At 74.9% G+C, this 56668-nt stretch carries 55 protein-coding genes and 1 tRNA gene (1 of these 56 cut by a window edge); 21 read left to right on the top strand and 35 right to left on the bottom strand.

The window, feature by feature from the left end; translation table 11 throughout:
- Window positions 1–837, bottom strand: the 5' portion of a protein-coding gene (locus DQ237_RS16955; RefSeq protein WP_240619699.1) for a SpoIIE family protein phosphatase. 1716 nt of this gene lie to the left of the window's left edge; only the first 837 of its 2553 coding nucleotides appear in the window; its start codon is at window positions 835–837; its stop codon lies beyond the left edge, outside the window.
- A gap of 796 nt (window positions 838–1633) precedes the next feature.
- The gene (locus tag DQ237_RS16950; protein ID WP_113801318.1) at window positions 1634–2551 is read right to left on the bottom strand and encodes a hypothetical protein; all 918 of its coding nucleotides are present in this window, start codon (window positions 2549–2551) and stop codon (window positions 1634–1636) included.
- A 326-nt stretch (window positions 2552–2877) separates the two neighbouring features.
- Between DQ237_RS16950 and DQ237_RS16945 the strand changes: the two genes are divergently transcribed.
- Window positions 2878–4236: an APC family permease gene (locus DQ237_RS16945; protein ID WP_113801317.1), complete on the top strand. Its 1359-nt coding sequence runs from the start codon at window positions 2878–2880 to the stop codon at window positions 4234–4236.
- Between the two features lie 13 nt (window positions 4237–4249).
- On the opposite strand, the gene DQ237_RS16940 is transcribed toward DQ237_RS16945, so the two are convergent.
- On the bottom strand, window positions 4250–4939 hold the full coding sequence (locus DQ237_RS16940) for a GAF and ANTAR domain-containing protein (protein ID WP_113801316.1): 690 nt from the start codon (window positions 4937–4939) through the stop codon (window positions 4250–4252).
- A 126-nt stretch (window positions 4940–5065) separates the two neighbouring features.
- On the opposite strand from DQ237_RS16940, the gene DQ237_RS16935 reads away from it, so the two are divergent.
- Window positions 5066–5566: an ATP-binding protein gene (locus DQ237_RS16935; RefSeq protein ID WP_113801315.1), complete on the top strand. Its 501-nt coding sequence runs from the start codon at window positions 5066–5068 to the stop codon at window positions 5564–5566.
- A gap of 9 nt (window positions 5567–5575) precedes the next feature.
- Here the strand turns inward: DQ237_RS16935 and DQ237_RS16930 are convergent, their stop codons facing one another.
- From DQ237_RS16930 to DQ237_RS16895, 8 genes are all read right to left on the bottom strand, one after another.
- On the bottom strand, window positions 5576–7156 hold the full coding sequence (locus DQ237_RS16930; protein ID WP_113801314.1) for a GTPase: 1581 nt from the start codon (window positions 7154–7156) through the stop codon (window positions 5576–5578).
- A complete protein-coding gene (locus tag DQ237_RS16925; protein ID WP_113801313.1) occupies window positions 7153–8853 on the bottom strand; it encodes a GTPase domain-containing protein in 1701 nt (566 codons plus the stop codon). The genes DQ237_RS16930 and DQ237_RS16925 overlap by 4 nt, the downstream gene beginning before the upstream one ends.
- A 37-nt stretch (window positions 8854–8890) precedes the next feature.
- A complete protein-coding gene (locus DQ237_RS16920; protein ID WP_113801312.1) occupies window positions 8891–9529 on the bottom strand; it encodes a flagellar brake protein in 639 nt (212 codons plus the stop codon).
- Window positions 9530–9680: 151 nt separating this feature from the next.
- Window positions 9681–10967 (bottom strand): diguanylate cyclase, encoded by a 1287-nt coding sequence (locus DQ237_RS16915; RefSeq protein WP_113801311.1) that lies wholly within the window; start codon window positions 10965–10967, stop codon window positions 9681–9683.
- A gap of 83 nt (window positions 10968–11050) precedes the next feature.
- Window positions 11051–11755: an NYN domain-containing protein gene (locus DQ237_RS16910; RefSeq protein ID WP_240619698.1), complete on the bottom strand. Its 705-nt coding sequence runs from the start codon at window positions 11753–11755 to the stop codon at window positions 11051–11053.
- 113 nt (window positions 11756–11868) lie between these two features.
- On the bottom strand, window positions 11869–13926 hold the full coding sequence (locus DQ237_RS16905) for a bifunctional diguanylate cyclase/phosphodiesterase (protein ID WP_113801359.1): 2058 nt from the start codon (window positions 13924–13926) through the stop codon (window positions 11869–11871).
- A 171-nt stretch (window positions 13927–14097) separates the two neighbouring features.
- A complete protein-coding gene (locus DQ237_RS16900) occupies window positions 14098–15717 on the bottom strand; it encodes an acyl-CoA dehydrogenase family protein (protein ID WP_113801358.1) in 1620 nt (539 codons plus the stop codon).
- Between the two features lie 38 nt (window positions 15718–15755).
- The gene (locus DQ237_RS16895; RefSeq protein WP_113801310.1) at window positions 15756–17039 is read right to left on the bottom strand and encodes a competence/damage-inducible protein A; all 1284 of its coding nucleotides are present in this window, start codon (window positions 17037–17039) and stop codon (window positions 15756–15758) included.
- Between the two features lie 152 nt (window positions 17040–17191).
- Here DQ237_RS16895 and DQ237_RS16890 point away from each other — a divergent pair, with 152 nt between their 5' ends.
- Window positions 17192–17854, top strand: a complete 663-nt coding sequence (locus DQ237_RS16890) for a hypothetical protein (protein ID WP_113801309.1) — start codon at window positions 17192–17194, stop codon at window positions 17852–17854.
- A 12-nt stretch (window positions 17855–17866) separates the two neighbouring features.
- Here the strand turns inward: DQ237_RS16890 and DQ237_RS16885 are convergent, their stop codons facing one another.
- The 5 genes from DQ237_RS16885 to efeU form a co-directional block, all read right to left on the bottom strand.
- Window positions 17867–19291: a protein kinase gene (locus DQ237_RS16885; protein WP_240619697.1), complete on the bottom strand. Its 1425-nt coding sequence runs from the start codon at window positions 19289–19291 to the stop codon at window positions 17867–17869.
- The gene (locus DQ237_RS16880; RefSeq protein WP_240619696.1) at window positions 19288–20856 is read right to left on the bottom strand and encodes a protein kinase; all 1569 of its coding nucleotides are present in this window, start codon (window positions 20854–20856) and stop codon (window positions 19288–19290) included. The genes DQ237_RS16885 and DQ237_RS16880 overlap by 4 nt, the downstream gene beginning before the upstream one ends.
- Before the next feature lie 202 nt (window positions 20857–21058).
- On the bottom strand, window positions 21059–22357 hold the full coding sequence (gene efeB, locus DQ237_RS16875) for an iron uptake transporter deferrochelatase/peroxidase subunit (protein ID WP_113801307.1): 1299 nt from the start codon (window positions 22355–22357) through the stop codon (window positions 21059–21061).
- Between the two features lie 7 nt (window positions 22358–22364).
- Window positions 22365–23504 carry an iron uptake system protein EfeO gene (gene efeO / locus DQ237_RS16870; protein ID WP_113801306.1) on the bottom strand — a complete coding sequence of 380 codons (1140 nt, stop codon included), beginning with the start codon at window positions 23502–23504 and terminating at the stop codon, window positions 22365–22367.
- Window positions 23491–24369 (bottom strand): iron uptake transporter permease EfeU, encoded by an 879-nt coding sequence (gene efeU, locus DQ237_RS16865; protein WP_113801305.1) that lies wholly within the window; start codon window positions 24367–24369, stop codon window positions 23491–23493. The genes efeO and efeU overlap by 14 nt, the downstream gene beginning before the upstream one ends.
- A gap of 203 nt (window positions 24370–24572) precedes the next feature.
- On the opposite strand from efeU, the gene DQ237_RS16860 reads away from it, so the two are divergent.
- Window positions 24573–25346 (top strand): enoyl-CoA hydratase-related protein, encoded by a 774-nt coding sequence (locus DQ237_RS16860; protein WP_113801304.1) that lies wholly within the window; start codon window positions 24573–24575, stop codon window positions 25344–25346.
- A 98-nt stretch (window positions 25347–25444) separates the two neighbouring features.
- Here the strand turns inward: DQ237_RS16860 and DQ237_RS16855 are convergent, their stop codons facing one another.
- Entirely contained in the window at window positions 25445–25666 is a 222-nt protein-coding gene (locus DQ237_RS16855) for a hypothetical protein (RefSeq protein ID WP_113801303.1), read from the bottom strand.
- Window positions 25667–25783: 117 nt separating this feature from the next.
- Between DQ237_RS16855 and DQ237_RS16850 the strand changes: the two genes are divergently transcribed.
- Entirely contained in the window at window positions 25784–26422 is a 639-nt protein-coding gene (locus DQ237_RS16850; protein ID WP_113801302.1) for an MBL fold metallo-hydrolase, read from the top strand.
- Window positions 26423–26448: 26 nt separating this feature from the next.
- On the opposite strand, the gene DQ237_RS16845 is transcribed toward DQ237_RS16850, so the two are convergent.
- The 3 genes from DQ237_RS16845 to DQ237_RS16835 all read right to left on the bottom strand — a co-directional run bounded on the left by DQ237_RS16845 (window position 26449) and on the right by DQ237_RS16835 (window position 28062).
- Window positions 26449–26721 carry a GlsB/YeaQ/YmgE family stress response membrane protein gene (locus DQ237_RS16845; RefSeq protein WP_205730261.1) on the bottom strand — a complete coding sequence of 91 codons (273 nt, stop codon included), beginning with the start codon at window positions 26719–26721 and terminating at the stop codon, window positions 26449–26451.
- 130 nt (window positions 26722–26851) lie between these two features.
- The gene (locus DQ237_RS16840; protein WP_113801301.1) at window positions 26852–27325 is read right to left on the bottom strand and encodes an SRPBCC family protein; all 474 of its coding nucleotides are present in this window, start codon (window positions 27323–27325) and stop codon (window positions 26852–26854) included.
- A complete protein-coding gene (locus DQ237_RS16835) occupies window positions 27322–28062 on the bottom strand; it encodes a GntR family transcriptional regulator (protein WP_240619695.1) in 741 nt (246 codons plus the stop codon). The genes DQ237_RS16840 and DQ237_RS16835 overlap by 4 nt, the downstream gene beginning before the upstream one ends.
- 151 nt (window positions 28063–28213) lie before the next feature.
- Between DQ237_RS16835 and DQ237_RS16830 the strand changes: the two genes are divergently transcribed.
- The 3 genes from DQ237_RS16830 (at window position 28214) to DQ237_RS16820 (ending at window position 30590) form a co-directional block, all read left to right on the top strand.
- Complete coding sequence (locus DQ237_RS16830; RefSeq protein WP_113801355.1) at window positions 28214–29242, top strand: ATP-dependent 6-phosphofructokinase; 1029 nt, start codon at window positions 28214–28216, stop codon at window positions 29240–29242.
- A gap of 75 nt (window positions 29243–29317) precedes the next feature.
- Window positions 29318–29905: a TetR/AcrR family transcriptional regulator gene (locus DQ237_RS16825; RefSeq protein WP_166509659.1), complete on the top strand. Its 588-nt coding sequence runs from the start codon at window positions 29318–29320 to the stop codon at window positions 29903–29905.
- A 103-nt stretch (window positions 29906–30008) separates the two neighbouring features.
- Window positions 30009–30590 (top strand): TetR/AcrR family transcriptional regulator, encoded by a 582-nt coding sequence (locus tag DQ237_RS16820; protein ID WP_166509658.1) that lies wholly within the window; start codon window positions 30009–30011, stop codon window positions 30588–30590.
- A gap of 7 nt (window positions 30591–30597) precedes the next feature.
- On the opposite strand, the gene DQ237_RS16815 is transcribed toward DQ237_RS16820, so the two are convergent.
- Together DQ237_RS16815 and DQ237_RS16810 are read right to left on the bottom strand one after the other, a co-directional pair.
- Window positions 30598–31737: a metallophosphoesterase gene (locus DQ237_RS16815; RefSeq protein WP_240619694.1), complete on the bottom strand. Its 1140-nt coding sequence runs from the start codon at window positions 31735–31737 to the stop codon at window positions 30598–30600.
- Window positions 31738–31903: 166 nt separating this feature from the next.
- Window positions 31904–32512: a CYTH domain-containing protein gene (locus DQ237_RS16810; RefSeq protein ID WP_113801296.1), complete on the bottom strand. Its 609-nt coding sequence runs from the start codon at window positions 32510–32512 to the stop codon at window positions 31904–31906.
- Between the two features lie 107 nt (window positions 32513–32619).
- Here DQ237_RS16810 and DQ237_RS16805 point away from each other — a divergent pair, with 107 nt between their 5' ends.
- Together DQ237_RS16805 and DQ237_RS16800 are read left to right on the top strand one after the other, a co-directional pair.
- Window positions 32620–33582 (top strand): endonuclease/exonuclease/phosphatase family protein, encoded by a 963-nt coding sequence (locus tag DQ237_RS16805; protein ID WP_113801295.1) that lies wholly within the window; start codon window positions 32620–32622, stop codon window positions 33580–33582.
- Window positions 33583–33670: 88 nt separating this feature from the next.
- Window positions 33671–34465 (top strand): PRC-barrel domain-containing protein, encoded by a 795-nt coding sequence (locus DQ237_RS16800; RefSeq protein ID WP_113801294.1) that lies wholly within the window; start codon window positions 33671–33673, stop codon window positions 34463–34465.
- Window positions 34466–34472: 7 nt separating this feature from the next.
- Here DQ237_RS16800 and DQ237_RS16795 read toward each other — a convergent pair whose 3' ends face one another.
- The 9 genes from DQ237_RS16795 to DQ237_RS16755 all read right to left on the bottom strand — a co-directional run bounded on the left by DQ237_RS16795 (window position 34473) and on the right by DQ237_RS16755 (window position 41145).
- A complete protein-coding gene (locus tag DQ237_RS16795) occupies window positions 34473–35234 on the bottom strand; it encodes a nitrilase-related carbon-nitrogen hydrolase (protein WP_113801293.1) in 762 nt (253 codons plus the stop codon).
- On the bottom strand, window positions 35231–36412 hold the full coding sequence (locus DQ237_RS16790; RefSeq protein ID WP_113801292.1) for a pyridoxal phosphate-dependent aminotransferase: 1182 nt from the start codon (window positions 36410–36412) through the stop codon (window positions 35231–35233). Before DQ237_RS16790 ends, DQ237_RS16795 begins: the two co-directional genes overlap by 4 nt.
- A gap of 30 nt (window positions 36413–36442) precedes the next feature.
- On the bottom strand, window positions 36443–36658 hold the full coding sequence (locus tag DQ237_RS16785; RefSeq protein ID WP_205730260.1) for an RNA-binding S4 domain-containing protein: 216 nt from the start codon (window positions 36656–36658) through the stop codon (window positions 36443–36445).
- 5 nt (window positions 36659–36663) lie between these two features.
- The gene (locus DQ237_RS16780) at window positions 36664–37389 is read right to left on the bottom strand and encodes an MOSC domain-containing protein (RefSeq protein ID WP_113801291.1); all 726 of its coding nucleotides are present in this window, start codon (window positions 37387–37389) and stop codon (window positions 36664–36666) included.
- A 1-nt stretch (window position 37390) separates the two neighbouring features.
- A complete protein-coding gene (locus DQ237_RS16775; RefSeq protein WP_113801290.1) occupies window positions 37391–38305 on the bottom strand; it encodes an aldose 1-epimerase family protein in 915 nt (304 codons plus the stop codon).
- Window positions 38306–38349: 44 nt separating this feature from the next.
- The gene (locus DQ237_RS16770; protein ID WP_113801289.1) at window positions 38350–39429 is read right to left on the bottom strand and encodes a hypothetical protein; all 1080 of its coding nucleotides are present in this window, start codon (window positions 39427–39429) and stop codon (window positions 38350–38352) included.
- Window positions 39426–40016, bottom strand: a complete 591-nt coding sequence (locus DQ237_RS16765; protein WP_113801353.1) for an RNA polymerase sigma factor — start codon at window positions 40014–40016, stop codon at window positions 39426–39428. Before DQ237_RS16765 ends, DQ237_RS16770 begins: the two co-directional genes overlap by 4 nt.
- Window positions 40017–40194: 178 nt before the next feature.
- A complete protein-coding gene (locus tag DQ237_RS16760; protein ID WP_113801288.1) occupies window positions 40195–40551 on the bottom strand; it encodes a hypothetical protein in 357 nt (118 codons plus the stop codon).
- A gap of 93 nt (window positions 40552–40644) precedes the next feature.
- A complete protein-coding gene (locus DQ237_RS16755; RefSeq protein ID WP_240619693.1) occupies window positions 40645–41145 on the bottom strand; it encodes a GNAT family N-acetyltransferase in 501 nt (166 codons plus the stop codon).
- 58 nt (window positions 41146–41203) lie between these two features.
- Here DQ237_RS16755 and DQ237_RS16750 point away from each other — a divergent pair, with 58 nt between their 5' ends.
- Window positions 41204–42367 carry an acyl-CoA dehydrogenase family protein gene (locus tag DQ237_RS16750; RefSeq protein ID WP_113801286.1) on the top strand — a complete coding sequence of 388 codons (1164 nt, stop codon included), beginning with the start codon at window positions 41204–41206 and terminating at the stop codon, window positions 42365–42367.
- A gap of 83 nt (window positions 42368–42450) precedes the next feature.
- Entirely contained in the window at window positions 42451–42909 is a 459-nt protein-coding gene (locus tag DQ237_RS16745; protein WP_113801285.1) for a DUF1707 domain-containing protein, read from the top strand.
- A gap of 70 nt (window positions 42910–42979) precedes the next feature.
- Here DQ237_RS16745 and DQ237_RS16740 read toward each other — a convergent pair.
- A tRNA-Leu gene (locus DQ237_RS16740) sits at window positions 42980–43065 on the bottom strand.
- Window positions 43066–43240: 175 nt separating this feature from the next.
- On the opposite strand from DQ237_RS16740, the gene DQ237_RS16735 reads away from it, so the two are divergent.
- The 7 genes from DQ237_RS16735 (at window position 43241) to pknB (ending at window position 52436) form a co-directional block, all read left to right on the top strand.
- Window positions 43241–44071 (top strand): DUF3662 and FHA domain-containing protein, encoded by an 831-nt coding sequence (locus DQ237_RS16735; RefSeq protein ID WP_113801284.1) that lies wholly within the window; start codon window positions 43241–43243, stop codon window positions 44069–44071.
- 40 nt (window positions 44072–44111) lie between these two features.
- Window positions 44112–44570, top strand: coding sequence for an FHA domain-containing protein (locus DQ237_RS16730; RefSeq protein ID WP_113801283.1), 459 nt, complete (start codon window positions 44112–44114; stop codon window positions 44568–44570).
- Complete coding sequence (locus tag DQ237_RS16725) at window positions 44567–45997, top strand: PP2C family serine/threonine-protein phosphatase (RefSeq protein WP_113801282.1); 1431 nt, start codon at window positions 44567–44569, stop codon at window positions 45995–45997. Before DQ237_RS16730 ends, DQ237_RS16725 begins: the two co-directional genes overlap by 4 nt.
- The gene (locus DQ237_RS16720; protein WP_113801281.1) at window positions 45997–47406 is read left to right on the top strand and encodes an FtsW/RodA/SpoVE family cell cycle protein; all 1410 of its coding nucleotides are present in this window, start codon (window positions 45997–45999) and stop codon (window positions 47404–47406) included. The genes DQ237_RS16725 and DQ237_RS16720 overlap by 1 nt, the downstream gene beginning before the upstream one ends.
- Window positions 47403–48851: a penicillin-binding protein 2 gene (locus DQ237_RS16715; protein WP_113801280.1), complete on the top strand. Its 1449-nt coding sequence runs from the start codon at window positions 47403–47405 to the stop codon at window positions 48849–48851. Before DQ237_RS16720 ends, DQ237_RS16715 begins: the two co-directional genes overlap by 4 nt.
- Window positions 48851–50536 (top strand): protein kinase, encoded by a 1686-nt coding sequence (locus DQ237_RS20445; RefSeq protein ID WP_113801279.1) that lies wholly within the window; start codon window positions 48851–48853, stop codon window positions 50534–50536. The genes DQ237_RS16715 and DQ237_RS20445 overlap by 1 nt, the downstream gene beginning before the upstream one ends.
- A gap of 133 nt (window positions 50537–50669) precedes the next feature.
- Window positions 50670–52436 (top strand): Stk1 family PASTA domain-containing Ser/Thr kinase, encoded by a 1767-nt coding sequence (gene pknB, locus DQ237_RS16705; RefSeq protein ID WP_113801278.1) that lies wholly within the window; start codon window positions 50670–50672, stop codon window positions 52434–52436.
- A 62-nt stretch (window positions 52437–52498) separates the two neighbouring features.
- On the opposite strand, the gene DQ237_RS16700 is transcribed toward pknB, so the two are convergent.
- Window positions 52499–53158, bottom strand: coding sequence for an aminodeoxychorismate/anthranilate synthase component II (locus DQ237_RS16700; RefSeq protein WP_113801277.1), 660 nt, complete (start codon window positions 53156–53158; stop codon window positions 52499–52501).
- Window positions 53159–53198: 40 nt separating this feature from the next.
- Window positions 53199–53948, bottom strand: a complete 750-nt coding sequence (locus DQ237_RS16695; RefSeq protein ID WP_113801352.1) for a DUF881 domain-containing protein — start codon at window positions 53946–53948, stop codon at window positions 53199–53201.
- A gap of 136 nt (window positions 53949–54084) precedes the next feature.
- On the opposite strand from DQ237_RS16695, the gene crgA reads away from it, so the two are divergent.
- Window positions 54085–54357, top strand: a complete 273-nt coding sequence (gene crgA, locus DQ237_RS16690) for a cell division protein CrgA (protein ID WP_113801276.1) — start codon at window positions 54085–54087, stop codon at window positions 54355–54357.
- Window positions 54358–54876: 519 nt separating this feature from the next.
- Here crgA and DQ237_RS16685 read toward each other — a convergent pair.
- Window positions 54877–56034 (bottom strand): thiolase family protein, encoded by a 1158-nt coding sequence (locus DQ237_RS16685; protein WP_113801275.1) that lies wholly within the window; start codon window positions 56032–56034, stop codon window positions 54877–54879.
- 92 nt (window positions 56035–56126) lie between these two features.
- Between DQ237_RS16685 and DQ237_RS16680 the strand changes: the two genes are divergently transcribed.
- Entirely contained in the window at window positions 56127–56540 is a 414-nt protein-coding gene (locus tag DQ237_RS16680) for a PH domain-containing protein (RefSeq protein ID WP_113801274.1), read from the top strand.
- Window positions 56541–56668: the final 128 nt, after the last annotated feature.

Genomic DNA, 56668 nt, shown 5'->3' with positions numbered 1-56668 from the left:
GCCCCGGCCCTGCACCCAGCGGGTCTCCCCCGAGGGCAGCTGGATGCGGTACTCGACGTCCAGGGTGCCGCGCCCCTCGATCACCGCCTGCACCGCCTCGACGGTGCGCCGGCGGTCCTCGGGGTGCAGCCGCCCGACGAAGGAGTCGAAGGACTCGTCGAAGCCGTCGCGCTCGAAGCCGAACAGCTCGACGAGCCGGTCGTCCCACACCAGCCGGCCGTCGACGAGGTCCCAGTCGAACGTGCCGATCCCGGCTGCGTCGATGGCCAGCTCGAACCGCAGCCGGTCGCCCTCGTACTCGGCGGTCACCGCGGAGAGCTGCAGCTCCGTGGCCACCGAGTCGGCGAGCTGCCGGAGCACCGCGACGTCCCGGTCGCTCCACGGGCGGGCGGCGCGCCCGTAGACGCAGAGAGCGCCGACCGGCTGGCCGTCCGGGACGACCAAGGGGATGCCGAGGTAGGCGCCGATGTCCCCCGACCGCACCGGTTCCCGGTCGCGCACCCGGGCGTCCGTGGCGGCGTCCTCCACGACCAGCGGGGCACCACCGGCGACGGCGACCGCGCACAGCGAGTCGCCGAGCGGGAGCTGCGCACCGACCCCACCGGCCGGCAGGCCGGTGCCGACGACCGCGGTCTGCACCTCGCCCAGGAGGGATATCTGGGCGGTCTCGCACTCGAGCAGCCGGACCGCGAGGTCGGTCAGCCGCTGCAGGTTCCGCGCGCCGATGGCGGTGCCGGCGAGACGGCGGACCAGCTCGAGCCGCGCGGCGTCGAGGGTGCCCGGACCGCCCGTGCGACCCGCCGGGGACACGGCCCCGGAACGGTCGGCGGCGGTCACTCTGCACTCCCCCTTCGCCGGCGGCGCGACCGATGGTCGGGCGTCGCCGGCACGGCCCGGCACTGAGCGTTCCACACCGGGAGGCGGGGTGCGCGGACCCGGGGCGGCGCGGACCAGCGGGGGGAGAGGCGGAGGGGGCGGCGCTCCGCCGACGGCCGAGGCGGGCGCCCCGGGGGGGCCGGAGGTCGAGGTCCGGTCCGCACTCCGCGGGCGCCCGCCGCTCGGCGGGGGTGGTGGACGGACGGACCGCCCTCCGGCGCGACCCACGTCCGGGCGGTGACGCCGTTCCCCGGTCGCCGGAGCGGCGGAACCCGGACCGGTCCGCGTCCCCCGCGCGTTCCACCTCGCACTCCCGGGTCGCTGGCGGTCAGAGACCCGGGTCGCGAGGAATCGCGCCGCCGGGCACCGGCAGGACCCGTCGTCCCCCGGGCGGTTCCGGGCCGGCAGCCCTGCGTCGTCCGCGTTCCGGGCCTCCCTGGAGGGTCCGCGCGCTGCGCAGTGCAGTCGGCGGTGGGTCGAGGCCGGAACCGGGGAACGACGAGGTCTGCAGGCGTCCGGAGGGACACCGTCGGGGTGGACAGCGGTGTGGCCGACGTCGTCGGCCGGGAGGAGGAGCGTGCTCAGGGGTCGGGACGACGGTCTCCGGCCACCCGGGGAAGGGGGCGGCCGGTTCCGGCGTGCTCGACGGTCGAACGAGGGCGGCGTCCACGGCCGGCTGCCGTGGTCGCGCTCCTGCTGGGTGCCCGGCGCGCGCCGGGCGGGATGCGACGAGGGTGCCCGCACGGTGGGCGGCGCGCTATGAGGCGCCGCCCGCGGGCCACGTTCGTCGCGGGGGCAGGGGAGAGCCCCTGGTCGCACGTGCGAGCGGATCTCCCCGCGCCCGGGCGTCACCGTCACCCCCCGGGGAGCGCGGTGCGGGCACCCCCGGGACCCAGCTCGTCCGGCTGGGGACGCGGACCGGTGGAGTCGGCGGCGTGGACCGCGCCCCGTACCGACCCGGTGACGGCCAGTCCCGCCCCGGATGCCGGGCGACGCGTGCCCGGCTCCAGGTGGCGGGGTCCGTGGAACCCGGGTGGGAGGGGCGGTCGGTCGCGTCAGGTGCGGCCGTACCGGTGCGCGAACCCGGCGACGAGGCCGGTCCCGCGGGAAGGAGCGCCGCGGCGGGGGAAGGCGCCACGGGCTGGATCGAGGGGGTGCTGGGCAGCTCGCGCAGCACCACGGGGGGCTCGAGCTCGCGGACCGGGGCGGGGCCGCCCCAGGCCAGGTGCTCGCCGTGCTCGCCGGCGCCCCACAGGGTCGCCCGGCGGACCAGGTCGCGCACCGCCGCCCGGCGTCGCCCGGGAACGGCGGCGCGGTGCGTGCTCGCCGGCCACGCCAGGTACTCGCGCTGCTCACCGGCGCCCCACAGGGCGGCGCGGCGGACGATGCCGCGCAGGCCGCCCAGCGGCTGGCGGACCCGCTCGGGGACGACGACCACGCGCGGGGTCAGCGGGGCCGCGGCCCGCGCGGGGCGGGCCAGCGGTGCCGGCTGGACCGAGCGCAGCGGTGCCGGCCGGGCCGCGCGGTGGACGGCGGGGCGCGGACGGGGGCGGCCGGCGTCGGCCCGGTCGAGGACGTCGATCAGCCCCGCCAGGGAGCGGGCCGGCGCGCGGCCGGACAGGTCGGGCGACACGTGCGCCGGGGCCGGCCGGTGGGCCTGCTGGCTGCTGCTCATGTCGCCTCCTGGAGTTCGCGTCCGCAGCCGGGGAAGGTGCTGCGGACAAGGAGAAAGGTAGGGATCGGAGACGCCCGCGACCCGTTCCTCCGACCCTCCCGCCGGGGCGCGTGACCGAACCGTTGCGGCGGTGTCCCGGACCGGTCGGTCACCCCCCGCCCGGGCCGTGCCCTTGTCGACAAGCGCCTGCTCCGTGAGCGTGCGGAGCCCGTCCGGCCGGTTCGGTCACCCCGGTGGCCGGACGACGCGCGCGGCGTGTCGGACGCCTCGCCCGATCGGGTGCGTACCGAATTGCCGCCCCCCGGGGCCGCGGGAATGCTCGACGGGTGAAGAACCCGGAGACCACCGTCGAGGACCCTGCCAATGCAGCCGACCCCACCCGGCTGCGCCGGTCGGTCAGCGGTCGGCTGCTCTTCCTCTTCATCCTCGGCGACGTCCTGGGCGCCGGGATCTACGCGCTGATCGGCGTCATCGCCGGTGAGGTCGGTGGCGCGGTGTGGGTGCCGCTCCTGGTGGCGCTCGGGCTGGCGCTGCTCACCGCGGCCTCCTACGCGGAGCTGGTGACCAAGTACCCCCGCGCCGGTGGCTCCGCGGTCTTCGCCGAGCGCGCCTTCCGCAGCCCGCTGGTGTCCTTCCTCGTCGGCTTCTGCATGCTCGCCGCGGGCGTCACGAGCGCGGCCGGGCTCGCCCTGGCCTTCGCCGGCGACTACCTCGGCGTCTTCCTGGACGTCCCCGCCGTGCCGGCGGCACTGGTGTTCCTGCTCCTGGTGGCGCTGCTCAACGCGCGCGGCATCCAGGAGTCGGTGCGCGCCAACGTGGTCATGACCGTCGTCGAGCTCTCCGGCCTCGTCGTCGTGGTCGTCCTCGGCGCCGTGGTGCTCGGCCGCGGTGACGGCGACGTGGGCCGGGTCGTGGAGTTCCCACCCGGGGTGTCCGTGGCCTCCGGCGTGCTGGCCGCGGCGCTGCTCGCCTACTACTCCTTCGTCGGCTTCGAGACCTCCGCCAACGTCGCCGAGGAGGTCCGGGACGTCCGCCGGGTGTACCCGCGAGCCCTGTTCGGGGCGCTGCTGGTCGCCGGGCTGGTCTACGTGCTGGTGGGGCTGGCCGCCTCCGTGGTGCTCGCCCCGGACGAGCTGGCGGCGTCGTCCGGGCCGCTGCTGGCCGTGGTGCAGGCCGCCGACGTCGGCATCCCCGACGAGGTCTTCAGCCTGGTCGCCCTCGTGGCCGTGGCCAACGGCGCGCTGCTGACCATGATCATGGCCAGCCGCCTGGTGTTCGGCATGGCCGAGCAACGCCTGCTCCCGCGCGCGCTGGGCCGGGTCCTCCCGGGACGCCGGACGCCGTGGGTGGCGATCGTCCTCACCACGCTGGTGGCGATGGGCCTGACCCTCGTGGGCGACCTGGGCGACCTGGCCAACGCCGTGGTGCTGCTGCTCCTGCTGGTCTTCCTCAGCACCAACACCGCGGTCCTGGTGCTGCGCCGCGACCGGGTGGAGCAGGAGCACTTCCGGGTGCCCGCCGTCGTCCCGGTGCTGGCGATCGGCTCGTGCCTGCTGCTCCTCTGGCAGCAGGAGGGCCGAACCTGGCTGCTCGCCGGCGCGGAGCTGGCCGTCGGCGTGCTGCTCTACCTGCTGGCCCGCGCACCGTGGTGGGCCGACCGCGCGGAGCCGACGTCCGCCGGCTGACCCGCGACCGCCGTCACTGCGGGGTCTGCGTGGACTCCACGATGCCGGCGGCGATCTCCCGGAGCTTGCGGTTGTAGCGCTGCGAGGCCTGCCGCAGGATCTCGAAGGCCTGCTCGGCGTCGCAGTGCCGCTGCGCCATCAGCACGCCCTTGGCCTGCTCGATGACCGCGCGGGACTCCATCGCGATCCGCATGTTGCGTGCCTGGTCGGCCAGCTGGGCGTGCGCGTCGGCGTTGGCGACCGCCACGGCGATCGCCTCGGCGGCGCCGAGTCCGGCCTCGAGCGACTCCGGCCCGGCGAAGGCCTGCGGCTGCGTCGAGTAGACGTTGAGCGCGCCGATCCAGGAGCCCTGGTAGGGCAGCGGCACCGACAGCGAGCTGCGTACCTCCGTCTCGCGCACGCGGGCGATGTAGGCCGGCCAGCGCTCCTCGGAGCGCATGTCGTCGATGCGCAGCACGACCCCGCCCCGGCCGGCGTCGATGCAGGGGCCGCCGTCCTCGGCGTACTGCAGCTCGTCGGCCGTCAGGGCCATCTCGCCGGTGTAGGCGGCGGTGAAGGGCTTGTCGTCCCGGATGAGGGTCGTCGAGACCGCCTCCGCGCCGGGGATGGCCCGCGCGGCGATGCCGGTGATCTCACCCAGCACGTCGCTGAGCTCCCGGCCCCCGAGGGTCACCCGGCTCAGCTCCCGCATGACGTCGTCCACCGGCCCATTGTGCCCGCACCGCGCCGTGGATCTCGCCCGCCTTCGCGCGGGAACGCAGCATCGGTCAGGATGGAGTGCCGGGACGACATCTCCGGCGGCACTGCGGAGCGGACTCGAGAGGAAACGATGGCCGACGAGCTGGCGCACGACGCCTGGCCCTGCGCGCCCGTCCCCTCCGTTCCCGGCGACGTCTGGCACTGGCAGCTCGAAGCCATGCAGGTGGTCTCCCGCGTCCGCTCCGACCTGCGCGCCCGCATCGCCCATCCCTCGGTCTCCGCAGCCTCCACCGAGGACGCCCGCGACGGGCTGCTCCTGGTGTTCGAGGAGCTCGCCTCCAACGCCCTGCGGCACGGCGGGGGCGACGTGCGGGCGCTCGTCGTGGCCGGTCCGGCGGGCTGGTTGCTCGACCTCAGCGACGAGGCTCCCGACCGGCCGCCGGTGCCCGCGGTCGACCGGGACCCCGCCTTCGGCGGCATGGGCCTGCACCTGGTCGCCCAGCTCTCCATCAGCTACGGCTGGGAGGAGCGGCCCGGCCGCAAGCACGTCTGGGCCCTCCTGCCCACGGGCAAGGAGGCCGCCCAGTCCCTGCGCGAGCGGCTGCCCGAGCAGCGCTCGCCGGGCTTCTAGCGCCTCCCGTCACCGCGCGGCGCTGGTCACCGCCGCGCAGAACCGGTCCGCGTCCCGCTCCACCTCCGCCATGGGCGTGAGCACCTCCTCCTCGGCGACCGCCAGCACGGCGGCCCGCAGCCGGCGATCGGCCGCGCTCGCGCGGCGTCTGGCGCGCAGCGCGACGAGCGGCCGGCAGACCAGGGCCAGCAGCGCACCGGCCAGCAGCCCTCCGACCAGCAGCAGGGTGGGCAGCGGGATCCCCTCCACCCGCGGCAGCGGCAGCACGTCGTCGAGCTGCAGGAAGCCGAGCGCGACGAGCGCGAGCAGCCACAACGCGCCGGCCAGCGCCACGACCAGCAGCAGCCATTGGAGCGCGCCGGCCCCCCGCTGCCAGAGCGGCACCCGCTCCGGCTCCAGGTCGGTGCCCCCGACGGCCCGGTCGAGCGCGTCGGGCAGTCGCTCCTCGGTGACCTCGGCGGTACGGCGCAGCTCGTCCCGCCACGCAGGGGCGAGCCCCTCCCCGACGTCCTCCCGCACCTGCCGGACCGCCGTCGCGACCCGCGCCGCCTCCACCGCACCGGCGGCCGGCAACGAGGTACGCGACCGCCCGTCGCCCAGGTGCAGCCGCTCGAGCGGATCGGCACGCAGCTTCCTGGTCCAGCGCAGCAGCGGCCAACCGGTCCGGGCGGTGCCCTCCCGCCGGGTGGCGCGCTCCACGGCCTGGGTCACCGTGCGCACGCCGGCGGCGTCGGAGAGGGCGTCCACCAGGTCGTCGGCCACCGGCCGGGTACCGCGACCGGTCGACGCCCCGGGGCAGTGCGCGGACAGCTCCCCAGCGCTCGCGCGCACGTCGGCCACCAGCCGCTCGGTGGCGGCCCGGCGCGCCGACACCCTCCGGGCCAGCTCGGCGCGCAGCTCGGGAAGGCCTTCGCCCGTGCGCCCCGAGGCCGCCAGCAGCGGCGTGGAGGACAACCCTTCCCGGTCCAGCAGCCCCCGCAGGTCGGCCAGGCACGCGCGGGCGGCCGCGCCGTCGAGCCGGTCGACCTGGTTGAGGACGACGAGCAGCACCCCGGCATGCGTGGCCAGCGGAGCGAGGTAGCGCTCGTGCACCGCGGCGTCGGCGTACTTCTGCGGGTCGAGCACCCACACCAGCACGTCGACCAGGCCCACCAGCCGGTCGACCTCGAGCCGGTTCTCCAGCCGCACGCTGTCGTGGTCGGGCAGGTCGAGCAGGACCAGTCCGTCCAACGCGGGCTCGGGTGCGTGCCGGTGGCGGCGGGGCACCTCCAGCCAGTCGAGCAACCGGTCGGCACCGTCGTCCGGGCCGCCCCACACGGTCGCGTGGGCGACGCCGGTCGTCGGCCGGCGCACACCGGGCGTGCTCACCTCGCTGCCCGACAAGGCGTTGAACAGCGTGGACTTGCCGCTGCCCGTGGCCCCCGCGAGGGCCACGACCGTGGCGTCCCCGAGCGCCTCGCGCGCCGAGGCCTTCGCCAGCACCGCCCGGGCCCGCGCCACCTCCGGGACGTCCAGCCGTCCGTCGGCGACCTCCAGCGCCTCGCGCAGCGCGGTCAGGCGGTCGGCCAGCGGCTGCTCGCGGCGCCTCACGCGGCGCGCCGGGCGTCGGCGAGGGCGGCGAGGGCGTCCCGGAGCTCCGCGTCCGCCCCGGCTGCGGGCCCGGCGTCGTCGATCCGGTCGTCGAAGCGGTCCTGCTCGTAGCGGAGCAGCGCGTCCGACCGCTCCCGCAGGTCCTCGCGCGCCCGCTCGGCGAGCGACCGCACCGCCGCGTCGCCGAAGGCGGCCTCCAGCACCCGCTGGCCCACCGCCGTCGTGCCGCCGGCCACGGCCACCTCCCCACCGGTCAGGCCTCCGGTCTGGGCGAAGACCCCCACCATCACGACGGCGCCGGCGCCGTTGACCCCCCAGGAGAGGAGCCGGGCGCGGGTGCGCTTGTCCGCCCCCTGCTCCCGCACCAGGTCCAGCACGGTGCCCTGCCAGTCCCGGACCTGCGCACCCGCGGCCTCGGGGAAGTCGGCCGAGGCCCGGGCGAGCTCCCGCTCGTCGTCCCCCAGGAGCGCCGGGCCACCCGGCAGGCCGCGCCAGGCGGTGACCGTCCGCTCGGCGGCGCGGTCGGCCTCGGCACGCAGGAGGCCCTCGACGCTGTCCTCGAGGGCGCCGGCCAGCCCCTGTTCCGGCGCGGGGCGCCCGGTGAGCGCGGCGGTCACCCGGTCACGCAGCTGCCCCACGCGGTCCTGCAGCGTGCGCATCCACTCCCCCGTGCCCACGAACTCCTGCCACCGGGCCAGCACCTCACCGCGCAGCAGGCTGCCGCTGCGCACTCCCTCGTCCACGCCGTCGCGGGCCGCCTCGTAGGCGGCGGCCGCCGCGGCGTGCAGCGCTCCGGCCGCGGCCGCCTGCTCCTCCACGGCGGTGACGACCGCGCCGGTGCGCTGCTCCAGGCTGTCCAGTGCGCCGACGAGCGTCTGGCGCACCACCGCGGCCCGCTCCTCCTGGTCTGCGGCGAGCGCGTGCAGCCACGTCCGCAGCGGCGCCACCTGCTCCTCGGGCAGCAGGCCCTCGGGGGTCAGCGGGCCCTCCGCCACCACGAAGAGGCGGGCGGCGGCCAGACCGGCCCGCTCCAGCATCCCGCGCAGGTCCGCGGCGATCTCGTCGGCGGCCTCCGGGGGCACCCGGTCCAGCACCACCGCGAGCGCGGTCCCGCGCTCCTGCGCGGTGCGCAGCACGTCCCAGGGCACGGCGTCGGCGTAGCGGGCGGCGGTGGTCACGAAGACCCACAGGTCGGCCGCGGCGAGCAGCTGCGCGGCGAGGTCGCGGTTCGAGGCGACCACGGAGTCGACGTCCGGTGCATCCAGCAGGGCCAGGCCCGGAGGCACGTCGTCGCGCGGGACCAGCCGCACCGAGCCAGGCCCGCCGTCACCCCCGGTGACCCGGGCCAGGCCGGGCAGCACCCGGTCCCCCGAGAAGCTGGCCACGTCCGGACGCGAGCAGACCAGCACCGGAGCGCGGGTGGTCGGGCGCAGCACCCCGGCCGTGGTCACGGGCGCGCCGATCAGGCTGTTGACCAGCGTGGACTTGCCGGCGCCGGTCGAGCCGCCCACGACGGTGAGCAGCGGCGCATCGAGGTCCAGCAGCCGGGGCAGCAGGTAGTCGTCGACCTGGTCGACGATCCCGCGGGCGGCCCGGACGGCGTCGTCCCGGCCGGGGGTGGCCAGCCGCAGCGGCGCCTCGGCGAGTCGGTCCCGCAGCGCGGTCAGCGCCTCCGGGAGGCGCGGCGGTGTGATCACGTCCCTGTCCTGCCCCGGGACGGCCGCCGCTACCCGCTCACTCCGCCAGGCGGGCCCGCTCCTCGCGCAGCGCCTGGAAGACGCGGCGGCGGATGCGGTCCTGGTCCTTCTCCTCGATGTGCACCAGCGACAGGCTGAGCATCCAGCGGGCACCGCGCGCCACCATGCGGATGACCTCGCCGCGCGCCTGCACGGGCCCGTCCTCGAGGTCGATCCGGACCTTCACCGGGGTGCCGGGGTCGGGGGCCAGCCCGAAGCCGTCGAACTGGGCGCGCGCTCCGCTCTCGCTGATGTCCACGGTCTCGCCGGTGAGCTCGTTGCCGTTCAGCTCGACCTCGACGGGGAGGACGACGCGACCGCGGACGGCCATCCGGCGCTGGCTGTGCTCGGCCGGCCCGGTGATCGTCAGCCGCCACCGCACCACGGTGCCGTTCTCGACGTCGAGCACCTCGGCGGGAAGCGCCCGGTGACCGTCGGGGGTCATCCAGTAGACCTCGACGAGGTCGCCGGGGGCCACCAGCTGCTGGTTGACGAAATCGCCGGTCGACGGGCGCACGGAGATGACCCCCTCGTGCACGACCTCCACGCGCGCGGAGACCGACACGTTCGCGGTGGTCAGCCGGATGTCGGCCTCGGTCTGCTCGGCCGGGTGGTCGACGCCGGGAACGCTGCTCATGGGTCCTCTCCGATCGGGTGCGGGTTCCGGCGGTCCACACCTGACCCGCCTGCCCGCGGTGGGGAACCGTATCCGGCGCGTCCGGGTGCGCGCTGCCCCTCCATGGCGACTCGCCGCGCGCCACACCCCGGGGAGGGAGACGCCGGTGGGTTCAGCCGGCCGGCTGCGGCTCCACCTTCGTCCCGGGTGGGGGCGTCCGCCGGTCAACCGCGAAGACCGCGTTGCGGGTCCGCTTCGCGCGGTAGAGCTGCTCGTCGGCGCGGGACATGAGCTCCAGCGGATAGGCGTCGCTCCCGCCGGCCGCCGCGACGCCGAGGGAGAGGGTGATCTCGCCGGGGAGGAAGCCGTCGGGCTGCAGCGTGACCGCGGCCTGGCGCAGCTCCTCGGCGACCTCCGCGGCGCGGGGGGCATCGGCCCCGGGCATCAGGACGGCGAGCTCGTCGCCGCCCAGCCGGGCGACGAGGTCCCCGCCGCGCACGCGGGCGGAGAGGAGCCCCGCGACCGCGCGCAGGGCGTCGTCGCCCCCGGCGTGGCCGTGCCGGTCGTTGACCTCCTTGAACCGGTCGAGGTCGACGAGGACGACGCTGAGCACGTCCCCGCGCGCCCGTGCCTGCGTGCACAGCGCGGACAGCTCGGCGTCCCAGCGCCGGCGGTTGGCCAGCCCGGTCAGCGGGTCCTCGTGGCTGAGCCGCTCGAGGCGGGCGAGCAGCACACCGGTCCGTTGCTGCTCGCGCTCCAGGCGGACGCGGGTGAGCAGCTCGCGGGTGGTGAGCGCGTTGCGGCGGAGGTGGGCGAGGGTGGCGATGAGCGAGGCGGTGGCCAGGTACACCGAGACGGCGAGCAGTTCCGAGGCCGACAACCCCTCCGCGGCCGTGAGGGAGGCCAGTCCGAGCGCCGCCCAGGAGACGGCGACGAGCGCGACGGTCCACCGCGGCCGGGCCACGAGGATGCATCCGCTGCCGTAGATGGCGAGGGTGAAGCCGAGCAGGTGGTAGCGGGGGTCTGCGGAGCGGGTGACGATCCAGGCGACCTCGGCCTGCACGACGGCGAGGACGAGGAAGGTCAGCAGCTCCGGATGCCGGCGGCCGACGGGAAGACGCCACATCGCGACGACCGCGGCCAGCATCGGGATCTCGCACAGCAGCCGCACGACGAGGAAGGACGACGCGTTCGCGCCCTCGGTGACCTGGTCGACCAGTGCCCAGAGCGGAACGGCGAACAGCGCCACCCAACCCACCAGCAGCCCTGCGGTGCGCGCCTGGCCGGCGAGCTCGTCGGCCAACCCGGGGACGGCCGACGCCAGCTGGTCGACCGAGGCGCTCGGCGCCCGCCGGCGCCGACCGGTCCTGACCGCGCCGGCAGGTGACGGCGCCGCTGCCGGCAGCACGTCACCCCGGCGCAGCACCGCCACGAGGCGCTCGGACAGGTTGGACCGCACGTCCTACCGATCGGCACGCGGGCGCCCGCTTCCTGAGGGTTTCCGGGCTGCGCCACCCGAGCGGGTGACGCAGCCGGTCCTCCTCAGCCGTTGCGGCGCGCGGTGAAGCCCGCGACGAAGTCGCGCAGGCTCCGGGTGGGCCGCAGCCACGCACCGTCCGGCGGCAGCGCGTCGAGACGGACGCGGTCCAGCGGCTCGGTGAACGCGCCCGGCACGTCCTCGATGTCGATGAACTCCAGCAGGTCCGACCCGATCGCGTAGCCGGCCACCTCGCTGAACGCGACCACGACGACCTGCGTGCCCTGGCGGGCCAGCTCCTCGAGCGGCTCGGCGAAGTTGCGGCCGTCGCCGGAGAAGACCAGGAGCCGCCGCAGCCGGTGGCTGTGCGCGCGCACCGCGATGTGGTCGAGCATGTCCTGGTCGATGTCGTCGTCGGGCTGGCTCTTGGGCCGGGCGAACACCGAGTAGCCGAAACCGCGCAGCGCCTCCACCCAGCGCTGCAGCGACCCCGGCTGCGGCGGGATGTTGGCGAACACGCACGCCTCGACGTCCGGGGCGTCCGGGGCTGCACCGACCCCGCCGGCGCCCTCGACGAACCACGCCGCGATCGCGTCGAAGCGGGGCCGGGAGGCGGCGGTGGGCCGCGCGCCGATCACCGTCGACAGGGTCATGTCGATGTTCGGCGCGTCCCAGATGAGCAGGTCCAGCGCAGGCCGGTCCCGGCCGTCGTCGACGGCGTCCGGGCGCGCGCCGGTGGCGCCGTCGAGGGTGTCGGGGGTGTCCAGCACGGGCCCAGTCTGCCGGTCCTCCGCCCGGACCGGGAGCGGGGGCGGCGGACCCGGGTCGACCGGCGGAGGCGGACCGACCGGCGAGGTGGCCCGCCGCACGCGGCGGCGGACGTTCACCCGCGGACGGGAGTGGCCCGGCCGGACACGGCGAGCGCGCACAGGTCCCCGCCGGCCTGCTGGACCTCGCGCGCCCACGCGAGCAGCCGGTCGCCGGGCATCGGGCGGCCGAGCAGCCAGCCCTGGGCCAGGTCGCAGCCGGCGGCACGCACCATCCGCAGGTGGTCGGGGGTCTCGATGCCCTCGGCCACCGACCGGATGCCCAGGGTGCGGGTGAGGCCGACGATCGCGGCGAGGACCGCTCCGGTGTCGCCCACCGCCACCCGCTCGGCGGCGGCCAGCAGGGACCGGTCGATCTTCAGCGTCCCGATGGGCAGGGAGAACAGCTGGGCCAGCGAGGACCAGCCGGTGCCGAAGTCGTCGATGGCCACCCGAACCCCGAAGCTGCGCAGCACCGAGAGCTGGTCCTCGGCGCGGGTGGGGTCCTCGGCGACGCTGGTCTCGGTCAGCTCGAGGACGAGCTGGTCGGCCGGCAGACCCGACTGCTGGAGCGCGACCCGGACATCGCGGACCAGCGTCTCGGCGGAGAAGTGGCGGGCGCTCACGTTCACCGACATCCGCAGCCGCAGGCCCTGGGCGGCCCACTCGGCGGCGCGGCGGGTCGTCTCGCGCAACAGCCACCGGGTGATGGGGATGATCTGCCCGGTCTCCTCGGCGACGGACAGGAAGGTGTCCGGCGGCAGCAGGCCCCGCTCCGGGTGCTGCCAGCGCACGAGCGCCTCGACGCCGTCGATCTGGCCGGTGTCCAGCCGCACGACGGGCTGGTAGTGGACGACGAGCTGGTCGATCGCGTCGCCCCGCAGCTTGGTGGCCACCTCCAGCCGCCAGCGGGCCGCCTCGCGCAGCGACGGGGAGAACAGGTGCACCCGGTCCCGGCCCGAGCTCTTGGCGGCGAACATGGCGGCGTCGGCGTCGCTGAGCAGGTGGTGGGCGTCGCGGACCTCGGGACGCGCCACGGCGACGCCGATGCTGGCGCTCAGCGGAACGGTGATCTCCCCGACCTGGAACGGCAGGGCGAAGACCGTCTGCAACCGGAACGCCAGCGCCGCGGCCTCCGAGGCGTCGCAGCCCAGGGCCAGCACGACGAACTGGTCACCGCCCAGCCGCGCCACCGTGTCCCCGGGCCGGAGCTCCTCCGACAACCGCCCGGCGACCTGCCGGAGCAGCTCGTCGCCGATCTGGTGACCGAGGGAGTCGTTGACCGTCTTGAAGCCGTCCAGGTCCAGCATGAGCAGTGCGCCACCGGGACCGTCCGGCGCGCTGAGCGCCTCGTCGGTCAGCTCGAGCAGCCGGGAACGGTTGGGCAGGCCGGTCAGGTCGTCGTGCCGGACCTTCCACTCCAGCTCCTCGCGCGAGCGGACCTGCTCGGTGACGTCGGTGTGCGTGACGACCACGCGACCGTCGCTGTCGACGCGGGTCGCCCGGAGGTGGAACCAGACCGTGCCGCGAGGGCTGTCGGCCGAGTAGTCGAGGGAGAAGGTGCGACCGTCGGACCGGGAGGTCTCCGCCAGCAGGCTGCGCAGACCCTCGGTGAGCTGGGCGTGCGCCCGGGCGCCCAGGCCCCGGGTCATCGCGGTCAGGTAGTCCTCGCCGGGGCGGCCGGGCCAGGCCGGCCCGGGCAGGACCTCCGCACTGCGCGTCCAGGCGCCGTTGGCGGACAGGATCCGCCCGTCGGGACCGACCAGCACGGTCGGCGAGGGCAGCGCCTCCAGGACGGCGGTGAGCCCGCGCAGCTGGCTGTCGCGCTCCTCGTCGCTGCGCCGCCGTCCGTCGATGTCGCGGAACAGCACCGCCGCACCGCCGGGATCGGGGAAGACCCGCACCTCGAACCAGCGGCCCATGGGCTCGTAGAAGAACTGGAACTCCCGCGGCCGGCCGTCCCCGAGGACCTGCCGGTACTGCTCCTCGGCCAGGGAGCCGCGCAACGCCGGGAAGGTCTCCACGACGCTCCGGCCGAGGAGCTCCTCGGCCGTGCGCCCGAGCATCTGCTCGGCCGCGGTGTTCAGGTAGGCGAACCGGCCCTGCGGGTCGAGGCGGTAGACCGCATCGGGCACGCTGCCCAGGGGGTCGGGCCGGCCCGCCGGGGGCCGGTCGTCACCTGGTTGCACGCTGCCCGCTCTCGTCCATCGTCCGGTCCGCGCCTGCGGACTCCGGGCCCGGCCGACCGACCCGGAGGAGCGGGCAGCACGTGAACCGCTCCCGAGAGTAGTAGCCGCCGGCGATCGTCAGGGAGCCGTCACGCCGGCACGTTCCACGATCCCGCGCACGGCGGTGCCGGCGGGCAGCGTCCCCAGCACGCTGCCGGCCTCTCCGCCCAGGCGGGACGCGCAGAAGGCGTCGGCGACGGCGGCCGGGGCGTGCCGCAGCAGCAGCGAGCCCTGCAGGCAGAGCGCCAGCTGCCCGGCGATCCGGCGGGCACGGAAGGGCAGCCCGTCCCGGTCCCCGAGCTCGGCGGACAGCCGCTTCACCGCGTCGTCGTACCGCCGGTCGGCGCCCCGGGCGAGCTCGAGCTCCGCGACGACGGCGGCCAGCGACTCCCCCGAGCGCTCGAGGGCGCGCAGCACGTCGAGGGCGATGACGTTGCCCGAGCCCTCCCAGATGGAGTTCAGCGGCGCCTGCCGGTACAGCCGGGGCAGACCCGACTCCTCGACGTAGCCGTTGCCACCGAGCACCTCCATGGCCTCCGCGACGACGCCCGGGGTCCGCTTGCAGACGAAGTACTTGGCCGCCGCACCGGCGAGGCGGAGGAACGCCGCCTCGCCCTGGTCGACCGCCGCCGCCAGCCGGATCGCCAGCGCGGTGACCGCCTCGCTCTCCACGGCCAGGTCCGCGAGCACGTTGCCCATGAGCGGCTGGTCCACCAGCCGGGCCCCGAAGGCCGACCGGTGGCGGGCGTGGTGGATCGCCTGGGTCAGGGAGGCCCGGACGGTCGCGGCGGAGCCGAGCACGCAGTCGACCCGGGTCATGTTGACCATCTCGATGATCGCCGGCACACCGCGGCCCGGCTCCCCCACCAGCCAGCCGGTGGTGCCGTCGAACTCGACCTCGCTGGAGGCGTTGGACCGGTCGCCGAGCTTGTCCTTGAGCCGCTGCAGCCGGAAGACGTTGCGGCTGCCGTCGGGCAGGACCCGAGGCACCGCGAAGCAGGAGACGCCCTCGTCGAGCTGGGCCAGGACGAGGAACAGGTCGCTCATCGGCGCGCTGGTGAACCACTTGTGACCGGTCAGCGCGTAGCTGCCGTCGGGGCGCGGAACGGCGCGGGTGGCGTTGGCCCGCACGTCGGAGCCACCCTGCTTCTCGGTCATGCCCATGCCGGCGATCAGCCCGGCCTTGCCGGTGGGCTCGGCGAGTCCGAACTCGTAGGCCCGGGCGGTGAGGCCCCGCTCGTAGCGGGCGGCCAGCTCCGGGGCGCGGCGCAGCGCGGGCACGACCGCGTAGGTCATCGTCACCGGGCAGCCGTGCCCCATGTCCACCTGCGTCCAGCCCAGGTAGCCCACCGCCCGGCGCACGTGCGCGTGGGGGCCGGGATCGACCCACGGGGCGCCGGCGAGGCCGTGCTCGACGGCGCTGCGCATCAGCTCGTGCCAGACGGGGTGGAACTCGACCTCGTCGACGCGGTGCCCGTAGCGGTCGTGGGTGCGCAGCCGCGGCGGGTTCTCGTTGGCCAGCCGGCCCCACTCCTGCGCCTGCTCGCTGCCGGCCAGGCGGCCGAGCTCGCCGAGGGAGGCGAGCGTCGCCTCGTCGGCATGCCGCAGGCAGGCCTCGACGAGGGCGGTGTCACCGGCGATCGGGTCGTGCCCGACCAGCGGCGGGACCTGGTTGGTGACCTCGTGGGTGGTGGTCATGGCGGCACCGTACGTGGTCGCGCTCACAGCCCGACCCCTCAGGCGGGCGGACCGCCCAGCAGCAGCTCGCGGAGCAGGTGCATCGCCATCGTGACGGATCGTTCCCGCACGACCGTCCGTGATCCCGGCAGCCGCAGGGCCCGTTCCCGCGCCCCCTCGGGGCCGGCCACGCAGACGTGCACGGTGCCCACGGGCTTGCTCTCCGTGCCACCGCCCGGGCCGGCGATCCCGGTGATCCCCACGCCCACGTCGGCCCCGAACCGTGCCCGCGCACCGTCCGCCAGGGCACGCGCGACCTCCGGGCTCACCGCCCCGTGCTCGGCGAGCAGCTCCGCCGGCACGCCGAGCAGCTCCCGCTTGGCGTCGTCGGCGTAGGCGGTGACCCCGCCGAGGACCGAGGCCGAGGCGCCGGGCCGCGCGGTCAGCCGGGCCGCGAGCAGGCCACCGGTGCACGACTCGGCGGTCGCGATGCGGAGCCCCCGGTCGGCCAGCGCGCCGGTGACCAGCTCGTCGAGCGTCGGTCCGGTGGAGAACAGGGTCGCCGCGTACCGCTGCGCGACCACCTCGGCCAGCCGGTTGTAGGCAGGCTGCGCGTCGGGGGCGAAGCGGGTGACGATCTCCAGCTCGCCCTCCCGCAGGCAGGTGGTGATCTCCAGCCCGCCGAGCTCCGGCTCGACCTCGCGGAGCGTCGCGGCCAGCTGGGCCTCCAACGTCCCCCACAGCCGCAGCGTCCGCTGGTGGAGCTCCGGCTGCCCCTCGAGGAGAGCGCGCACCTGCGGTGCGGCGACCGCGTCCGGCCACATGCCCTGCAGCTCACCCGGGGGCCCGGGGAGCACCACCACCGGCGGGCCGTCCCGGCCCTCGGCGGGTGGGACGACCAGGCCGGGGGCCGTGCCGACCGGCTCCAGGACGGTCGCCCCGGTGGGGACGGCGGCCTGCTTGCGCACGCCCGCGGCGGTCGCCTCCGGGTCCGCCCGCCAGCCCCGACGGGCCATCAGCCGCTCCACGACGGCACCCACCCGCTGCTCGAGGGCGGGGTCCACCGCCGACGGGCGGCCCTGGAACTCCGCCACCACCTGGGCGGTGAGGTCGTCCGCCGTGGGGCCGAGCCCACCCGAGGTGATCAGCAGGTCGGTGCCGATTCCGGCCAGGAACGACAGCGCCGCCCGGAGGTCCTCGGGTCGGTCGCCGACCACGACGACGTGGCCGACGTCGACGCCCAGCCGGCGCAGCTCCTCGGCCAGCCAGGGGCCGTTGCGGTCGGCGACCCGGCCCGTGAGCACCTCGGTACCGGTGACGACGATGCCGGCGCGCAGGACCACGGGGCCGACCCTAGGTGCGGGCGGGTGACCCGGCAGGGGCGGGTCTGCCGACACCCGATCGGGGTGCCCGGCTGCCGCCCGGGGAGGGCGCCGATAGCGTGCGAGGGCGACAGGCACCGACCGGCTCCCGCCGGATCCGCGAGGAGGCACCCGTGAGCACGCCGTCCGATCCGCAGTCCCCCGAACCGACCGACGGTCCGCGCCAGCCGACCACGCAGGAGATCCCGGTGGTCGTGCCGCCGGCGACCGGGGCCACCTCCGTGCAGCAGTTGCCCCCGCCCTCGTCGCCCGCACCCGCGCCCGAGCCGTCGGAGGCACGCTCCACCGGCCCGGTGGACTTCGTCCCGGGACTCCCCGGCCTCGGCACCCCGCCCCCTCCCCCGGCCGCGGCGTCCTGGCCGCAGACCCTGGAGAACGACGCCGCGCCCGCGGCCGCGGCGAGGACCCGGGCTCCGCGCGACCGGACGTTGCTCGCAGCCGCGGGGCTCGTCGTCGCATCCCTGGTCTTGCTCGAGCTGGGCCTGGCGCTGGAGTTCGGCACCGAGTCCTTCTGGTCGGCCCTGCCACTGTGGTCGGCGTTCGCCACCCTGTGCGCCGTCCTCGGCCTCGCGGCGGCGGCCGCGCTGCTGCCCGCCGGGCGGCGGCTCGGCGGGGCCGGCTGGGGGATCGCGGCCGGCGGGCTCGTCGGCCTGGCCGTCTTCTGGGTGCTCGTCGTGCTGCCGAACGCCGACAGCGACCGCGGCTTCCTGCTCACCGCGGCGCTCGGCGCCCTCGGCGGTGCGCTCTGGCTCACGGCGGGTCGCCGCACCTCCTGAGCCCTCGGCGGATCAGCCCCGGCCGTTCCCGCCGTTGCCGTTCCCGCCGTTGCCGTGCCCGTTCCCGCGGCCGTTGCCGCCGCCCCGCGGCTCGGCGGCTCCACCGTCCCCGGCCGTGGCCGGAGCAGGGGCGGGCGCCGGGACGGGAGCCGGCACGGCCACCTCCGTGACCGGCGGGAGGGTCGGGGCGGGAGCCGGGGCCGGCCCGGCCACCGCATAGGTGAGGGTGACGACGGTGCCGGGCGGCAGGCTGCCGATCGGGCTCGCCGCCAGCACGCTCCCCGGCACGGCGTCCACGCTCTCGCGGGCCTCGCGCCGGACCCCCATCCCACGGTCGACGAGCTCGGCCTCCACGACGTCGACCGGCCGTCCGACGACGTCCTCCGCGCGGACGACGACCGGCTCCGGCGCCTCGGCGGCGGTGGTCGGCGCCAGGGGCGGGTCGCTCTGCGTCCGGAGCACCGCCACCCCCAGCGCGGCGCCCACCAGGAGTGCTGCGGCCGGCGCCACCAGCCGTCGGCGGAGCGGGGCGCGCCCCGCACCCGCCGGGGTGAACGGGCGGGTGTCGCCGGACCGCTCCACGGGCTCGAGGGGGCGCCCCGCGAGGACGTCCTCCACCGCCTGCCGGAACGCGGCGCCGTCCCCGAACCGCTCCGCGGGATCCTTGAGCAACGCCCGGTCCACCAGGAGCCGCGCCTGCTCGGGCACGTCCCCGGGGAGCGGCGCCGGCACCTCGCGCAACTGCCGCAGCGCGATCTGGACCGAGTTGTCGCCGTCGAAGGCACGGTGCCCCGCCAGGCACTCGTAGCCGATCATCCCGAGGGCGTACACGTCGCTGGCGGGGCCGGCCTTCTCCCCCGCTGCCTGCTCGGGCGAGAGGTAGTGGGCGGTGCCGACGACCTGGCCGGTCTGGGTCAGCGGGGCACTGCCGGCCGACCAGGCGATGCCGAAGTCGGTGATCCGCACCGTGCCGTCGGTGCCCACCAGCAGGTTGCCGGGCTTGACGTCGCGGTGCACCAGGCCGGCACGGTGCGCTGCCGCCAGGCCCGCTGCCGCCTGGCCCAGCACGTCGAGGGTGCGCTCGCAGTCCAGCCGCCCCTCGCGGGCGAGCAGCTGCGCCAGCGACTCCCCCTCCACCAGCTCCATCACCAGGAACGCCACGTGCTCGCCGTCGGCTGAGCCCTCGCCGTAGTCGAAGAGCGCGGCGATGTTGCGGTGGGTGAGCGCGGCGGTGTGCTGGGCCTCCGCGCGGAACCGGGCGAGGAACGTCGCGTCGCCGGTGTACTCGCTGCGCAGCACCTTCACGGCCACCGGACGGTGCAGCACGGTGTCCCGCCCCCGCCACACCTGCCCCATGCCGCCGGTGGCCAGCAGCGACAGCAGCTCGTAGCGGCCGCCCAGCAGGCGTGCCCCGGCCGGACCGGAGCCGGGCGTCACGGGCCCGCGGTCGTGGGTGCGGCCGAGGTGGCGGTGGCCGTCGGGGTCTCGGGCGCGGTGGAGGGCTCGGTCGGCTCCGACGGGGCGGTGGGACCGGTTGGCGTGGGCGAGGCCGGCAGCGAGGGGGTCGTCGTGACCGGGGCGGTGGTGCCGGTCGGCGCGGTCGTGGCCTCCGGGGTGGTGCTCGGCGTCGAGCCCAGCGGGTCGATCGCGGCCCCGGTGACGGCCGATCCCGCGTTCCCGCTGCGCCGCGGGGCGGCCGCCGCGTAGCGCACGACGACGTCGTCGCCTGCACGCAGCGCCTTGCCCGCCGGTTCGATGCCGGTGACGCGGTCGGGCTCGACGTCGTCGCGCACCTCGGCGCGCACGGTGACCGTGAGGCCCAGAGCGGTCAGCCGGTCGGTGACCTCGCCGACCGGGCGGCCGACGTAGTCCTCCTCGTCGAGCACGAAGCTGCCGCTGACCCGCTGCTCGGCCGCGGCGGCGGTCGACGACGGCGTGTCCTGGGTGAGCAAGTTCAGCACCGCGGCGGTGATCCCGGCGCCCGCGAGCAGCCCCAGCAGGGGGAGCAGCGCGACGGCCAGCCGGTTCCGGCGGCGGGGGACGGGCGGCCCGGCCAGGCCAGGCTCGGTCCGGGGTCCGGCCGGCTCCGCGGAGGCGCCGCGGCCGCCCCGGGGCGCGGGCACGGCTGACGCGACGACCGTGCCGTCCTGCGGCGGCAGCTCACGGCCGGCCTCGACGTCGGCGATCGCGGCCGCGAAGGCCGCGCCGTCACTGATCCGCGCGGACGGGTCCTTGAGCAGCGCGCGCCCGATCAGGGTGCGGACCCCCGGTGGGAGCTCGCCCGGGAGCGGCTCGGGGTCCTGCTGCACCTGCTTGAGGGCGATCGTGACGGCGTTGTCGCCGTCGAAGGCGGGATGCCCGGTCAGGCACTCGTACCCGATGAGTCCGAGCGCGTAGACGTCGCTGGCCGGGCTGGCGTGCCGGCCCTCCGCCTGTTCCGGCGAGAGGTACTGCGGCGTGCCGATGACCTGGCCGGTGCGGGTGAGGGCGACGCTGCGCGCGGACCAGGCGATCCCGAAGTCGGTGATCTTCACGGCGCCGTCGGGGCGTACCAGGATGTTCCCCGGCTTCACGTCGCGGTGCACCATGCCGACGCGGTGGGCCTCGGCCAGGGCGGCGGCGGTCTGGCGGAGCAGGGCCAGGGTCGTGCCCGTGGGGAGCGCCCCCTCACGGCGGAGCAGCGCCGACAGGGGCTCGCCCTCGACGAGCTCCATCACCAGGTAGGCGAGGGTCTCACCGGAGCCGTCCTGGGCCGTCTCCTCGCCGTAGTCGAACACCGCGGCGATGTTCGGGTGGCTGAGCGCCGCGGCGTGCTGGGCCTCGGCCCGGAACCGGGCGACGAAGGTCGGATCCCCGGTGTACTCGCTGCGCAGCACCTTGACGGCGACCGGCCGGTGCAGGGCGATGTCCAGCCCGCGCCACACCTGGCCCATGCCGCCGGCGGCGATGAGCTGGTGCAGCTCGTAGCGGTTCCCCAGGCACCTGCGCCCCGGTTCCACCACCGCTGCCACTCCTCGTCTCCGCCGTCCGCCGTCCTGGCGGTCGCACCGTTCCCGATGCTGTCCACTCCGCTGCCCACCTACACATGGCGGGCGCACACATCGTCTCCGACGGGTGACACCGCTCCTGACCACCCGGCGCCTCCGGACGCCGTGGACGGCGCGCCGGTTGCGCCGTGTACGCACGGGGACACGGACCCCTTCGTCACCCGCCGAACAGCTGGCGACCCCACCAGTCGTGCTCGTCCCGCAGTCCGGGCGGGCAGGCGAACACGGCCGAGGAGGTGTGCCGGATGTACTCGTTGAGCCGGTCGGTGCGCAGATTGCGCTGCACCTGGACGAACCCGGTCTCCGGGTCGCGCTGGTAGGCGATGAAGAACAGCCCCGCGTCGAGCCGGCCGAGCCCGTCGGACCCGTCGACGAAGCTGTAGCCACGTCGCAGGATCGCCGTCCCGGAGTTCGTCGGGTGGGCCAGGAACACGTGCGAGGTCTCCGGGATCGCGGCGTCGCCGTCGGCGCGCGCAGTGAAGTCGACCGGGTCGAACTCGGCCCGCTGGCCGAGCGGGGCACCGGCACCCTTGGTCCGGCCGATCGTCTTCTCCTGCTCGTCGAGCGAGGAGGTGTCCCAGGGCTCGATCAGCATGCGGATGCGCCGGGTGACCAGGTAGGAGCCGCCGGCCAGCCAGTCGCCGCCGCTGTCCCCCCGGTCGACCCACACGAAGCGGTCGAGAGCGGTGGCGTTCTCGGCCTTGAGGTTGTCGGTGCCGTCCTTGAAGCCGAACAGGTTGCGCGGGGTGGCCTGGCCGGTCGAGGTGGACGACGTCCGGCCGAAGCCCAGCTGCGACCAGCGGACGCTCACCACGCCGGCGCCCAGGCGGACCAGGTTGCGCACCGCGTGCACCGCCACCTGGGGGTCGTTGGCGCAGGCCTGGATGCAGATGTCCCCGCCGCTGAGCGCCGGGTCGAGCTGGTCGCCGGGGAACGCCGGCAGCTCCGCCAGGGGCGCCGGCCGCCGGGCGGCGAGGCCGAACCGGTCCGTCCCGTCGGCGGCCGTGAACAGCGTCGGCCCGAAGCCGATGGTCAGGGTCAGCCCCGACGGCGGCAGCCCGAGGGCCTCGCCGGTGTCGTCCGGTGGCGCGTAGCGGTTCCCGTCGACCGCGCCGACCGGGCCGGCGTCCTGGCCCGCCGTCATGCGTCGGGCCGCCTCGGTCCACGCACGGAGCATCTCCACGAGGTCCTCGCGGCTGTCCGTGGTCACGTCGAAGGCCACGAAGTGCAGCCGGTCCTGCGCCGGCGTCACGATGCCCGCCTGGTGCGCGCCGGTGAAGGGGACGGCGTCCGTGGCGGACGGACCGGCCGGAGCGTCGTCGGCCGTGGCCCGGCCGATGGCACCACCCACGCCGCCGGCCACGAGGGCGCCCGCGGTGCCGGCCCCGACCAGCCCGAACAGCCGCCGGCGCGACAGGCCGGCGGCCTGGGGCGCGGGGCCGGACGACTCGCTCATGACGTCCTCATCGATCGGCGACGACCGCCGCGACCTGGCTCACCGACTCGGTCAGGGCGGTGACGCTGTCGCTCAGGCCGCGCAGGTTCTCCTGGCTGAGCTGGTCGTAGAGCATCCAGCCCTCTCCTGCCCGGTACTGCTCGAGCTCGCTCTCCACGGCGGCGAACCGCTCGTCGATCTGGGCGACCAGCTCCGGGTCGTTCTCCTCGAGGTACGGGCGCAGGGCCTGGACCGCGGCCTTCGACCCCTCGAGGTTGGCGTCGAAGTCCCAGAGGTCGGTGTGGGAGTACCGCTCCTCCTCGCCGGTGATCTTCCCGGTGGCGATCTCGTCCAGCAGCGCCTTGGCGCCGTTGGCGAGCTGCAGCGGGTCGAGCGTGACCTGGTTGGCCCGGTCGACGATCTCCTGCACGTTGGTCAGCAACTGGTCGGCGTAGGTGGCCATTCCCTCGGTGGTCCCGCCCACCCAGAGCGCCTGCTCGATGCGGTGGAAGCCGGTGAAGTCCTGCCCCGGCTCCTGGTCGCCCTCCCGGCCGTCGATGATCGGGTCGAGATCGCCGAAGCTCTCGGCCACCGGCTCGGTCCGCTCCCAGTACGTGCGGGCGACCGGGTAGAGGGCCTTGGCGCCCTCGACGTCGCCGGCCTTCACCGCGTCGACGAACGCCGTCGTCCGCTCCAGGAAGGCTGCGGTCTGGCTCTGCACGTACCGCTGGTAGTCCGTCCCCGCCTGGGCGAGGCGCTCGTCCTCCGACAGCTTCGCGGACTCGCCGGTGACGGTGAGCCGGGTGCGGATGCCGTCGCCGACCATGCCCGGCTTGCAGGCGGCCTCGTACTCCCCTGCCGGCAGCTCGACCGGCAGGTCGCGGGACAGGCCCGGCGCGATGTTCTCGACCTCGGCCATGACCCGGTCGCCCTCGGCGTAGACGTAGAACTCGGTGACCTTGCTGCCGCTGTTCTCCACCGTGAACCGGTGGACGCCGGCGGGCAGCTCCGTGGTGTCCACGTCGCACGCGTCGTCGGAGGCGGCGACGGCGATCCGGTCGGTCGGCCCGCCCCCGCCGTCGCCGTCGTCGGAGCCGCCGCAGGCAGCGGTCAGTGCCGCGGTCGCCAGGAGGGGGAGGAGGGCGAGGCGGTGGTCACGCAGCGACATGCGAGGGGTTCTCCGTGGTCGTGGGGGCGGCGGCGCCGCGGCCGGGGGCCTGGCGCTCGGGCCAGAGGAAGAGGGCGAGGACCGGCACCAGGTAGACCACGTAGGCCAGCGCCTCGAGGACCGTGGGAGCGGCGGTGATGTTGAACATCCCGGCGATCGTGGCGCCGTACCAGCTGTCGGGGTCCAGGACGCCGGAGATGTCGAAGGCCAGCACGTCCAGCCCGGGCAGGACACCGGCCTCCTGGAAGTCGTGCACGCCGTACTTCAGGATCCCGGCGGCCACGAAGACCAGGAGGACGCCGCTGACGGTGAAGAACCGGCCGAGGTTCACCCGGATCGCACCGGCGTAGAGCCCGGCGCCCAGGGCGATCGCCGCGAGCACGCCCAGCGAGATCGCCACGAGCGGGGTGGCGCCGTCGCTCGCGCCCTGGGCGGCCGCGTAGAAGAGCAGCGCCGTCTCCAGCCCCTCGCGGATCACCGAGACGAAGGCGATGCCCGCCACGGCCAGGGTGCCGACCCCGATCGCCGTCTCCAGCTTGCCGTGCAGCTCGCCCTTGAGCCGGCGCGAGGTGCGCCGCATCCAGAAGATCATCCAGGTGACCAGGGCGACCGCGATGACCGACGTGATCGCCTCGAACAGCTCGCGGGAGCGGTAGTCGGCCAGCAGCGTGGTCTCGGTGAAGCTGAGCAGGCCCCCGAAGAGCACCGACAGCGCGACCGCGGCGAGCACGCCCAGCCACAGCGGCAGGAGCTGCTTCCGGCGGCCGGACTTGACCAGGTACGCGACCAGGATGCTCACGACGAGGGTGGCTTCGAGCCCCTCGCGGAGTCCGATCAGGAAGCTGGCGAGGAAGGCCTGACCCATGGGGACCCGATCTGTGACGACGACCCACGCCGGCGGACGTAGGGCAGCCTCACCTTAGACCCGCTCCCGTCACTCGTGCACCGCCCGTCCCGCGGGCGGGGGACGAGGGGTCTCGCCGGGCGGTCCGGACCGCGTGACAGGGTGGCCCCGGGGACGTCGGCGGACCGCGCCGCGCACCGACCGAGCCGGGAGGCGGGACGCCGATGTCCGAGACCGTGACCAGGGAGGACGCCGGCGGCGTCGCCACGCTGACCCTGCTGCGCCCCGGCCTCACCCACGCCGCACGTCGTGACCTCCTGGCCGCGGTCGACGCCGTCGCCGGGGACGAGAGCGTGCGCGCGGTCCTGCTCACCGGCACCGGACGCGCGTTCTGCGTCGGCCAGGACCTGGGCGAGCACCTCGCGGAGCTCCAGGGAGCAGCGGCGCCCCTGTCGGTCGTCGAGGAGGAGTACAACCCGCTGGTCCTGGCACTGGCCGCGCTGCGGGTGCCGGTCGTCGTCGCGATCAACGGCGCGTGCGCCGGCGCGGGGCTCGGCATCGCGCTGGCCGGTGACATCCGCGTGGCCGCCGCCGGGGCGAAGTTCACCACCGCGTTCACCGGCATCGGACTGTCCAGCGACTCCGCGCTGGCGGCCCGGCTCGTGCACAGCGTGGGCGGTTCCCGGGCGGCGGAGCTGCTGCTGTTCCCCGAGCCGTTCCTGGCGGAGCAGGCGGGGGACTGGGGGCTGGTGCACCGGGTCGTCCCCGCGGACCAGGTGCTCGACGAGGCCCGTGCGCTGGCCGAGCGGCTGGCGGTCGGGCCGACCGCGGCCTACCGCGCCGTCAAGACCGTGCTGGCGACCGCGGCGACGGACTCCCTGGCGGAGACGCTGGCCCTCGAGGCCCGGCTGCAGACCGAAGTGGGGCGGAGCGCCGACCACCGGGAGGCCGTCGAGGCGTTCCTGGCCAAGCGCCCGCCGGTGTTCACCGGGCGCTGAGCGGACCCGGCGCGGAGCCGGGACGGGTGCACCTGCCGCCGGGGTGGGCCGGACCGGCCCGGGGGCAGGGCGTCAGGGGTGGGGCGTCAGCGGTGCTCTCAGGAGCGCGCGAGGACGGCGCACACCGGGCAGACGTCCGCAGCGCGGACGGGCCACTGCTCCTCGGGCACGACGCGGGCCAGCTCGCCGCAGACCGTCAGCTCGCACGCACCGTCGATCTCGGCGGTCGGCCGGTGCAGCTCCACGGCGTGCCACAGCGGGGCCGTGGGCCCGTGGGCGCGGCTGCGGGCGGCGGCGAAGACGATGGTCTGCAGCATCATGGGGAGGACGTCGGCGGCCGCGCCGCCTCGGGTTACGGGGATCGGCCCGGGTCCCACCCGGAGGGGTGAGACCGACCGCCCGGCGCGCGCTGCCCGCCGCGGGTGCAGGATGCGCCCATGGAGCTCACGAAGCACGGGCACGCCTGCGTCGTCCTGACCGACGGCGAGCGCCGCCTGGTCATCGACCCGGGGGCGTTCACCGACCCGGCGGTGCTGCAGGGTGCGACCGCGGTGCTGGTCACGCACGAGCACTTCGACCACTTCACGCCCGACCGGCTGCGCGCGGCCATGGACGCCGATCCGGCTCTGGAGGTGTGGACCAACGGTTCGGTCGCCGCCCAGCTGGAGGGCACCGGCGGCCGGGTGCACGTGGTGGGCGACGGCGACGCGGTCACCGTGGCGGGGTTCGACGTGCACGTGCACGGCGAGCTGCACGCGGTGATCCACCCGGAGATCCCGCGGATCCCCAACATCGGGTTCCTGGTCGACGGCCTGGTGTTCCACCCCGGCGACGCGCTCACCGTGCCCGGGGAACCGGTGCCGACGCTGCTGCTGCCGGTGCACGCGCCCTGGTCGAAGCTGGCCGAGGTGATCGACTACGTGCGCGCCGTGGACGCCGACCAGGCGTACGCGATCCACGACGGGTTGCTCAACGACACCGGCCTCGCCGGCGTCGCGGGGCTGCTCGGCGAGCGGGGGCCCGGTATCCCGACGCCCTACGGCCGTCTGGCCCCGGGGGAGGCGGTCGAGCTCTGAGCTCGGCCGCCTCCCCCGGGGACGGGTCAGCGGACGGCGCCGCGCGACCGGCCGGAGAGGCCCTCGGCGACACCCAGCAGGAGGATGGCCGCGATCACGGCGAACACGAAGCCCAGGAAGTTGAGCTCGAAGATGCCGGTGTTCTTGTTGAACAGGTGGCCGATGAGCCCGCCGATCACGGCGCCGACGACGCCCAGCAGCAGCGTCGCGACGACGCTCAGCTTCTGACGGCCGGGCTTCAGGAGGCGAGCGAGCGCTCCGATGATGAGGCCGACCACGATGAGCCCGAGGATCTGCACAGCTTTCTCCTTCGTTCGTACCGACGTGGCCCCCATCCCGGCACTCGCCGGTTGCGCACGTCGGTGCACGACGAGGTGCCGTACCCCCAAGATCGCCGGCTGATGCACGGTCCCCCCGTCGGGGGAAGGGTCAGGAGGGGCTCGCGGCCCGGGCGACGTGTGCGGGCACCTTGGCCAGCTCGGCGTCCACCGTCCGCTGCACCAGCCGGCGCAGCGCCCCGCGCTGCAGGCGGCGGACGACCCGGCTGCCCGTCGTGGGCTCGTGCGTGAGGGTGATGGTCACCCGCGTCCCACCCGCGGCACCCTCGGCGAGCTCGATCCGCGTCGTCCACGTCTCCGGCGTCAGGCGCAGCCGGGTGGTGACCAGGCGGCTCGGCTCCCACTCGACGATCTCGCCCCGGGGCGCCCCGGCCGCGGGGGAGCCCTCCAGCCGGCCGGGGGCGCAGACGAACGTCGTCCCGATCCCCGGGGCGCCGGCGGGGCCGTCGAGGACGTAGGAGACGTCGCAGACCGAGCAGTAGGGCTCCAGCACGGCCAGCGCGCGCCACACCTGGGCAGGGGGCTCGGGCACCTCCCGGCTCCCGGTCGCCGTGGTGCTCGTCATCGGCCGCCCACCGAGACCTCGAACTCGACCTGGCTGACGTCCGGGCGCAGCCGGGAGAAGCTGTGCAGCAACGGCTCGCCGGCGCTGTCGCGGACCGTGGTGCGCACCACCAGCAGCGGGGACCCGGCCACGACCTGGAGGAGCTCCGCCTCCTCCGGCGCAGCGGTGCCGACGTCGACGACGATCCGGGCGTGGGCGAGGTCGGCGGAGTACTCCCGGCGGAGGTAGGCGTACAGGGAGCCCTGGCTGAAGTCCTCCTCGGCCGCCCCGGGGTAGCGGTCGGCGGGCAGGTAGCTGTGCGCGACGTGGTTGGGAGCCCCGTCCAGGCTGCGCAGCCGCTGCAGCTCGATGACGTCCGCGGCGCCGTCGAGGGCCAGTTCGGCGGCCACGGCTGCGGGCGCGGGGACGATGCGCTGGGTGAGGACGGTCGTGCCGACCTGGGCGCCGGTCTCGGTCATCACCGAGCTCCACCCGGCGATCCGGTGCACGAAGCTCTCGCGGTACTCGTGCCGGATGGCCGGCCGGGTCACGTACGTGCCGCGGCCCTGCTCGCGGACGAGGTGACCGTCGGCCACCAGGCCGTCGACGGCCCGGCGCAGGGTGATCCGGCTGACGCCGTACTCGGCGCACAGCACCGGCTCGGGCGGCAGCAGGCTGAGCTCGGGGAGCGCGGCGACGCGCCGCCGGAGGTGCTCCCGGACCGACAGGTACTTCGGTCCGGGGACGGGGCTGACCACGCAGCAAAGGTACTGCGAAACCAGACGTCTGGTCGTCATGTCGTATGAGACGTCACACCGGCGGGGCAGCGGTCGCCGTCGGGCGCGCGGCGCCGCAATCGTCTAGACGTCATGACGTATGGTGGCGGCTTCCGACCCGGAGGGAGGTCCGATGCGCATCGGGATCCTCACCGGCGGGGGCGACTGCCCCGGCCTCAACGCCGTCATCCGGTCCGTCGTGCGGACCGCCGAGCACCGGTACGGCAGCGAGGTCGTCGGTTTCCGCGACGGCTGGCGGGGCCTGCTGGAGGACCGGACGACGCCGCTCGACGTCGGCGCCGTGGACGGCCTGCTCACCCGCGGCGGCACCGTCCTGGGGTCCGCCCGCGTAGCGCCCGGGCTGCTCCGCGACGGGCTGGACCGGATGCGGGCGGTGCTCGCCGCGCACGAAGTCGACGTGCTGATCCCGATAGGCGGCGAGGGCACGCTGACCGCCGCCCATATGCTCTCCGAGGCCGGCGTGCCGGTGGTGGGGGTGCCGAAGACGATCGACAACGACATCGACTGCACCGACCTCACGTTCGGCTTCGACACCGCCGTCAGCATCGCCACGGAGATGATCGACCGGCTGCACACCACCGCCGAGTCGCACCAGCGGGTGCTGCTGGTGGAGGTCATGGGCCGGCACGCCGGCTGGATCGCGCTGCACGCCGGCCTCGCCGCCGGTGCGCACGTGACGCTGGTCCCCGAGGAGCCGTTCGACGTCGAGGAGGTCTGCCGCCTCGTCAGCGCCCGCTTCGCCCGAGGGGCGTCCCACGTCATCGGCGTCGTCGCCGAAGGTGCCACCCCCCTGCCCGGGACCATGTCCATCCGCGACGGCGGGGTCGACGAGTTCGGCCACCGCCGCTTCACCGGCGTGGCACAGCAGCTCGGCGAGGAGCTCGAGGCGCGCACCGGCAAGGAGGTCCGGACGACGGTGCTCGGTCACGTCCAGCGCGGCGGCACACCCACCTCCTTCGACCGCGTGCTGGCGACCCGGTTCGGCCTGCACGCCGCGATCGCCGCGCACGAGGGACGCTTCGGCGAGATGGTCGCCCTGCACGGCACCGAGATCGAGCTCGTCCCCCTGGCCGAGGCGGTGGCGCGGCTGAAGACGGTCACGCCCGCCCGGCTGGCCGAGACGCACGCCTTCACCGGCTGACCTGCGGGAACGCTTCCGGGGGACAGCCGGTCGGGTTCCGAGTCCTCCCGGATCACCTTGGGGAAGGATGCCCTCGTGGGGGACTGGGCGGAGGGCCGCAACCGGAAGTGGGAGGCCACCCACGAGCGCATCTACGACGTCGCCGTCGCGCTGTTCACCGACGAGGGCTTCGAGCAGGTGTCGGTCGCGAGCATCGCGGCCGCCGCCGGCGTCTCCGTGCAGACCTTCTACGCGCACTACCCCAGCAAGGAGCACGTGGTCATGAACCTGCTCCTCCCGGAGCAGATCGCCACGCTCTTCGGCGCCCCGCCCGCGGACCGGACGCTCGGAGAGCGCATCAGCGAGACGGTGGTGGGCGCGATGTCGGCCTTCGACACCGAGCAGCGAGCCCAGCTGCTCACCCGCTGGCGGATCATCGCCGGCACGCCGTCGTTGCGGCACCGGGTGGGGGAGTTCGACCGGGTGACGGCGCTGATGGTGGCCGAGTCCCGCACCGGTGGTGGCCCGGTCCGGCCGGTGGACCTCGTGATCGCCGGCGCGTACTTCTCCGCCATGACCACCGCGCTGCTCGGATGGGCCGACGGTGACGGCGAGCGCGATCTCCGGGAGTGCCTCGTCGAGGCCTTCGACGTCCTGGCCGGCGCCGGCGCCGATCCCGGCTGAGCGGTTCGACCAGGCCGAACGGATCGGGCACGGTCCGGCGACGGGCGCACGGGACACGGCCGGGAACAGGTGTTCCCCGCCGCGAGGACGGCAGACTGCCCCGGTGACCGACGTGGGCAGCCGGAGCGCCCGGTGGGAGGACACCCACCACCGGATCGGCGCCGTCGCCGTGCAGCTCTTCCTCGACCACGGCTTCGACGCCGTCAGCGTGGGCCAGATCGCCTCCGCCGCCGGCGTCTCGGTGCCGACCTTCTACGCGCACTACCCCAGCAAGGAGCACGTGGTCCTGCAGCTGCCCACCCCGGAGCAGACCGCGGCCCTGCTCGCCGCGCAGCCGCAGGAGCTGCCGCTGGACCGGCTCGTGCGCGGCATGTGCGTCGGCGCGGTGGCCGGGGTCGTGGGCACCGCGTACGAGGCGGTGCTGGCCGCCCGCTGGCAGGTCATCGCCACCACACCTGCCCTGCGCCACCGGGCCGGAGAGTTCGAGCGGGCGACCGCGGCGCTGGTGCTGGAGAAGCTCGAGGAGGCGACCGGACGACCGACCGGCCCGACCGACGCGGTGGTCGCCGCGGCCTACCTCTCGGCGTACACGGTGGGCCTGCTCGTCTGGGCCGACGCCGCGGGGGAACGGGGCCTGCTCGAGTGCGTCGAGGAGGCGTTCGACGCACTCGACGAGGCCCGCTGACCCCGGGTCAGCTCCCTGGGGCGCGCAGCTCCACGACCGTGACCTCGGGGCGGGCGCCGATCCGCATCGGCGGGCCCCAGTAACCTGCGCCGGCGGTGACGTAGAGCTGGGTGTCGCCGTGGCGGGAGAGTCCTTCCACCGCGGGCTGGTCCAGCCGGACGGCGTAGTCGAACGGCCAGAGCTGACCGCCGTGCGTGTGCCCGGACAGCTGGAGGTCCACGCCGGCGCGGGCCGCCTGGTCCACCATCCACGGCTGGTGCGCGAGCAGCACCACCGGCGTGGCGTCGTCGCGGCCGTCGAGCGCCGCATCCAGGTCCGCGCCGTGCCCCGGGAGGCCGGAGGCGGCCGCCGTCCGGTCGTCGATGCCGGCCAGGTCGAACGACGCCCCGCCACGCGCGATCGGCACGCGCTCGTTGCGCAGCACCTCGATGCCCAGGGTCGGGAGGTGGCGCAGCCACGCACGGGTGTCGGTGAAGTACTCGTGGTTGCCCGTCACGAAGAAGACGCCCTGCTCGCTGACCAGATCGGCCAGCGGGGCGACGTCCTCCCGCAGCTCGTCGACGTCGCCGTCGACCAGGTCGCCGACGATCGCGACGACGTCGGGTCGCTGGGCGTTGACCATCTCCACCAGCCGCTCGAAGCGCCGCCCGCCGTAGGTCGCCGACAGGTGCGCGTCGGAGAACGTGACGATCCGCAGGCCGTCGAGGGCCGGGTCCAGCCGCGGCAGGGCGATCGGCACCCGGCGGACGACCGGCGCGCTGTTGGCGAACCAGGCTCCCGTGCCGGCGGTGCCCAGCGCGATCGCGCCGGCGGTGACGGCCAGCCCCCGGGAGAGGAACGACCGGCGGGACGCCAGGTCCCCGGCGGGGAGCCCGGGGGCCGGTGCCGGTGGAGCGGGAACCGCTCGGTGCGCGCGCCGCCGCAGGAGCAGGGAACCGACCGCCCGGACGGGTTCCAGGGCCAGCAGCGCGAGGAAGGCGTACAGCGAGATGCCCAGCCAGCTGTAGCCCACCCAGCTCAGCGGCGCCGCGGCCTCCAGCGGCAGGCGCCCGCGCAGCAGGACGGCCGTCACCGGCAGCACGGCGAGCACCACGGTGAGCCAGGTCAGGCGTCGCCGCAGCCGGCCCGGCGCGGTGGTGCCCCGCACCAGGCGGAACCAGAGGTAGCCGTGCAGCAGTCCGACGGCGAGCAGGACGACGGTGCCGAAGCCCAGCAGGCCGACGACGGACAGGGCGGCCTCCGGGCCTCACGGATCAGGACGGACGCACCCATCCTGCCCGTCGGCGCCGCGCCGCGCCGTGGTGGCTCGCGCGTCAGCCCCGGAGGCGGTCCCCCAGCGCGGTGGCCAGCTTGGAGACCCGGGGCGAGGGGCGCGCCCCGGCGGCGACGAGCCGCTCCCCAGCCGCCTCCAGGAGCGCCTCCTCCCCCGTGACCAGTTCGACCTCCACCTCGCGCCACTCCTGCATCTCCGGGCGCTGGCCGGTCGTCGCCGACCGCACCGCGTCGTCGGCGATCTCGGCCAGGTCACCGCCGTCGCCGTCGAGCAGGGCCGTGACCACGCGGCGGGTGCGCAGGGTCACCACGGGGGCGAGGTCGGCGGGTCCGACGAGCCGGGCGACACTGCGCCTCAGCTCCTCCGGCGGCCCCTCCCCCGGGTCGCCGAGGGGCGCGTGCAGCTCGCGACGGGCCGCTCCGGCCGGGAGCTTGAGGTGCCAGCCCTCGTCCGGTCCCCCGGTCCGCCGCCGCAGCGTGATCCTCGCGCGGGCCAGCCGGAGGTCCTCCGTGTCGAGGTAGACCGCGGTGAGCTCGTGGACCACGGGAGCTGCGACCGCGGCCACCCCCGGCAGCCCGGTCAGGTCGGGCAGCACGAACCCGGGGTCGACGTCGAACTTCCGCTCGACCTCCAGCTGCTCGGACACCATCCCCCGACCGTAGGGCGTTTAGTGCACTATTCGCCCGGGCGGTTCGTGCACTCTTCGCCCGGGGCGGTTCGGTGGCCCCGCGCCCCGGGGCTGGCTACCGTCCCGGCATGTCCCCCCAGCGCGGCCGCTCGCAGCGGTGGGCCGGTGCCGCGGGCCTGCCCTGGGCGGTGTGGGCCGCGCTCCGGCTGACCGGGTCCGAACGCGGGTTCCCGCTCGTCCCCGCGCTGGCCTTCACACCGCACGCGGCCGCCAGCGCCGTCCTGCCGCTCGCCGCGGCCACCGCCGTCCGGTCGCGGGTCGGCACGGCGATGGCCGCCGTCGCCGCCCTCGCGCTCGCCGGGGCCGTCCGGGGCAACCGGGGCGAACGGAGAGCCCGGGAGCCCGGGCCGGGAACGCTGCGGATCGCCACCGTGAGCCTGCGCAAGGGTCTGGTCCCGGCCGCCTCGGTCCTGGACCTGGTGCGCCGGCAGGCGGTCGACGTGCTCGCCGTCCAGGAGCTGACCCCCGACGCGGAACGGGTGCTCCTCGATGCCGGCCTGACCGAACTGCTGCCGCACTCCCACGTCGTGCCGGCCCGACCCGGGTCGGTCGTCTCCGGGTCCGGGGCGATCTGGAGCCGGTTCCCGCTGGGCGAGCGCGGCGCCGTGCCCGGCACGTACGAGCAGCCCAGCGCCCGGATCGCGCTCGGGGACGAGGCGGAGGTCCGGGTGGTGTCGGTGCACGCCGCACCGCCGTCCACCTCTCCCGCGGCGGTCCGCGCCTGGACCACCGACCTCGCCGGGCTCCCGGCACCGCGCGGTGACGTCCCCTGGGTGCTGGCCGGGGACTTCAACGCGACGCCGGACCACGCGGCGTTCCGCGCCCTCCTGCGCCGAGGCTGGGTCGACGCCGCGCGTGCGCAGGGGCACGGCACGACCTGGACGTGGCACCCGCTGCGGCTCCCCGCCCCCCGGCTGGTGCTCGACCACGTGCTGGTCGACCCGCGGGTCGGGATCGCCGCCTGCTCCTTCGTGCCGGTGCCGGGCAGCGACCACCGGTCGCTCCTCGTCGACCTGCTCGTCGCACCCTGAGAGCCGGGGATGTTCACCGATCCGGTGTCCGGGGAAGCCTTCCGGGCAGCGGTGCCCACCGGAGCGCACCGCACGGAGAGGAGCGGCCATGTTGAGCCAGCGCGAGGTGACCGCCGCGATCGGCAGCACCGCCTACGGCAGCGGAGGCGACAAGCTGGGCACGGTCGAGCACTTCTTCGTCGACGACCGCACCGGTGAGCCGACCTGGGTGGCGGTGACGACGGGGCTGTTCGGCACGCGGCACTCCGTGGTCCCGGCCCGCGAGGCGACCTTCGCCGACGGCTCGCTCCAGCTCCCGGTCACCGCTGACGCGGTGAAGAGCGCCCCGGCGATGAGCGGCGACCACCTCGACCCCCGCGAGGAGGCCGAGCTGCGTCAGCACTACGGCCTCCAGCACGGGGGCACCGAGCGCGCGGACACCGTGGCCGTGCCCACGACTCCGCCCGTCCCGGCCCCGACGGAGTCCACCGCGCGCCATGCCGCCCCCGAGGCGGCCACCGACGGCGCCATGACGCGGAGCGAGGAACAGCTGCGCGTCCGCACCGAGCGGGTCCCCGAGCGCCGTGTGCGGGTGGTCAAGTACGTGGTCACCGAGGAGGTGCAGGTGGCCGTGCCGATCCGGCGCGAGGAGATCCGCATCGAGGAGGTGCCGCTGGGCGCCGAGGGCGGTGTCCCCGCCTCGTCCCTGACCGGGGCCGACGGCGGGCTGCCCGAGGAGATCGTGCTGCACGCCGAGCGGCCCGTGGTCGACGTCGAGGTGGTGCCGGTCGAGCGGGTCCGGCTGCGCACCGAGCTGGTCCAGGGTCAGGAGACGGTCAGCGGCCAGGTCCGCCGCGAGCAGGTGGTCGTCGACCAGGACACGGTGCCGCGCACCCGCGGCTGACCGCGGCTCAGCTCCGGCGGTCGGCCAGGAAGCGGAACCGGTCGCGGGTCGCGGTCACCTCAGCGGGGTCGACGTCGGCGACCACGAGGGTCTCGACGCCGGCGGCGGTGCCCAGCAGCTCCCCCATCGGGCTGACGATCCGGCTGTCCCCGGCGTGCTCGGTGCCGTCGCCCGCGGTGCCGACCCGGTTGCAGCCGACGACGTAGGCCTGGTTCTCGATCGCCCGCGCCTGCAGCAGCGCCTGCCAGTGCAGCCGCCGTGCGGCCGGCCAGTTGGCGACGACCACGTAGAGGTCCGTCTCGGGGGCGGCCCGCCAGAAGACGTCGGCGAAGCGCAGGTCGTAGCAGATGAACGGGGTGATCCGCAGGCCGCCGACGGTCACCGTGAGCGGTTCCGCTCCGGCGCGGAACCGCTCGTGCTCGCCGCCGTGGCTGAACGGGTGCAGCTTGCGGTAGCGGTGCGTGCTGCCGTCGGGACCGGCCAGGACGAAGGAGTTGTAGGGGAGCTGCTCGCCGGGGGCGATCTCCGGGCAGCTGCCGCCGACCCAGACGCCGTGCTCAGCGGCCTGGCCGGCCAGGAACGCCGCCGACGGGCCGTCCTCCGGCTCGCCGATACCGGGCGTCATGGAGAAGCCGGTGGAGAAGGTCTCGGTCAGCAGCACCAGCTCGGCGCCCGCGGCCGCCGCACGCGCCACCTGGGGCGCCAGGCGCGCGAAGTTCGCCTCCCGGTCCTCCCAGACGATGTCGTGCTGCACCGCCGCGACCCTCATGGCGTCCTCCTCAACCGCTCGACCGCCTCGGCGAGCACCGCATCGCTCTTGCAGAACGCGAACCGCACCAGGTGCCGCCCCAGCGCGGCGTGCTCCGGCGTGTAGAAGACCACGGTCGGGATCGCGACGACACCGGCCCGCTCGGGTAGCTCCCGGCAGAACGCCAGACCGTCGCCGTCGGAGCGGAGGGGACGGATGTCGACGGTGGCGAAGTAGGTCGCCTCGGGGCTCACCACCGGCAGCCCGGCGTCCCGGAGGCCGGCCACCAGCACGTCGCGCCGGTACTGCAGGTCCTGCGCGATCCCGTCGAAGAAGGGGTCGGGCAGCCGGAGCCCCGCCGCGACGGCGGGCTGGAGCGGCCCGGCGTTCACGTAGGTCAGGAACTGCTTGGCGGTCCGCACGGCGGCCACCAGCGGCGCCGGGCCGCAGACCCAGCCGACCTTCCAGCCGGTCACGTTGAACGTCTTGCCCGCGCTGGAGACGACGAGGGTGCGCTCACGCATGCCCGGCAGGGTGGCGGGGGAGACGTGGTGGGCGCGGTCGAAGACGAGGTGCTCGTAGACCTCGTCGGTGAGCACGGTGAGGTCGTGGCGCTGCGCGAGGTCGGCGAGCACCGCGAGCTCGTCGACGGTGAAGACCTTGCCGGTGGGGTTGTGCGGGGTGTTGACCAGCAGCAGCCGCGTGCGCGGCGTGACGGCGGCCCGCAGCTCGGTCTCGTCGAAGGTCCAGGCGCCCAGGCCGTCGGCCGGCGGGTGCAGGGGGACGGCGCGCACCACGCCGCCGGCCATGGCGACCGAGGCGCTGTAGCTGTCGTAGACCGGCTCGAAGAGGACCACCTCGTCGCCCGGTTCGAGCAGTCCCAGCATGGCGGCGGCCAGCGCCTCGGTGGCGCCGGCGGTGACCAGCACCTCGGTGTCCGGGTCGTAGGAGACGCCGGTGAACCGCTGCCGGTGCTCGGCGACGGCGGCCCGCAGCTCCGGGATCCCCGGGCCGGGCGGGTACTGGTCGGCATCGGTGCCGATCGCCGCGCGGGCGACGTCGAGCACCTCGGGCGGGCCCGGGTAGTCGGGGAAGCCCTGGCCGAGGTTCACCGAGCCCGTGGCCACCGCGAGCGCGCTCATCTCGGCGAAGACCGTCGTCCCGAAGCCCCGGAGACGGGACGCCAGCGGTGCGCTCACGACGCTCCTCCCCGGTTCCACGTGGAACCGCTAGCCGATCCGGACGTCCTCGTGTCCCTCGATCGCGACGACGTCGCCCGAGCGGAGCTGCCGGCCGCGGCGCTCCTCCGGCTCCCCGTTCACGGTGACGTCCCCGGAGGCGAGCACGTCCTTGACCTGGGCGCCGGTCGGGACGGCGTCGACCAGCTTCAGCAGCTGGCCGAGCCGGATGGAGTCCTCGCCGGGACGCAGGTCGATGGTGCGCACGGCGCTCAGTCTGCCGCCGGCCGCAACTCGTCGCCGACCCGGACCGTCCCCGGGGCCAGGACGAAGGCCCGCACGGCCAGCAGGCCACCCCGCTCGCGGTGGATCGTCTTGAGCACCGAGTTGTCGCGTCCGATCCCGCCCGGCTGCGGCCGGGTGGTCATGACGCAGCGGCCGATCGGGACGCCGAACCGCAGCCGTACGCCACCGAGGGACGCCTCCTGTCCCCGCATCCGATCCTCCCCCTCGCCGTCCAGGACGACGTTGGCGCGGAACCGGCGGCGGTCCCAGCTGCCGAGCGTGCCGGTGGAGACCAGCGACAGCCTGATGCGCGGGCTGTCGTGGAACGGACCGGATGCGCCCTCCCACTGCCGCCACTCGTCGGGGTCGGCGGCGTCCTCGTCCACCGGGGTCTCGTAGGTGGGCGGCAGGTCGCCCTCGTCGGACGCCGCCCTCAGCTCGACCCGCCGGCCGAGCCAGTCGGAGAGCACGGCGTCGTCGGTGGTGACGGTGCCGTCGGGAAGCACCACCTCGACCCCTCTGTCGGCACGCAGCCGGGCCGAGCCCCACAGCAGCTCGGGCACCCGCCGGGCGGTCAGCCCGAGGCCGGTGTCCCGGTCGAACAGCGCCCAGCACCGGTCGCCGGTGATGCCGAGCGCACCGACGTCCGCCGCGGCCAGCCGCTCGCCCTGCAGCGACTTCACCGGGTAGCGCCACAGCTCCAGGACGCGCACGTCAGGCGGGCTTCCACGAGAGCGACCAGGTGCCGGACCACGCGGCGCCCGGCTCCAGCTCGACGAGGTCCACCCCGTCGGCCAGCGCGTTCGGCGGGCAGGTCATGGGCTCCACCGCCAGGCTGCGACGCCACTGGCCCGGGGGCAGGGTGTCGCCGCTGTAGACCTGCAGCCACGGCCAGTTCGCGTCGGCCGCGAGCTCCAGCTCCCCCGCGGCGCCGGCCAGGCGCACCCGGGCCCAGCCCTCCGCGTCATGTTCCAGGTCGGTGAGCGGGGTGTCCAGGGCTCGGTCGCCGATCCGACCGACGGCGCCCTCGAACGGGCGGCGCTCCCCCGTCGGCATGCCCCCGTCGAGGACCAGCTCGGTGCGGGCCGGCAGCCGGAGCTCCGCTTCGCCGATCCCGCCGTCCTCGGTGGCACCGACCGAGAGGTAGGGGTGCAGCCCCGCCCCGAACGGCGCCGGTCGGTCGCCGAGGTTCCGGACGCGGACCGTGCTGGTCAACCGGTCCGCGTCGAGGGCCCAGTCGACGGCGGCGGCCAGCCGGAACGGATAGCCGGGGTGCGGCTCGATCGTCGTCCCGACCGTGACGGACCGGTCTGATCGGTCCAGCACCACCCAGGGCTGCCAGGAGAGGAGGCCGTGGATGGCGTGCGGCTCCGCCGGCGACTGGACGTCGAGCTGCAGCTCCTCGCCGGCCCAGCTCCACCGTCCGTGCCGCACGCGGTTGGGCCAGGGGAGCAGCACGGCACCGCGCCACCCGGGGAGGACCCGGCCGGCGGGGTAGCCGTCGAGCACCTCCCAGTCGCCGACGGTCAGCCGGCGCAGCGCACCGCCGCGCAGGTCGACGACGAGGTGGGCCTCGCCGGTCGAGAGCTGGACCTCGGTCGGCTCGGCCGGCGGCCAGGTGTCGGACATGCGGTCACCTCACCACATCCCGGCTCCCGTCCGCCGACGCTCCCTCAGGGCGTGTAGGCGACGCCCCCGGCGATGGCCAGCACGTCCGCCGGGGAGAACTCCTCCGGCGTCGTCACCGTGCACACCGTGGCGTCCGGGAGTTCCCACGCCACGAGCCAGAAGCGGATCGTCGGGTCGACGTCGTCCCGGGCGTGGACGATCTGCGCCGGAGCCCCGCCGATCTCCGTGGCGGCCGCCGGGTCGATCGCCGTGACCGCCGCGATGCGCTGCTCGACCGAGCCGTTGTCCATCTCGTAGACGCCCGACGGGGCCTCCGGCATGCACTGCACCCCCAGCACCCGGCTCGGGTCCTGGTCGTCGATGAACGTCACGGCGCCGCTGCTCTCGTGCCAGTCGAGCACCGACCAGCCGGCGGGGGCCAGCCCGACCTGCAGCCGGATCGGCTGCGGCCGGTCCACCAGGGAGCCGCCGACCGCGGCGAGCGCGGCCAGGTCTCCGTAGCTCCCCTCGCCGTAGAGGTCCACCCACTGGCCGGGCGCCCGCTCCCAGACCAGCTGGGCGAACGGCAGGTCGTCGAAGCAGACGTTGGCCTGGGTGCAGGTGCGCTGCGTGGCCCCCACGACGTACTGCGCGTCGACGCCGCCCACGGTCGTGGTCCCGCGGCCGGTGACGTCCGAGGGCTGGAACTGGTCGGCCGCCCACAGCGGCTCCTCTGGGGAGAGGTACACGGTGAAGCCGATCCCGTCGGGGGACGTGTAGCCGGCGATGGCCTCGGTGCTGCCCGCCGAGCCGGTGAAGCTCGGCGTCATCCCCGGGGGCTCGGGATCGAGGGAGAGCGGGAAGGTGATCTCCTCGGTCGCGACCAGGGACAGTCCACGCGGCTCGGCCCGCGAGCCGTCGGCCGTCTCCGGGCCGGTGAGGGCGACGGCCGCGATCCACGCGGCCGCCGCGGTCGCGACTGCGATGCCGCCGCGGAACACCGACGTCCGGCTCGGTCGTCGGGACCGCCGCGGGGCGGGGCCCTCGATCTCGGTCAGCAGCGCAGCTCGGGCGGCGGACCGGGCCGCCGGGGTCAGGGGCGGCGCCTCCGGGCCGGCGTCGCGCAGCAGGGTCAGCTCGTTCATCGGTCCTCCTCCGGGGCGTCGATCGGGAAGACGCCGCCGAGGGCGGCGCGGGTCCGGCGGCGGGCGCGGTGCAGGCGCGAGCGGACCGTGCCGACCGGCACATCCAGCACGGCGGCGATCTCTTCGTAGCCCAGCTGCCCCCAGGCCAGCAGCAGGAGGGCGTCGCGATCGCGGCGCTCCAGGCCGGCCAGCGCGGCGGCGAGCGGGCCGCGCAGCGCCTCGGCGTCCAGCCGGTCGGCGGAGTCCCCCGGATCGTCGGGGTGCCCGGGCGGCCGGGCGGCCTCGCGGGCCAGCGCCCGGTACCGGCGCTGCTCGGTGCGCACGTGACCGTGCACCAGGTTGGTCGCGATGCCCAACAGCCAGGGGCGGACCTCGAGATGGTCGGCCCGGTAGCTCGCGCGACGGCGGAAGGCGACGAGGAACGTCTCGCTCAGCAGGTCGTCGGCCAGGTCGCCGACGCGGCGGCCGAGATAGCGGTGCACCGTCGCCGCATGGCGGTCGAACAGCGGGGCGAAGGCCTCCGGGTCGTCGAGCGAGCGGGCCATCAGCTCGGCGTCGGACGGGGCGGAGTCCTGGAGCGCGCGCATGCGGGGCGGCTCGGGCGGTGGACCGGCGGACCGGTGCAGCGCCGTCGGGGTCACGACACGGAGTGGGCCGGTCGCGATCGGTGAGGTGGTCACACCCGTTGATGTCCGGACGAGGCGATCCGGTTCACGGGTGACCCGAGCGCCGCGGCCCGCGCGTCGGGGCCGCGGCGCGACCGGATCAGTCGCCGCAGTTCTTGTCGCCGTAGGCGGTGACCGTCTCGGCGGACTCGGAGAACTTCTGGGCGTCGTCCTCGTCGAGGTCGCCGTTGGAGACGGCCTTCTCGAAGTCGCCGTCCTCGGGGAAGTTGTCCGCCATGAAGGACACGGCCTCCTCGACGTCCTTCCCGGCGTCGTCCGGGACGTTGTCGGCGAGCTCGTCGAAGGCGTCCTTGGCCTTGCCGGCGTCCTCGTCCTCGAGCTGGTCGATGGCCTGGTACTGGTCGCAGAAGTCCTCGACGCTCGGGCCGCCGCAGGCGGCGAGGCCGAGGGGGAGGGTGGCCGCGACGGCGGCCAGGCCGATCATCCGGATGCGCATGAGGGTCCCTTCTGGGCTGCGGCCGGACGACGATCGCCCGCCGCGGGTGGGTGGCGTCGGCACACCCTCACACACCGCGGGCCGAAACCGGGTTCACGCGGTACCCGAACCGGTGGACGAGTGCGCGAGGTGCCGCTCGAAGAACAGCGAGTCCACCGCGTCCGGATCGTCGCGGTAGGCACCGAACGGCCCGGTCTCCCGGTATCCGGCGCCTCGGTAGAGCCCCACCGCCTCGGGCTGCAGGGGGCCGGTCTCCAGCCGCAGCGTCGTCCAGCCCCGGTCGCGGGCGGCCTCCTCCAGGCCGGCCAGCACCGCCTTGGACACCCCGCGCCCCCGAGCGGACGGGACGACGTACATGCGCTTCACCTCGGCCGCGCCGTCACCCAGCGCACGCAGGGCTCCGCAGCCCACCGGCGTCCCGTCGTCGTCGCGGGCCACCAGGACCACGGCGACGTCGGCGGCCGAGGGGTGCGCGCCGGGCTCCTCCTTGCCGCCGTAGCGGGCACGGATCTCGTCCTGCTGGTCGGTGGTGAGCCGCTGGACGTCGGGGTCGTCCCACGCCGCCGCCTCGATGATCACGCCCCCGATCCTCACAGGAGCCTCCTCCCGCCCAGAGGTACGGTCCGACGAAGCCACCCCGCGAAGGAGCACCGTGCCGGTCGACCGCGAACTGCCCACCCCCGAGGCCGCCGATCTGCTGGCGCTCACCCGCGAGATCGCCGACGCCGAGCTCGCCCCACGGGCGGCGCAGTACGAACGCGAGGAGCGCTTCCCGCGCGAGGTGTTCCGCACCCTCGGCGCGGCGGGTCTGCTCGGGCTCCCCTTCCCGGAGGAGGTCGGCGGCGGCGGCCAGCCGTACGCGGTCTACCTCCAGGTGGTCGAGGAACTCGCCGCCCGCTGGGCCTCGGTGGCGCTCGGCGTCAGCGTGCACACGCTGGCCTGCTCCCCCATCGCCACGTACGGAACCGAGGCGCAGCGCCGCGACCTGCTGCCGGAGATGGTCGGCGGCTCGCTGCTGGGCGCCTACTCCCTGTCGGAGGCGCACGCCGGTTCCGACGTCGCCGCGATGCGGGCGTCGGCCACGCGGACCGAGGACGGCTGGGTGGCGCGCGGCGAGAAGGCCTGGGTCACCCACGGCGGGCACGCCGACTTCTACTCCACGTTCCTGCGCACGCCGGACGACGGCGGGCGGGCCATCTCGTGCTTCCACCTGACTCCGGACCTGCCCGGCTTCAGCGCGGCCCGCCCCGAGGAGAAGATGGGGCTGACCGGCTCCACGACGTCGGCCCTCCGGCTGGACGACGTCGCCATCCCCTCGGACCGGTTGGTCGGCGAGGCCGGCAAGGGCATGGCCATCGCGCTCGGCGCCCTGGACTCCGGCCGGCTCGGGGTCAGCGCCGTCGCCGTCGGGCTGGCGCAGTCCGCGCTCGACGTCGCCGTCCGCTATGCCGTCGAGCGGGAGGCCTTCGGCCGGCCGATCGCCGAGCACCAGGGCGTGTCCTTCCTGCTGGCCGACATGGCCGCCGCCGTCGAGTCCGCGCGCGCCACCTACCTCGTCGCGGCCCGCCGCAAGGACGCCGGAAAGCCCTTCTCCCGCCAGGCGAGCATCGCCAAGCTGGTGGCCACCGATGCCGCGATGAAGGTGACGACCGACGCCGTCCAGGTGCTGGGCGGGGCCGGCTACACCCGGGACCACCCTGCGGAGCGCTACATGCGCGAGGCCAAGGTCATGCAGATCTTCGAGGGCACCAACCAGATCCAGCGCATGGTCATCGGCCGCCACCTCACCGCCGAGGCGGTGCCGCCGGCCGGCTGAGCCGTTCCACGTGGAACCGGCGCCGGCGCTCTGGCCCCCACGCCCGCGACGGAGCACACTGGGCCTCCCGTCGAGGAGCAACCATGCACGAGCCGCACCTGCGCGCCGCCGACTCCGACCGCCAGGCCGTCGCCACCACACTGGGCCGGGCGATGTCCGAGGGTCGGCTCACCGTCTCCGAGTACGAGGACCGTCTGGCGCGCGCCTATGCGGCGCGCACCTTCGGCGAGCTCGCCGAGCTCACGGCCGACCTGCCCTCGGCGGCGCGTCCGCCGGCGGCCCGGCAGGTCCCCCCACCGGCGGCCCGGCCGGCCCCGTGGCCCGCGGCGGCGCACTGCGGCGGGCACCGGGGTGGGCACCGCAGCTCGTACGCGGCCTGGCTGAGCACGGCGATCATCGTGCTCGGCATCTGGACGGTGACCTCGGTGATGACCGCGGGTCCGATCCACTTCTGGCCGGCGTGGGTCATCGGCCCGTGGGGCGCGGTGCTGCTGGCCCGCCGTCTCGGCGCATCCGCGCGCCACAGCGGGGGCGCGAGCTGACGGTCGGTCCCGGGACGGCCCCCACGGAACCAGAAGAGCGCCGGCCCCGAGGGGACCGGCGCTCCGCTGCTGGTGGGCAAGGGGGGAGTTGAACCCCCACGTCCTTTCGGACACACGGACCTGAACCGTGCGCGTCTGCCATTCCGCCACTTGCCCTGGCGAGGAAGAACAGTAGCAGCCGTCACCCGTACCCCGGGCAGGGGGTGCGTCGTTGCCCTGTCCCCGGGTAGACGTGCGGGGAGTCGCGGCTCGCTGGGCGGTCAGCCGCGTCGGGCACGGCTACGATCACGGGTGGCACGGCGAGATCATCGACGAGGGCGGAGGAGCGACTGTGGGTGTGCTGCAGCGCTTCGAGCGCCGCCTCGAAGGCATGGTCGGACTCGCCTTCGCCCGCATCTTCAAGGGTAAGGTGCACCCCGCCGAGATCGCCAAGGCCCTCCAGCGCGAAGCCGACGAGCAGCGCTCCGTCGTGGGCGAAGGCCGTGTCCTCGCCCCGAACGTCTACGTCGTCAAGCTGGGCGAGACCGACTTCGACCACCTCGGGCAGTGGTCCGACCAGCTCGCCGGCGAGCTCGCCGACATGGTCACCGAGCACATCGAGGACGAGGGCTACCAGGTCTTCGACAAGGTCACCGTGCACCTGGAGCAGGACGACGAGCTGACCACCGGCGTCTTCGAGGTCAGCTCGCACGTCGCCGACCCGGCCCGCCCCGCACCCCGCTCGGCCGCCGCACCCATGGCCCCGGTCGCCGGCCCGCCCGGCCTGCCGCCGCTCCCACCCCTGCCCGCGATGCCGCCGCTGCGTGGCCGTGCGGCCACCGACACCGGCAAGCAGGGCCCCTCGATCGTGGGCCGCGCCGGGTCGCGCAGCACGACGACGCACGTGCTCGTCGTCGACGGCCCGGGCACGCGCCACGAGCTCTCGACCGGTCGCAACGTGATCGGTCGCGGCACCGAGGCCGACATCCGCCTCCCCGACACCGGCGTCAGCCGCAAGCACGTCGACGTCGTCCTCGAGGGCGGGGTCGCGACCGCCGAGGACCTGGGGTCCACCAACGGCACCCTGGTCAACGGGCGCCGGATCACCCGCCAGCCGCTCAGCGACGGCGACGTCATCCGCATCGGCCACTCCGTCCTGGTCTACCGGCAGGACGGGGCGTGAGCGGACCCGCGCGCCGGAACCGGCACGGGGAGGTGACCCGGTGAGCGAGCTCGTGCTCCAGATCTTCCGGTTCGGCTTCCTCCTGCTGCTCTGGCTGTTCATCTTCGCCGCGTTCCGCGTGGTGCGGGCCGACCTCTTCGGCGGGCGCACCGGCCGGGTCGCGGCGGTTCCCCCGCGCGCGGCCGCTCCGAAGAAGCGCGGCCAGCGGGGCCCCCGGACGCTCGTCGTCACCGCCGGCCCGCTGAGCGGCACCAAGATCACGCTCGGCGACCAGCCGATCCTCATCGGCCGCGCCGACGACTCCACCCTCGTCCTGACCGACGACTTCGCCAGCTCCCGGCACGCGCGGCTGACCAACCGCGGCGGCCAGTGGTACGTCGAGGACCTCGGTTCCACCAATGGCACCTACCTCGACCAGCAGCGGGTCCAGGGCCCGCTGCTGGTCGACCCCGGCCAGCCGATCCGTATCGGCCAGACCGCACTGGAGCTGCGTTCGTGACGCTGGTTCTCCGCTACGCCGCGCGTTCCGACCGCGGCCTCATCCGCGGCAACAACCAGGACTCGGTCTACGCCGGGCCCCGGCTGCTGGCCGTGGCCGACGGCATGGGCGGCCACGCCGCCGGTGACGTCGCGAGCAAGGTCGTGATCGCCGCGCTCGAGCACCTGGACGACGACACCCCGTCGGGCGACATGCTGCAGGCGATGCGCTCGGCGGTGTTCGACGGCAGCGAGCACCTTCGCGAGGTGATCCGCGAGTCACCGCAGCTCGAGGGCATGGGCACCACGCTCACCGCGATCCTCTTCGCCGGTGGCCGCCTCGCGCTCTGCCACGTCGGCGACTCCCGCGCCTACCTGCTCCGCGACGGCCAGCTGACCCAGATCACGCACGACGACACGTTCGTCCAGACGCTGATCGACGACGGCCGGATCACGCCGGAGGAGGCCAACACCCACCCGCAGCGATCGCTGCTTCTCCGGGCCCTCAACGGCCAGGAGGTCGAGCCGGACCTCTCCATGCGCGAGGCAAGGGCCGGCGACCGGTACTTGCTCTGCTCCGACGGGCTGTCCGGCGTCGTCAGCGAGGAGACCCTCGCCGAGGCGCTGCTCGACCCCGACCCGCAGGCCACCGCCGACCGCCTGATCGAGCTGGCACTGCGCAGCGGCGGGCCGGACAACATCACCGTCATCGTCGCCGACGTCATCGAGGACACCGGCGGTCGCGGTCGGCTCGACCCGGTCGTCGACGGCGCGGCCGGTGACAACATCGGTCAGCGGCAGGTCGACTCCCGGTCGGCCGCGGGTCGGGCGGCGCTCGCCGATCCCGCCTCCGCGTCACAGCCCCCGCCGACACCCACACTGCCGACGGGCGGCGGCCCCTCCGCCCGCCGCCGCCCGCTACGCATCCTCCTGGTGGCGGGGGCCCTCCTGACCGTGCTGGTAGCGGGGGCGATCGGCACGTACCTGTGGGCGCTCACCCACTGGTTCGTCGGCGTCGACGGCAGCGGCGAGCAGCAGGAGGTCGCGGTCTTCCGCGGTCTCGACGTCTCCGTGCTCGGCCTGGACCTCTTCCGGGTCGACCGGGGCACCGACCTCCCGGTCGCCGACCTGCAGCCCGCCGCCCGCAACCGGGTGCAGGGCGGCATCACCGCTGATGACTCCGCGGACGCCGACCGGATCCTCGACGCGCTGCGCGACCAGCGGCTGCCGCTGTGCCGCACCCTCGAGCGCGAGGCGGCCGAGTCCGACGCCACCGCGCCCGCCCCCACCGAGCCCGCACCCACCGGGTTCCCGGCGCCCACGCAGGAGCCCGTCCCCGGCGACCCCGCTCTGACCGAGCCCCCGGCCCCGGAGGAGCCGACGACCTCGTCCTCGGCCCGGACGACGACGTCGTCCGAGCCGGGGGTGAACTGCCGGGAGGCCGGCTGATGCCCGGGCCGCTGACCGACCCCCGCGGCACCGCCGCGGGGGACACCCCCACGCGGCGGGGCACGGAGGCGGCCCTGCTGGGCTTCGCCGTCCTGATCACCGTGGTCGCCCAGGCGATCGTCGACCTGACCGTCACCGGGTCGATCCGCCCGGAGATGGCGGGCTTCAGCGCGTGGATCGCGGCGCTGTGGGTGGTCGCGCACCTGGTCGTGCGCAAGTGGGCGTCCTACGCCGATCCCCTCCTGCTGCCGGCCGTCGCGCTGCTGGTCGGCCTCGGGCTCACCGTGATCCACCGGCTGGACCTGGCCGCCGAGCAGGTCGGCAGCAGCGTCACCCGCGAGGACGCCCCGGTCCAGCTCGTCTGGGCCACGCTGGGTGTCGCTCTCTTCGTGGGTCTGCTGGTCACGGTCCGCGACCACCGCGCCCTCTCCCGTTTCGCCTACACACTGGCCCTGCTCGGCATCGTGCTGCTCGCGCTGCCGGCGGTCCTGCCCGCCTCCATGTCGGAGGTGAACGGGGCCAAGATCTGGATCCGGGTCGCCGGCTTCTCCATCCAGCCCGGTGAGTTCGCCAAGCTCTGCCTGATCGTCTTCTTCGCCGCCTACCTGGAGGACAAGCGCGACGTGCTCGCGCTCGCCAGCCGCAAGGTGGCGGGCCTGGAGCTCCCCCGCGGCCGCGACCTGGGCCCGGTGCTGCTGGCCTGGGTGCTGTCGATCCTCGTGCTGGTCTTCGAGCGCGACCTGGGCAGCTCGCTGCTGCTGTTCGGCATCTTCGTGGTGATGCTCTACATCGCCACCGAACGCGCCAGCTGGCTGTTCATCGGTCTCGGCCTGTTCGCCGGCGGGGCGCTGGTGGCCTACCAGGTGTTCGGGCACGTCCGTGCCCGGGTCGACACCTGGCTGGACCCCTTCGCCTACGTCGACGGCGCCGGCTACCAGCTGGTCCAGTCGCTGTTCGGGCTCGGCACCGGTGGGCTGTTCGGCGCCGGCCTGGGTGGCGGGAGGCCCGACCAGGTCCCGGTGGCCAAGAGCGACTTCATCGCCTCGGCCGTCGGCGAGGAGCTCGGCCTGTTCGGGCTGGTCGCGGTGATCGTCGTGTACCTGGTGCTGGTCGAGCGGGGGCTGCGCACGTCCCTCGTCGTCCGCGACCCGTTCGGCAAGCTGCTGGCCGCGGGCCTGGCCTTCGCCATCGCCTGGCAGGTCTTCGTCGTCCTCGGTGGGGTGACCGGGCTGCTGCCGCTGACCGGCCTCACCACCCCGTTCCTCGCCTACGGGGGCTCCTCGCTGGTGGCCAACTTCGTCCTCGTGGCGCTGCTGGTGCGGATCAGCGACGCGGCCCGCCGACCCGCCGCCCCGCACGCCGCCCCGGTCCGCCTCGGCGACGCGCCCACCGAGGTGGTGATGCCGTGAACGCGCCCCTGCGCCGGGTGGCCATCAGCGTGCTGGTGCTGTTCACCCTGCTGATCGTCAACGTGAACATCATCCAGGTGGTGCGCGCGGACAAGCTGCGCGAGGACGACCGCAACACCCGGGTGCTCGCCGAGGAGTACGACCGCGAACGCGGGTCCATCGTCGTCGCCGGCAACGAGATCGCCGTCTCCGTGCCGACCGAGGACCAGCTGGAGTACCTCAGGACGTATCCGCAGGGTCCGTTGTACGCGGCGGTCACCGGGTACTACTCGCTGGTGTACGGCAACACGGCGCTCGAAGAGGCCGAGAACGACGTGTTGGCCGGCGAGGACTCGCGGCTGTTCGTGCGCCGCATCGCCGACCTGTTCACCGGCCGCGACCCCGCGGGCGGGGACATCGTGCTCACGCTCGACCCGGCCGTGCAGCAGGCGGCGATGGACGGGCTGAGCGGCGTGACGGGCGCGGTCGTCGCCCTGGACCCGTCGACCGGCGCCATCCTCGGCATGGCCAGCACGCCCACCTACGACCCGGCGCAGCTGTCCTCCCACGACCCGGCCGCCATCCGGGCGTACATGGACCAGATCACCGCCGGCGACGGGCCCGATCCGCGCGTCAACCGCGCGATCGGCGACAACTACCCTCCCGGCTCGCTGTTCAAGGTGATCGTCTCGGCCGCGGCGCTGAAGGAGGGGTACAAGCCCGACACCGTCGTCCCCGCGCCGGACATCCTGACGCTGCCCCAGACCAGCACCCAGCTCCGCAACTTCAACAACTCCCGGTGCAGCGGCAGCCAGGAGCAGCCGCTGATCGACGCGCTCACCATCTCCTGCAACACCGCCTTCGCCCAGCTCGGCATCGACCTGGGCGAGGACAAGGTCCGCGCCATGGCCGAGGCGTTCGGGCTGGACGACGAGGGGATGGAGATCCCGCTCCCGGTCGTCGACAGCCACGTCGGCGACATCGAGAGCGACGCGGCGCTGGGCCAGACCTCGATCGGCCAGCGGGACGTGCGGATGACCGTGCTCCAGGCCGCACTCGTCGCCGCCACCGTGGCCAACGACGGCAAGCAGATGAAGCCCTACCTGGTCGACCAGGTGCTCGCCCCCGACCTGTCGGTCATCGACGAGACCGACCCCGAGGAGCTGCGCGAGCCCATCTCCGCCGAGATCGCCGACCAGCTCACCCAGATGATGATCAGCGTCGTCGCCCGCGGCTCGGGCAAGGCCGCGCGCATCCAGGGCATGGACGTCGCCGGCAAGACGGGGACGGCGCAGGTGCGGGAAGGCGTCCGGGACCACAACTGGTTCATGGGGTTCGCACCCGCCGACGACCCGAAGATCGCCGTGGCCGTCTTCGTCGCCAACGGCGGTGGCACCGGCGGCGACACCTCGGCACCGATCGCGCGCAAGGTCATGCAGGCCTACTTCGAGGGGCAGGGCGGCTGATGGCACTGGGCATCGGGAGCCTGCTGGCCGGGCGCTACGAGATCACCGCACCGATCGCCACGGGCGGCATGGGCGAGGTGTGGAAGGCGCGCGATCGCGTCCTGGACCGGATCGTGGCCGCCAAGGTGCTCAAGACCGAGTACACGAACGACCCGAGCTTCCTGGCCCGGTTCCGCAACGAGGCCCGGCACACGGCCGCCCTGTCGCACCCGAACATCGCCTCGGTCTACGACTACGGCGAGACGACCGACGACAGCGGCCTGCAGACCCTGGACTTCCTCGTCATGGAGTTCGTCGAGGGTCAGCCACTGGTGACGATCCTCCACGAGGAGGGCCGGCTGCCGGTCGACTGGACGCTGCACGTGCTCAGCCAGTCCGCGGACGGCCTCTCCGCCGCCCACCGCGCCGGCGTGGTGCACCGCGACATCAAGCCGGGCAACCTGATCGTCCGGCCCGACGGCGTCGTCAAGCTCACCGACTTCGGCATCGCCCAGGCCCGCGACGCCGCGCCGCTGACCCGGACCGGCATGGTCGTCGGCACCGCCCAGTACCTCTCCCCCGAGCAGGCGCAGGGCATGGAGGTCACCGCGGCCTCCGACGTCTACTCCCTGGGCGTGGTCGGCTACGAGTGCTTGGCCGGCGTCCGGCCCTTCGACGGCGCCTCGCAGGTCGCCATCGCGCTGGCGCACATCAACCGGCCCCCGCCCCCGCTGCCCGCCGACGTGCCCCCGGCGGTCCGGTCGCTCATCGACCGCGCGCTGGCCAAGGACGCGGCGGAACGGTTCGCCGACGGAGGGGCCTTCGCCGAGGCGGTGCGCCGTGTCGCGGCCGGCGGGAGCGTGGCAGCCGCCGCCCCCTCCCTCGTCGCCCCGGCAACCGCCCCCACCCAGGTGGTCGACGTCGCCGCCGACGGCCGCACCCAGGTGTTCGCCACCCCGGCCGCCGGGATGCCGGTGGTGCCGCCGGTCACCGGCGGGCGTCCCATGCCCCCGCTGCACGCGCCGGAGAACGACGACGAGTGGCTGCCCGACGACGAGCCGCAGCCGCGCCGCCGCCGCTGGGTGTGGCTGGTCGCCGCGCTGGTCGTCCTGCTGCTGGTCGGCGGCATCACCGCGCTGCTGCTGTCCGGGGGGAACGGCGACCGGGAGGACGCCGGGCGCACCTCCGCGCCCCCCACCACGAGCGCCGGGCCCACCGGCACCTTCCTCGACCCGTCCGCGTTCGTCGGTCGCGATGCCGACGAGGTGACCGCCGAGCTGGAGGCCGCGGGGCTGGAGGTCCAGCGGGAGACGGCGGACGAGGACCTCCTGGAGGACGTCACCCAGCCACTGGACGCCGGCGACGTCGCGGGCATCGACCCGTCCGGGGTCGCGGTGCCGGCCGGCGCCACGGTCACGCTCTTCGTCACCGACGAGGCCTGGGACCCGGACGCCGACGAGGAGCCCACCGAGGCACCCGAGACCACGACCCGCCCGCCGGCCCCGACCACCACGACCCCGCCGCCGACGACGACCTCGTCGTCGACCACGACCACCGCACCCAGCACCACCACCGCGGGCGGGACCCCGGCTCCGCCGACCACGGAGCAGCCGCCGGCCGGCGGGGGCGGTAGCGGGCCCACCGAACCGGCGGCCGCCGGCCAGGGACCGGGCGACGCTGCGGTTGCTCCGGGTAACAGCCGGTGAGATCGCTGATCTCCGCTTCCCGGGATACGGGTGCTCCGGCGGTTAGGCTCGCCGACGGCTCCACGCCCGTGCCCGCGCGATCCCTCGCGCATCCGCCGCGGAGCACGCACCGAACCGCCCGAGAGGACCGTCGATGACCACGCCGCAGGTGCTCGGCGAGCGCTACGAGATCGGCGGGGTCCTCGGCCGCGGCGGCATGGCCGAGGTGCACCACGGCCGCGACCTGCGGCTCGGCCGCGAGGTCGCCGTCAAGGTGCTGCGCAGCGACCTGGCCCGGGATCCGTCGTTCCAGGTGCGCTTCCGCCGTGAGGCCCAGGCTGCCGCCTCCCTGAACCACCCGGCGATCGTCGCCGTCTACGACACCGGCGAGGACCGCACGCCCACGGGGGCCACCCCGTACATCGTCATGGAGTACGTCGAGGGCGAGACCCTGCGCGACGTGCTCCGCCGGGAGGGCCCCCTGCCGGTCGAGCGTGCGATGAGCCTGGCGGCGGACATCTGCGGCGCCCTGGACTTCAGCCACCGCAACGGCATCGTGCACCGGGACGTGAAGCCCGGGAACGTGATGATCACGCCGCAGGGCACGGTCAAGGTCATGGATTTCGGCATCGCCCGTGCGGTGTCGGACTCCGCGGCCACCATGACCTCCACGGCCGCGGTGATAGGGACCGCCCAGTACCTCTCACCGGAGCAGGCCCGCGGCGACAGCGTCGACGCGCGCTCCGACGTCTACTCCCTCGGCTGCCTGCTCTACGAGCTGGTGACCGGGGCCCCGCCGTTCACCGGCGACTCCCCCGTGTCGGTGGCCTACCAGCACGTGCGGGAGGACCCGCGGCTGCCGTCGTCGATCAACCGCGAGGTGCCGCCGGAGCTCGACGCGATCCTGCTCAAGGCCATGAGCAAGAACCCGGCGAACCGGTACCAGTCGGCGGCCGACATGCGCAACGACCTGCTCCGGGCGCTGGCCGGGCAGCGGGTCGAGGCCACGCCGGTGATGGGCGAGGACGAGAAGACCGCCATCATCGGCGCGCCCGTCGGCGGCTACGGCTCCTACGACGACGACTGGGACGACGACGAGGCCCGCCGGCGCAAGCGGCGGATCATCGCGATCGTCTCGGTGCTCGCGGTCCTGCTCCTGGGCGGGGCCATCGCCGCAGCGATCGCGCTCAGCAGCAACGACGACGAGCCGGCCGTGACCGAGGTGGCGGTGCCCCCGGTCGCGGGGCTCTCCGAGGCCGACGCCCGGGGGCAGATCGAGGCCGCCGGGCTCGTCGTGGACGAGGTCACGCAGAAGGCCAGCCCGACGGTCCCCGAGGGCAGCGTCATCGAGAGCAACCCCGCCGCCGGCGCCCGGATCGAGAAGGGCAGCGAGGTGGACCTGTCGGTCAGCACGGGGCCCGACGCCGTCACGATCCCGAACGTCGAGGGGCTGACCGAGGACCAGGCGCGGGCGAACCTCGAGGCCGCCGGCTTCACGAACGTCAGCAGCCGCCAGGTCGAGTCGCTCGAGGACGAGGGCCGCGTCGTCTCGGTGTCTCCGGGGCAGGGCTCCCAGGCGAGCCGCACCCAGGCGATCACCCTGGGCGTGTCCACCGGCACCATCGAGATGCCCAACGTCGTCAACCAGACGCTGGAGCAGGCGCAGGCCGCCCTGCGGGACAAGGGCTTCGGCGCCGGCCAGATCGAGGTGCAGAACGCGGAGAACGACTCCGTCGCCGCCGGCACCGTGCTCGAGTCCGACCCCCGGGCCGGTTCGGACGTCGGCGCCGGGGACACCATCACCCTCGTCGTGGCCGTGCCGACTCCCCCGGAGGAGACCACGCCCACCACCACGCCCACCGTGCCGCCCGCCGGTGGCGGGGGCGGGGCCGGGCCCGGTGGCGGCGGCACCGGCGGCTGACCGCACGAGACGAGCAGGGCCCCTCCCGGACGGGAGGGGCCCTGCTGCGTCCAGGGAGCCGATCAGGCGATGGCGGAGGAGAGCCGCTGGGCGGTCGCGGTGGCCGCCTCGACGAGCTCCTCGTCGGGCGCCAGGCCGCAGGCGGCCAGCCAGGTGGCGAGCATGCGGTGGCCGCCCTCGGTCAGCACCGACTCGGGGTGGAACTGCACCCCCTCGATCGGCAGCTCCCGGTGCCGCAGCGCCATCACCAGGCCCGAGGGCGTGTGCCCGGTGACCTCGAGCTCGGCCGGCACGCTGGCCGGGTCGACGGCGAGCGAGTGGTAGCGGGTGGCGGTGAACGGCGAGGGCAGCCCCGCGAGGACGCCTGCGCCCTCGTGCACCACCTCGGAGGTCTTGCCGTGCAGGAGCTCGGGGGCGCGCACGACCTCGGCACCGAACGCCTCGGCGATGGCCTGGTGGCCCAGGCAGACGCCGAGCACGGGGGTGCCCTGCTCTGCGGCGGCCCGCACCATCGGGACGGTCACGCCGGCGTCGACCGGCGCACCGGGCCCGGGGGAGAGCAGCACCCCGGCGACGTCGAGGTCGGCGAGCTCGTCGACGGTCACGGCGTCGTTGCGCCGCACCACGCAGCGCACGCCCAGCTGCCCCAGGTACTGCACCAGGTTGTAGACGAAGCTGTCGAAGTTGTCGACGACGAGGACCGGTCGGTCGGTGGCGCTCATCGCGGTCCCTCCTCGTCGGTCGCGCGGCCGCGCTCCGGGATCAGCCCGCGGAGGCGTACTGCAGCGTGAGGCCGCCATCGTAGGCGGGGACCGTCACCTGGCTCCGCTCCCGTACCTCGAAGGTGAGCCCGAAGGCGTCGGCCGCCTGCTCCAGGACCGCGATCTGGCGAGAGGCGGAGAGGGCGCTGCGCACCGACGGGGCATCGACGACCGCCGTGACGACGAACGGCGGCGAGTACGTGCGCCCCTGCAGCAGCAGCGTGTTCCCGACGCAGCGGACGGCGCTGGTGGAGATGAGCCGCTGGTCCATGACGGCCACGCCGTCGGCCCCGGCGGCCCACACGGCGTTCACGACCGCCTGGACGTCGCTCTGGTGGATGACGAGGTCGTCGGGCCGGGCGCCGTTGGGCAGGCTGCCGTCGGAGCGCTGGGGGGCGTCGTCGAGGGTGATGACGACGCCGGGCCCCGAGACCGGGGTGAGCCCGGCCGACGGTCCGCCCGCCGTTCCCTGGGCCGTGGCCTCGGCCACGACTCCGTTGCGGCTCGCGGCCTCCTCGGTGAGCTGCTGCACCTGCCGCTGGAGGTCGGCCAGCTGCTCCGCCTGACGGGCGACCCCCGCATCCCGCTCACGGATGAGCTCGGAGAGCTCCGTGACCTCCCCGGCCCGCAGGTCGGTGCCCTGCGCGGTGCGCCCGGACGTGGCGAACAGCAGGCCGGCCGCCAGGGCCACCACCGGCACGAGGGCGCTCCACGCGGAGGGCCGGCGGCCGCGGAAGGGGGACGGGACCACGACCACCTCCTCGCGCGCGGGGGACGACGTCGGCTCGGTCGGGTGACGTGCCGCGGTTCGTCCGCGCCGCGAGTTTAGGCTGGGGAGCAGAAGCGGGCGGGGAGGACGGAGCCCGGCCCCCGGGAGGGAGTACGCGGTGCCCAAGTCCAAGGTGCGCAAGAAGTCGGTGTACACCCCGCCGGAGGACGCGCTCCGGGCGCGGGGCGCGCAGGCCAAGGTGCTGCAGCCCAGCCCCCGCTGGTACGCGCCCCTGATGGTCGCGCTCATGCTGATCGGGCTGCTGTGGATCGTCGTCTACTACGTGGCCGGCGACCGGATCCCGTTCATGGTGTCCCTGTCGGCCTGGAACTTCGCGATCGGCTTCGGCGCCATGGTGGCCGGGCTGGTCATGTCCATGCGCTGGCGCTAGCAGCCGGAAGCGCGGCTCCACCGCGCAGCACGTCCGCCGCACAGGCCCTCGTCCCGCACCGGGACGGGGGCCTGTCGTCCGTCCCGGTGGTGTCCGCCCTGGTCACCGCGGCGCTGTGGACGATGTGCACAGCAGGTCATCGCCGTCCACAGGTCGACATGGCGCTCCACCCCCAGGGTTGTCCACCGCGTGTGGAGGGCGCCGAGGGCCAGGATCGGTGCTGACCTGCGCTTTTGCTGGTGGTGGGACTCGTGTGACAGGACGTCCAGCCGCGTAACTACAGCCGTGTGAGTCTGTCCCCAGCTGTGTACCCAGCTGTGGACGAGTCGACATGTCCGTCCCCCGGTGACGGTGACCGCACACCCCGAGTACCCCTCTGACCTGCGGATACTCAGGCGTCGGACGTGCTGTGGACGGACCTGTCCGCTCCTCCTGCCGGCTGCCGGACCGGTCGTCCCCAGGACGACGACAGCCCCCGGCGGCAGGGCCGGGGGCTGTCGGGGAAAGCGGTGGACGCGGTCAGGCGTCGAGCAGCTCCAGGATCGTGGCGTTCGCCATGCCGCCGCCTTCGCACATGGTCTGCAGGCCGTACCGCGTGCCGCTCGCCTGCATCTGGTGGATCAGCGTCGTCATGATGCGGGCGCCCGAGCCGCCGAGCGGGTGGCCCAGGGCGATCGCACCACCGACCGGGTTCAGCCGACCGGCGTCGGCCCCGGTGTCGGCCAGCCAGGCCATGGGGACCGGCGCGAAGGCCTCGTTCACCTCGAAGATCCCGATGTCGTCCACCGACAGACCCGACCGGGCCAGCACCTTCTGGGTGGCCGGGATGGGGGCGGTCAGCATGATGATCGGGTCGTCGCCGGCCATGACGGTGGTGTGGATGCGGACCAGCGGTCGCAGCCCCAGCTCGCGGGCCTTCTCGCTGGTGGTCACCAGCAGGGCGGCCGAACCGTCGGAGATCTGGCTGGCGTTGCCCGCGCTGATGACGCCGTCCTCCTTGAAGGGCGTCTTGAGCGAACCGAGCTTCTCCAGCGTCCCGCCGGGGCGGATGCCCTCGTCGGCGCGGATCACGGTGCCGTCCTCGAGGGTCACCGGGGCGATCTCCTCGTCGAAGGCGCCCATCGCCTGTGCCTTGGCGGCCTTCTCGTGCGAGGAGAGCGCGAACTCGTCGAGCTGCGTGCGGGAGAAGCCCCAGCGCTCGGCGATCATCTCGGCGCCGATGCCCTGGTTCGGGTTGGCGCCGTAGCGCTCCATGAAGCGGGGGCCCAGCGGCTTGCCGGCCGTGCCGTCGGCCCGCGCAGCGCCCATGGGCACCCGGCTCATCGACTCCACGCCGCCGGCGACCACGACGTCTGCCTGGCCGCTGATCACCGTGGCGGCGGCGAAGGCCACCGACTGCTGCGAGGAGCCGCACTGCCGGTCGATGGTCGTGCCGGGCACCGACTCGGGCCACCCCGCGGCGAGCACCGCGTTGCGGCCGATGTTGAAGGTCTGCTCCCCCACCTGGCTGACGCAACCCCAGAACACGTCCTCGACCACGGCCGGCTCGATGCCGGCGCGCTCCACCAGCGCACCGAGCACGTGCGCGGAGAGGTCCACCGCATGCACGCCGGAGAGCCCTCCCCCGCGCTTGCCCACCGGCGTACGCACGGCGGCACAGATGACGGCATCACGCATGGACCCACTCCTCGTCGACGACGACCCGGCGTGGCCGTTCGACCACCCGGCCGCGATCGTATGTGCCGCACGACACTGGCAGGGTAGGGGTCGTGCGGTGGTCTCCCCCGGTCGTGCTGCCGGTCGTCCTCGCCGCAGGCGCACTGCTGCTGGGACTCGTGGCCGTCGCCGTCGACGATGCCCCCGGCCGCGTGCTCGTGGGTGCCGCGGCCGTGCTCCTGGGGGCGCTCGCCGTCCGCGACGCCGTGCTGCGGCCACGTCTCGTCGCCTCACCGGACGGCCTCGAGGTGCGCACGCTGGGCGGGCGCCGCTTCCTGCCCTGGGGGCTGGTGCGCCTGCAGGTCCGGACCACCCGTCGATGGGGCACGGACGTGCGCACGCTCGAGCTGGACACCGCAGCCGACCCGGACGACGACGGGCTGCTCGTCGTCCTCGGCCGCTGGGATCTGGGGGCCGACCCGGCCGACGTCCTCCGGGTGCTGGAGGACGGGCGGACGGGGATCTAGCTGTCGTGACTACGGACGTTGTTGACAGTCGGCGTGGTGGCTTGATCACGAAGGAGACCTCCGGAAGGAGTGGCGATGTCTGACGTCCCCACTCCCGACCGGAGGTCTCTATGGCTCACGCTAATGCC

Origin of the sequence: Blastococcus sp. TF02-8 (genome assembly GCF_003319175.1) — a bacterium.
In the GTDB taxonomy this organism is placed as follows: domain Bacteria; phylum Actinomycetota; class Actinomycetes; order Mycobacteriales; family Geodermatophilaceae; genus Blastococcus.
The sequence above is the reverse complement of the archived record's forward strand: the minus strand, read 5'-3'. Positions and strand labels throughout refer to the sequence as shown.

Coding starts and splice junctions, on each gene's coding strand:
- DQ237_RS16800 (WP_113801294.1), top strand. CDS start 33,671: ATGTTGAGCCAGCGCGAGGTGACCGCCGCGATCGGCAGCACCGCCTAC.
- DQ237_RS16920 (WP_113801312.1), bottom strand. CDS start 9,529: ATGAGCAGCGTTCCCGGCGTCGACCACCCGGCCGAGCAGACCGAGGCC.
- DQ237_RS16850 (WP_113801302.1), top strand. CDS start 25,784: ATGGAGCTCACGAAGCACGGGCACGCCTGCGTCGTCCTGACCGACGGC.
- DQ237_RS16855 (WP_113801303.1), bottom strand. CDS start 25,666: ATGATGCTGCAGACCATCGTCTTCGCCGCCGCCCGCAGCCGCGCCCAC.
- DQ237_RS16685 (WP_113801275.1), bottom strand. CDS start 56,034: ATGCGTGATGCCGTCATCTGTGCCGCCGTGCGTACGCCGGTGGGCAAG.
- DQ237_RS16720 (WP_113801281.1), top strand. CDS start 45,997: ATGCCCGGGCCGCTGACCGACCCCCGCGGCACCGCCGCGGGGGACACC.
- DQ237_RS16830 (WP_113801355.1), top strand. CDS start 28,214: ATGCGCATCGGGATCCTCACCGGCGGGGGCGACTGCCCCGGCCTCAAC.
- DQ237_RS16950 (WP_113801318.1), bottom strand. CDS start 2,551: ATGAGCAGCAGCCAGCAGGCCCACCGGCCGGCCCCGGCGCACGTGTCG.
- DQ237_RS16900 (WP_113801358.1), bottom strand. CDS start 15,717: ATGACCACCACCCACGAGGTCACCAACCAGGTCCCGCCGCTGGTCGGG.
- DQ237_RS16760 (WP_113801288.1), bottom strand. CDS start 40,551: ATGCGCATCCGGATGATCGGCCTGGCCGCCGTCGCGGCCACCCTCCCC.
- DQ237_RS16770 (WP_113801289.1), bottom strand. CDS start 39,429: ATGAACGAGCTGACCCTGCTGCGCGACGCCGGCCCGGAGGCGCCGCCC.
- DQ237_RS16765 (WP_113801353.1), bottom strand. CDS start 40,016: ATGCGCGCGCTCCAGGACTCCGCCCCGTCCGACGCCGAGCTGATGGCC.
- DQ237_RS16805 (WP_113801295.1), top strand. CDS start 32,620: ATGTCCCCCCAGCGCGGCCGCTCGCAGCGGTGGGCCGGTGCCGCGGGC.
- DQ237_RS16860 (WP_113801304.1), top strand. CDS start 24,573: ATGTCCGAGACCGTGACCAGGGAGGACGCCGGCGGCGTCGCCACGCTG.
- DQ237_RS16840 (WP_113801301.1), bottom strand. CDS start 27,325: ATGACGAGCACCACGGCGACCGGGAGCCGGGAGGTGCCCGAGCCCCCT.
- DQ237_RS16700 (WP_113801277.1), bottom strand. CDS start 53,158: ATGAGCGCCACCGACCGACCGGTCCTCGTCGTCGACAACTTCGACAGC.
- DQ237_RS16810 (WP_113801296.1), bottom strand. CDS start 32,512: ATGGTGTCCGAGCAGCTGGAGGTCGAGCGGAAGTTCGACGTCGACCCC.
- pknB (WP_113801278.1), top strand. CDS start 50,670: ATGACCACGCCGCAGGTGCTCGGCGAGCGCTACGAGATCGGCGGGGTC.
- efeB (WP_113801307.1), bottom strand. CDS start 22,357: ATGAGCGAGTCGTCCGGCCCCGCGCCCCAGGCCGCCGGCCTGTCGCGC.
- efeU (WP_113801305.1), bottom strand. CDS start 24,369: ATGGGTCAGGCCTTCCTCGCCAGCTTCCTGATCGGACTCCGCGAGGGG.
- DQ237_RS16935 (WP_113801315.1), top strand. CDS start 5,066: ATGGCCGACGAGCTGGCGCACGACGCCTGGCCCTGCGCGCCCGTCCCC.
- DQ237_RS16745 (WP_113801285.1), top strand. CDS start 42,451: ATGCACGAGCCGCACCTGCGCGCCGCCGACTCCGACCGCCAGGCCGTC.
- DQ237_RS20445 (WP_113801279.1), top strand. CDS start 48,851: ATGGCACTGGGCATCGGGAGCCTGCTGGCCGGGCGCTACGAGATCACC.
- DQ237_RS16795 (WP_113801293.1), bottom strand. CDS start 35,234: ATGAGGGTCGCGGCGGTGCAGCACGACATCGTCTGGGAGGACCGGGAG.
- efeO (WP_113801306.1), bottom strand. CDS start 23,504: ATGTCGCTGCGTGACCACCGCCTCGCCCTCCTCCCCCTCCTGGCGACC.
- DQ237_RS16775 (WP_113801290.1), bottom strand. CDS start 38,305: ATGTCCGACACCTGGCCGCCGGCCGAGCCGACCGAGGTCCAGCTCTCG.